This is a genomic window from Actinomadura litoris, from assembly GCF_009733595.1.
In the GTDB taxonomy this organism is placed as follows: domain Bacteria; phylum Actinomycetota; class Actinomycetes; order Streptosporangiales; family Streptosporangiaceae; genus Spirillospora; species Spirillospora litoris.
The window spans coordinates 56,851-114,521 of the sequence record NZ_WOFH01000007.1; the positions used below are offsets into that span (position 1 = coordinate 56,851).

At 75.6% G+C, this 57,671-nt stretch carries 35 protein-coding genes (2 of these 35 only partly in view); 13 read left to right on the forward strand and 22 right to left on the reverse strand.

Annotated elements, in window-relative coordinates; genetic code table 11:
* Positions 1-1,370 carry the end of a M28 family peptidase gene (locus GNZ18_RS42325; protein WP_312874648.1) on the forward strand. It extends 1,981 nt beyond the left edge of the window, so only the last 1,370 of its 3,351 coding nucleotides appear in the window; the start codon falls outside the window, past its left edge; it ends in the stop codon at positions 1,368-1,370.
* A gap of 280 nt (positions 1,371-1,650) precedes the next feature.
* Here GNZ18_RS42325 and mtnC read toward each other — a convergent pair whose 3' ends face one another.
* Genes mtnC through mtnB form a run of 3 tightly spaced genes read right to left on the reverse strand, consistent with a single transcriptional unit; the run spans position 1,651 to position 3,613 of the window.
* Positions 1,651-2,361, reverse strand: coding sequence for an acireductone synthase (gene mtnC / locus GNZ18_RS20780; protein WP_156218205.1), 711 nt, complete (start codon positions 2,359-2,361; stop codon positions 1,651-1,653).
* Positions 2,358-2,936, reverse strand: coding sequence for a 1,2-dihydroxy-3-keto-5-methylthiopentene dioxygenase (locus GNZ18_RS20785; protein ID WP_156218206.1), 579 nt, complete (start codon positions 2,934-2,936; stop codon positions 2,358-2,360). The genes mtnC and GNZ18_RS20785 overlap by 4 nt, the downstream gene beginning before the upstream one ends.
* A gap of 17 nt (positions 2,937-2,953) precedes the next feature.
* Positions 2,954-3,613: a methylthioribulose 1-phosphate dehydratase gene (gene mtnB / locus GNZ18_RS20790; protein WP_156218207.1), complete on the reverse strand. Its 660-nt coding sequence runs from the start codon at positions 3,611-3,613 to the stop codon at positions 2,954-2,956.
* A 284-nt stretch (positions 3,614-3,897) separates the two neighbouring features.
* Here mtnB and GNZ18_RS20795 point away from each other — a divergent pair, with 284 nt between their 5' ends.
* On the forward strand, positions 3,898-4,515 hold the full coding sequence (locus GNZ18_RS20795; protein ID WP_156218208.1) for a TetR/AcrR family transcriptional regulator: 618 nt from the start codon (positions 3,898-3,900) through the stop codon (positions 4,513-4,515).
* 132 nt (positions 4,516-4,647) lie between these two features.
* Positions 4,648-5,517: an alpha/beta fold hydrolase gene (locus GNZ18_RS20800; protein ID WP_156218209.1), complete on the forward strand. Its 870-nt coding sequence runs from the start codon at positions 4,648-4,650 to the stop codon at positions 5,515-5,517.
* Between the two features lie 148 nt (positions 5,518-5,665).
* Here GNZ18_RS20800 and GNZ18_RS20805 read toward each other — a convergent pair whose 3' ends face one another.
* The 3 genes from GNZ18_RS20805 to GNZ18_RS20815 form a co-directional block, all read right to left on the reverse strand.
* Positions 5,666-6,169, reverse strand: coding sequence for a lytic polysaccharide monooxygenase auxiliary activity family 9 protein (locus GNZ18_RS20805; RefSeq protein WP_156218210.1), 504 nt, complete (start codon positions 6,167-6,169; stop codon positions 5,666-5,668).
* Between the two features lie 345 nt (positions 6,170-6,514).
* Positions 6,515-7,747 (reverse strand): nucleotide disphospho-sugar-binding domain-containing protein, encoded by a 1,233-nt coding sequence (locus tag GNZ18_RS43210; RefSeq protein WP_216651388.1) that lies wholly within the window; start codon positions 7,745-7,747, stop codon positions 6,515-6,517.
* Between the two features lie 40 nt (positions 7,748-7,787).
* Complete coding sequence (locus tag GNZ18_RS20815; protein WP_156218211.1) at positions 7,788-8,777, reverse strand: glutathione S-transferase C-terminal domain-containing protein; 990 nt, start codon at positions 8,775-8,777, stop codon at positions 7,788-7,790.
* Positions 8,778-8,954: 177 nt separating this feature from the next.
* On the opposite strand from GNZ18_RS20815, the gene GNZ18_RS20820 reads away from it, so the two are divergent.
* Positions 8,955-10,019 (forward strand): glucose-1-phosphate thymidylyltransferase, encoded by a 1,065-nt coding sequence (locus GNZ18_RS20820; protein WP_156218212.1) that lies wholly within the window; start codon positions 8,955-8,957, stop codon positions 10,017-10,019.
* Positions 10,016-10,984 (forward strand): dTDP-glucose 4,6-dehydratase, encoded by a 969-nt coding sequence (gene rfbB, locus GNZ18_RS20825; protein ID WP_156218213.1) that lies wholly within the window; start codon positions 10,016-10,018, stop codon positions 10,982-10,984. The genes GNZ18_RS20820 and rfbB overlap by 4 nt, the downstream gene beginning before the upstream one ends.
* On the opposite strand, the gene GNZ18_RS20830 is transcribed toward rfbB, so the two are convergent.
* Positions 10,935-11,963: a Gfo/Idh/MocA family protein gene (locus GNZ18_RS20830; RefSeq protein ID WP_242887727.1), complete on the reverse strand. Its 1,029-nt coding sequence runs from the start codon at positions 11,961-11,963 to the stop codon at positions 10,935-10,937. The two genes, rfbB and GNZ18_RS20830, sit on opposite strands and share 50 nt — an antisense overlap.
* 199 nt (positions 11,964-12,162) lie before the next feature.
* Here GNZ18_RS20830 and GNZ18_RS20835 point away from each other — a divergent pair, with 199 nt between their 5' ends.
* On the forward strand, positions 12,163-13,629 hold the full coding sequence (locus GNZ18_RS20835; protein WP_156218215.1) for an NDP-hexose 2,3-dehydratase family protein: 1,467 nt from the start codon (positions 12,163-12,165) through the stop codon (positions 13,627-13,629).
* 27 nt (positions 13,630-13,656) lie between these two features.
* Here GNZ18_RS20835 and GNZ18_RS20840 read toward each other — a convergent pair whose 3' ends face one another.
* Complete coding sequence (locus GNZ18_RS20840; protein WP_156218216.1) at positions 13,657-15,528, reverse strand: multicopper oxidase family protein; 1,872 nt, start codon at positions 15,526-15,528, stop codon at positions 13,657-13,659.
* Positions 15,529-15,768: 240 nt separating this feature from the next.
* Here GNZ18_RS20840 and GNZ18_RS20845 point away from each other — a divergent pair, with 240 nt between their 5' ends.
* Positions 15,769-18,537, forward strand: a complete 2,769-nt coding sequence (locus tag GNZ18_RS20845; protein WP_216651389.1) for a helix-turn-helix transcriptional regulator — start codon at positions 15,769-15,771, stop codon at positions 18,535-18,537.
* Here the strand turns inward: GNZ18_RS20845 and mhpA are convergent.
* The 8 genes from mhpA to GNZ18_RS20895 all read right to left on the reverse strand — a co-directional run bounded on the left by mhpA (position 18,521) and on the right by GNZ18_RS20895 (position 45,192).
* Positions 18,521-20,083, reverse strand: coding sequence for a bifunctional 3-(3-hydroxy-phenyl)propionate/3-hydroxycinnamic acid hydroxylase MhpA (mhpA, locus tag GNZ18_RS20850; protein ID WP_156218217.1), 1,563 nt, complete (start codon positions 20,081-20,083; stop codon positions 18,521-18,523). The genes GNZ18_RS20845 and mhpA overlap by 17 nt on opposite strands.
* Entirely contained in the window at positions 20,080-20,862 is a 783-nt protein-coding gene (locus GNZ18_RS20855) for an arylamine N-acetyltransferase family protein (protein ID WP_156218218.1), read from the reverse strand. The genes mhpA and GNZ18_RS20855 overlap by 4 nt, the downstream gene beginning before the upstream one ends.
* Before the next feature lie 3 nt (positions 20,863-20,865).
* Entirely contained in the window at positions 20,866-23,946 is a 3,081-nt protein-coding gene (locus GNZ18_RS20860; RefSeq protein ID WP_156218219.1) for a type I polyketide synthase, read from the reverse strand.
* Complete coding sequence (locus GNZ18_RS20865; protein WP_156218220.1) at positions 23,943-29,072, reverse strand: type I polyketide synthase; 5,130 nt, start codon at positions 29,070-29,072, stop codon at positions 23,943-23,945. The genes GNZ18_RS20860 and GNZ18_RS20865 overlap by 4 nt, the downstream gene beginning before the upstream one ends.
* Positions 29,073-29,083: 11 nt before the next feature.
* Entirely contained in the window at positions 29,084-42,112 is a 13,029-nt protein-coding gene (locus tag GNZ18_RS40870; protein ID WP_173390841.1) for a type I polyketide synthase, read from the reverse strand.
* A 116-nt stretch (positions 42,113-42,228) separates the two neighbouring features.
* On the reverse strand, positions 42,229-42,927 hold the full coding sequence (locus tag GNZ18_RS20885; RefSeq protein WP_156218221.1) for an HAD-IA family hydrolase: 699 nt from the start codon (positions 42,925-42,927) through the stop codon (positions 42,229-42,231).
* Complete coding sequence (locus tag GNZ18_RS20890) at positions 42,917-44,020, reverse strand: Gfo/Idh/MocA family protein (RefSeq protein WP_156218222.1); 1,104 nt, start codon at positions 44,018-44,020, stop codon at positions 42,917-42,919. The genes GNZ18_RS20885 and GNZ18_RS20890 overlap by 11 nt, the downstream gene beginning before the upstream one ends.
* Positions 44,017-45,192, reverse strand: coding sequence for a DegT/DnrJ/EryC1/StrS family aminotransferase (locus tag GNZ18_RS20895; RefSeq protein WP_156218223.1), 1,176 nt, complete (start codon positions 45,190-45,192; stop codon positions 44,017-44,019). Before GNZ18_RS20895 ends, GNZ18_RS20890 begins: the two co-directional genes overlap by 4 nt.
* 192 nt (positions 45,193-45,384) lie before the next feature.
* Here GNZ18_RS20895 and GNZ18_RS20900 point away from each other — a divergent pair, with 192 nt between their 5' ends.
* From GNZ18_RS20900 to GNZ18_RS20920, 5 genes are all read left to right on the forward strand, one after another.
* Positions 45,385-45,816: a type II 3-dehydroquinate dehydratase gene (locus tag GNZ18_RS20900; RefSeq protein ID WP_242887707.1), complete on the forward strand. Its 432-nt coding sequence runs from the start codon at positions 45,385-45,387 to the stop codon at positions 45,814-45,816.
* Positions 45,813-46,739, forward strand: coding sequence for an ROK family protein (locus tag GNZ18_RS20905; protein ID WP_214618016.1), 927 nt, complete (start codon positions 45,813-45,815; stop codon positions 46,737-46,739). Before GNZ18_RS20900 ends, GNZ18_RS20905 begins: the two co-directional genes overlap by 4 nt.
* The gene (locus GNZ18_RS20910; RefSeq protein WP_312874649.1) at positions 46,723-47,760 is read left to right on the forward strand and encodes a 3-dehydroquinate synthase family protein; all 1,038 of its coding nucleotides are present in this window, start codon (positions 46,723-46,725) and stop codon (positions 47,758-47,760) included. The genes GNZ18_RS20905 and GNZ18_RS20910 overlap by 17 nt, the downstream gene beginning before the upstream one ends.
* A gap of 1 nt (position 47,761) precedes the next feature.
* The gene (locus GNZ18_RS20915) at positions 47,762-48,559 is read left to right on the forward strand and encodes a shikimate dehydrogenase family protein (protein WP_156218225.1); all 798 of its coding nucleotides are present in this window, start codon (positions 47,762-47,764) and stop codon (positions 48,557-48,559) included.
* Positions 48,560-48,636: 77 nt separating this feature from the next.
* Positions 48,637-51,381, forward strand: coding sequence for an ATP-binding protein (locus GNZ18_RS20920; RefSeq protein WP_156218226.1), 2,745 nt, complete (start codon positions 48,637-48,639; stop codon positions 51,379-51,381).
* Here the strand turns inward: GNZ18_RS20920 and GNZ18_RS20925 are convergent.
* Entirely contained in the window at positions 51,372-52,805 is a 1,434-nt protein-coding gene (locus GNZ18_RS20925; RefSeq protein WP_156218227.1) for an MFS transporter, read from the reverse strand. The genes GNZ18_RS20920 and GNZ18_RS20925 overlap by 10 nt on opposite strands.
* Before the next feature lie 151 nt (positions 52,806-52,956).
* Between GNZ18_RS20925 and GNZ18_RS20930 the strand changes: the two genes are divergently transcribed.
* Positions 52,957-53,517 carry an NADPH-dependent FMN reductase gene (locus GNZ18_RS20930; RefSeq protein WP_156218228.1) on the forward strand — a complete coding sequence of 187 codons (561 nt, stop codon included), beginning with the start codon at positions 52,957-52,959 and terminating at the stop codon, positions 53,515-53,517.
* A gap of 136 nt (positions 53,518-53,653) precedes the next feature.
* Here the strand turns inward: GNZ18_RS20930 and GNZ18_RS20935 are convergent, their stop codons facing one another.
* The 5 genes in view from GNZ18_RS20935 to GNZ18_RS20955 are tightly spaced (at most 50 nt apart) and all read right to left on the reverse strand, a layout consistent with a single transcriptional unit that may run on beyond the window.
* A complete protein-coding gene (locus tag GNZ18_RS20935; protein WP_308166064.1) occupies positions 53,654-54,121 on the reverse strand; it encodes a TIGR03618 family F420-dependent PPOX class oxidoreductase in 468 nt (155 codons plus the stop codon).
* The gene (locus tag GNZ18_RS20940) at positions 54,118-54,522 is read right to left on the reverse strand and encodes a TIGR03618 family F420-dependent PPOX class oxidoreductase (protein ID WP_156218229.1); all 405 of its coding nucleotides are present in this window, start codon (positions 54,520-54,522) and stop codon (positions 54,118-54,120) included. Before GNZ18_RS20940 ends, GNZ18_RS20935 begins: the two co-directional genes overlap by 4 nt.
* Positions 54,523-54,572: 50 nt before the next feature.
* Positions 54,573-55,457: an SDR family NAD(P)-dependent oxidoreductase gene (locus GNZ18_RS20945; protein ID WP_156218230.1), complete on the reverse strand. Its 885-nt coding sequence runs from the start codon at positions 55,455-55,457 to the stop codon at positions 54,573-54,575.
* Positions 55,454-56,662: a macrolide family glycosyltransferase gene (locus GNZ18_RS20950; protein ID WP_156218231.1), complete on the reverse strand. Its 1,209-nt coding sequence runs from the start codon at positions 56,660-56,662 to the stop codon at positions 55,454-55,456. Before GNZ18_RS20950 ends, GNZ18_RS20945 begins: the two co-directional genes overlap by 4 nt.
* On the reverse strand, positions 56,659-57,671 hold the 3' portion of the coding sequence (locus tag GNZ18_RS20955; protein ID WP_156218232.1) for a hydantoinase B/oxoprolinase family protein. It continues 739 nt past the right edge of the window; 1,013 of the gene's 1,752 nt are visible here — the last part of the coding sequence; its start codon lies beyond the right edge, outside the window — the gene reads right to left on this strand; its stop codon occupies positions 56,659-56,661. The genes GNZ18_RS20950 and GNZ18_RS20955 overlap by 4 nt, the downstream gene beginning before the upstream one ends.

Consider the following 57,671-nt stretch of genomic DNA (forward strand, 5'->3'; position numbering starts at 1 on the left):
CGCAGTTCTACACGAGCCGGCTGCCGACCGCGGAACGGTCGAAGATCAAGGGCTACTTCAACTTCGACATGGTCGGCTCACCCAACGCCGGTTATTTCATCGACTATCTCAACTCGCCTCTCTCGGCGAACCTGAAGGGTTACTTCGACTCCATCAAGGTTCCTACCGAAGAGGTCACGGAGTGCTGTAGCGACGACGGGTCCTTCCGCAACATCGGTGTCCCGACGTCGACCCTGTCCACCGGCGCGGGGATGAGGAAGTCCTCCGCGCAGGCGCAGAAATGGGGCGGCACCGCCGGTCAGGCGTTCGACCGGTGCTACCACCAGTCCTGCGACAGCTACCCGGCCAACATCAACACGACCGCGCTCGACCGCAGCGCGGACTCGATGGCCTGGGCGCTGTGGAAGGTCGCCGTCGGCGGTGCCCGCGCGCCCGACGCCGCACCGGTGTCCACCGTCCCCGAGACGCTCACCGTGTCGAACGTCTCGACGGTCCCCTCACCCGACATCAATGTCGAGAACGTCAAGGGACACCTCCAGCAGCTCCAGACCATCGCCACGCAGAACGGCGGCACCCGCCGCTCCACCGGTGCGGGTTACCTCGGCTCCGTGTCCTACATCGAGCAGAAACTGAAGGCCGCCGGATTCACGGTGACCCGCCAGGCCTGCTCGTCGGGATGCACCGGCGGCGCCGGGCCGAACCTCATCGCGGACTGGCCCGGCGGGAACGAGAACAACGTCTACATGTTCGGAGCCCACCTCGACAGCGTCGGAGCGGGCCCCGGCATCAACGACAACGGCACCGGGTCGTCCGCCCAACTGGAGGTCGCGCTGCAACTGGCCCAGTCCAAGCCCACGATGCTGAACCACGTGCGGTTCGGCTGGTGGACGGACGAGGAGCAGGGCCTGCGCGGTTCGAAGTTCTATGTGGGCCGCCTGTCGACGGCCGACCGGTCGAAGATCAAGGGCTACTTCAACTTCGACATGGTCGGCTCGCCGAACCCGGGCTACTTCATCGACGACATCAACTCGCCCACGGCGAAGAACCTGAAGGAGTACTTCGACTCGATCAACGTCCCGACCGAGGAGGTCGCCGAGTGCTGCAGTGACGACGGGTCGTTCCGCAACGCCGGAATCCCCACGACGTTCCTGTTCACCGGCGCGCCGGCGACCAAGACCGCCGCGCAGGCGAAGAAGTGGGGAGGCACCGCCGGGCAGGCGTTCGACCGGTGCTACCACCAGGCCTGCGACCGGTATCCGAACAACGTCGACACGACCGCGCTCGACCGCTGCTCCGACGCGATCGCCCACGCGCTGTGGAAGGTCGCGGTGAGCGCCGCACCGGCGCCAGGGAACAGCGAGCGAACGTGACCGCCCGGGAGGCCGGCGCCGGCCGGCCTCCCGACGGCTGAGGCGCCGGGCGCCCCGGCCATCCAGAACGTGCCCGGTCCGGCCTTTCTCCACAGGGGTGGGGAGGCTGGACCGGGCACACCCTTGCGCGCGGGCGGCGGGGCGCCGTGCCGGACGGCGCCAGGTTGGCCCACCTACCCGACGCCGTCGCGGTCGGCGACGAGCCGGCGTCTCGGACAGGCGCGTGCGGTGACAGGTGTTCGGCCCCGGTCTCTGGATCCGCTGACCGGGCCGAGCGCGTTCAAGCCAGTGCGACCGAGACCAGATCCGTGAAGACGGGATGCGCGGCTTCCGTTCCGGGGCCCGCGCCGGACGCGCCGCCCGGGTTCTCCTCGGGGCGGTTCACCAGCGCCGTTCTCCACTTCGCCCGCCGAGCCGCGTCGAGTTCCCGGGCGAGGTCGGAGACGAAGAGCATCTCCTCCGCCGGGACGCCGACGCCGCCCGCGATGAGGCGGTAGGAGTTCGCCTCCTTTTTCGGCCCGGCGGTCGTGATGTCGAAATGGCCGCGGAGCCACCGGCGCAGATCCCCGAACTGGGTGTGCGCGAACCAGAGCCGCTGGGCCTGGACGGATCCCGACGAGTAGACGTAGACGGGCACCCCGCGAAGCCTCCATTCACGAAGCGCGTCCAGGGTGTCGGGATAGACGTGCCCGGTCACCTCGCCCGTCGCGAATCCCTCGGCCCAGATCATGCCCTGGAGCGTTTTGAGCGGCGCCACCTTGCGGTCCTCGTCGGACCACCGCTCCAGGGCCCGGATCACGGCGGCATCGTCGTCCGGCGCGTCCTCTAGGCGAAGCCTCTCCCGCGTCTCCCGAAGGACGTCCCTCGCCTGATCCTCGTGGTCGGCGACCCATTTTCGCAGGCGCTCACGCGCGTAAGGGAACAGCACCTCCTGGACATGGGCGGTGGAACTCGTGGTGCCCTCGATGTCCAGGACGACGGCGCCGGTCATACCCGGGCCAGGAGGTCGTCGAGCCGCGGGAAACGCGAGGCGATGCTCTCCGGGAGGAACTCGCCGATCCAGCCGTCCTCCTGCTGGAAGAAGCGAATGGCGGTGAAGGACGGGGTGCGCCCCATGTCGAACCAGTGGACGGTGCGCTTCGGCACGGAGAGCAGATCACCGGCCGTGCAGACCGTGGCGTAGACCTTGCCATCGACGTGCAGATAGAAGCAGCCGGTGCCGTCCACGAAGAAGCGCACCTCGTCCTCCTTGTGGAAGTGCTCCTCCAGGAACTTCGACCGCGCTTGGGCGGCGAGCTTCACCCATTCCGGGTCGCCGGGGTTCGGGATCATCCGCACGACGTCGACGAGGGTGTAGCCGCCCTCCGCGCTGATCCGGTCGATGTCGTGCCGGTAGGCGTCCTTGATCGTGGACTCGTCCGCCGAGGCGGGCAGGGACGCGGCGGTCTCCCAGTGCTCGACACGCACGCCGATCCCGGCGAGTTCGCGGCGGACGGCGCCCGCGTCCTCGGTCCGGAGCAGCACGGTGCCCGGTGCGTCGTCGGGCATGATCTGGAGCAGCGTCATGGGGCGCCTCCTCAGGGTCAGATGGTCGTGGAGCCGTGCATCAGAAGCGAGAGGCGGCAGAGCGCCTCGACGCATTCGAGACGGTTGCGGGCATGGTCGAGGTCGCGTCCCCACGTCGTGACTCCGTGCCGCTCGATGAGCAGACCGGCCGTGGCGCGCGGCGGGCTCGCGCGCAGAAAGGCGCCGACGTCGGCGGCGATCCGGCGGACCTCCGGCCAATTGACGAAAACCGGGACGCGGACGTGCGAAGGGTCGTCGAGCCCCAGGCCCTTGGCCAGCTCCATGTCGACGAACTCGACGTGGGCGACGCCCTGCCCCGCGCGATGGAACCGGGGAAGTGAGGCGAGCGCCGTCGAATACGGGGCATGCGCGTGAATGACCGCGCCGCAGTCCTCGTATTCCCTGTAGAACGCCAAATGGACAGCGGTTTCGGCGGAGGGGCGCCGCGTCTCGCCGGTGAACCGCGACCCGTCGCCGGCGTTGACCAGAACGGTGTCGCGACGGTCGACCGTGCCCTTGGCGCATCCGCTCGCGGAGATCAGGACCGCGTCTCCTGATCTGACCGAAATGTTGCCGGACGTGCCTTCCATCCAGCCCCGTCCGTACAACTGCCTGCACATGTGCGCCACGTGCTCCCGCAGGGTCGCGGGCACCGTTTCGAGGTCAGCGGAGTTCATCGTTCTCCCGGTCGCCCTCGGAGGTGACGGTGCGGAGGCGCCGGCCTGAAGGGGCACCGCCGCACAGCCAGCCTCCACCAACGTCCGAACGGCGGCAAGGGCGTTCCCGCCGCTCCACTCGTCCGATAATCCTCGCGGTATACATACCGGTATAGCAACTTACCTAGCCATACCGTTAGGGGTACATTCCAGGGGTGGGCGCCGATAAGGCGCTCCCAGGCGGCACTTACCTGGGAGGAGGTGGGGAGACGGAGCCTTGACGGGCTTTGTGTCCCCTTTCGGAGATGACGCACAGCACGGGGCTCCCGGGCCGGGGCGGCCGGCGGCGCCCCCTCACCCCCGCCGGCGCGCGCGTTCTGGGGACCGCCTCGCGCCTGTTCTACGAGCACGGCCTGCGCGCGGTCGGCGTGGAGGCCATCGCCGACGAGGCGGGCGTGACCAAGAAGACCCTCTACGACCGCTTCGGCTCCAAGGACGACCTGATCCTCGCCTACCTGCGCGGCCGCGACGAGCTGTGGCGGTCGACGCTCGTCGGCTTCGTGGAGGAGCGCGGCGGCTCGCCCACCGAGCGGCTGCTGGCGACCTTCCGGGCACTGGACGGGTGGCTGAAGGAGCGCAACCGGCGCGGCTGCGCCTTCGTCAACGCGCACGTCGAACTGCCCGAGGACCACCCCGGCCAGCGGCTGGCGCGCGAGCACAAGGCGTGGATGCTCGACTACCTCGAAGGGCTCGCCGCCGACGCCGGGGCCGCCGATCCGGCCCTGCTGGCGCGCCGGCTCCTGATCCTGCACGAGGGCGCCTGCGTCACCGACTCCATGGGCACGGTGGACGGGGCCGCCGAACTGGCCGAGGAGATGGCGGCGGCCCTCATCGAGAGGTCGCTGGCGCCCACGTCCGCCTGACCTGCCGCGCGAGCGGTGTCAGGCCGGGCGAACGCGGTACATGTGTGGTGAGGGCGTCCTCATCCTGAGCGGATTTCCGCGCCCGAGCAGGTCCAGCGATGAGTTCTCCATACATCAGGAGTCGATACCGCCATGACGACGCATACGCTCCAGACCCCCGAGGTCGATCTCGTGTACGACGTGCACGGCACGCCGCCGTCCGCCGCCGGGCGCCCGCCGCTGCTCATGATCGGACAGCCCATGGAGGCCGCCGGTTTCGGCGCGCTGGCCTCCTACTTCCCCGACCGCGCCGTGGTCACCTACGACCCGCGCGGCATCGGCCGGAGCGTCCGCAAGGACGGCCGCACCGACCACGTGCCCGAGGCGCAGGCCGCCGACGTGCACGCGCTGATCGAGGCGCTCGGCGCGGGCCCGGTCGAGATGTTCGCCAGCAGCGGCGGCGCGGTGACCGCGCTCGCGCTCGTCACGGCCCACCCTGGCGACGTGACCACGCTGGTGGCGCACGAGCCGCCGCTCATCCCGCTGCTGCCCGACGCGGACGCGGCGCGGCGCGCGGGGGCCCGCGCGCGGGAGGTCTACCAGGCGAAGGGCTGGGGCGCCGCCATGGCGATCTTCATCGCGATGATGTCGTGGCGGGGCGAGTTCACCGACGACTACTTCGCCGGGCCCGAGCCGGATCCCGCGGCCTTCGGGATGCCCGCCGAGGACGACGGCTCCCGCGACGACCCGCTGCTGTCCGACCGGTCCCAGGCGGTCGGCGAGTACCGTCCCGACGCCCGCGCGCTCGCCGCCGCGCCGACCCGGGTCGTGATCGCGGTGGGCGAGGAGTCCAAGGACACCCTCACCGGGCGCACCGCGGTGGCGACCGCCGAACTCCTCGGGCAGGAGCCGGCGGTGTTCCCGAGCCACCACGGCGGCTTCGTCGGCGGCGACTCCGGGTTCGCCGGGAAGCCGGAGGAGTTCGCGCGCCGGCTCCGCGAGGTCCTCGACGGCGCGGGCTGACGTCCCCCTGTGCCGCGATCATGGGTGCGGGGCGGGAGCGTGTCGCTCCCGCCCCGCACCCATGGCTCCGACGAGGGCGGTATGAGATCCCGAATCGCGTCACGCACTCATTCCGCCATCCGCGTCGTGCCGCCGCGAAAGTGACGGATCAATGCACGTCGAGGTCGATGCACGCGTAGAAGGCGTTGGCGGTGTCGGCGATGTTCCAGACCGCGAGGACTTTCTGCCGCCCGGTGACCCCACCGAGGTTGACCGTGTGGGACGAGCCGCTTCCGCCGAACGTCGCGATGCGCCGGCCGCCGAGGAAGTAGTCGTAGCTCCTCGTGCTGTGGCGGGCCGTGAACGTCCAGGAGAAGGTCACGCTCTGGCCGACCGAGGCGGCCTTCCACGGCTTGCTGTCGTCGTCGAGGTCGGCGAACCTTGAGTTTCCGCCGCTGCAACTCTGGAGCCCCTTCGGGCCCTCCACGCTCTGCGGTTCCCACCTGATCTCGCCGCACTTGACGGTCCCCTGCGCGCACTGGGCCTGCCGGCTCGGTGGCGAGTTGACGTAGCCGTGGGCGAGGGCGGTGGTGGCGGGGAGCACCACGGTGACGAGCGGGGCGATTCCCACGCCCGCCGCGATCGCGGCGAACCTGCGTCGTGATGACTTCATGCGGAGTTCCCTGTTTTCGGGGTGGTCAGGTTTTCTCACGGGCGCCGGCCGGCGGGCAGCCGGCATTTTCGGGAGCGGGCTCGGCGGATGGATGATGGAGGGGAGCGGGGCATGCGAACTCCATCAATAGGAATTTTCCTATTCGGTGGTTGGACGTTAACTCTCCGTCCGTTCAGTGGCAAGACGCCGCCAGTGCCCGCTGATTCACAGGCGCCATACCGGCCCAGGCCAGAACCCGAACCAGTCCGGCCCGCCGGGAATAATCGTCACAGTGTTCCCAGGATCGGCCGATCGGTCGGCAACAAATGCCTATAAGACGGGGACGAATCCCCCGCCGGCACGCGGTCAGGCGGCGTCCGAGGCGAGGTGTTCGAGCGCGGTGACGAGCCGCGCCGGGGTGGGCCGGGCCAGCATCTCCTTGCGCAGCCCGGCCGCGCCGTCGCGGTAGGCGGGGTCGCCGACCAGGCTCTCGACGGCCGAGCGCAGCGCGGCGGGGACCGCCTCGTGGCCGCGCAGGTGCAGGCCCGCCCCGGCGGCGGCGAGGCGGCGGCCGGCGGCCTCCTGCTCGGAGGCGAACGTGGCGGTCAACTGGGGGACGCCCGCCCAGAGCGCGGTCATCGCGCTGCCGCTGCCGCCGTGGTGGACGACGGCGGCGCAGTCCGGCAGCACGGCCATCAGCGGGACGTGCTCGGCGACGCGGACGCCCTCGGGCACCGCGCCGAGGGCGGCCACGTCCCCGGCGGTCGCCGTGACGACCACCTCGCAGCCGAGGCCGTCCAGGGCCTCCAGGATGGCCGGGAGCAGGTAGGAGTTCGGGCCGGTGGTCGCGGTCAGCGCCGTCGACCAGGTCACGCAGACCCTCGGGCGGCCGGGCGCGGGCGGTTCCAGCGCCCACGGCGGGACGGGCGTGGTCCCGTTGAACGGGACGTAGGCGTAGGGCAGGCGCTCGGCCGGGGCCGGCACGTCCAGCGACGGCGGGCAGGGGTCCAGGACGCGTTCGATCATGTCCAGGTCGAACGCGTCCTGGCCGTGGCGGGGGAAGGACCCGCTGTGGTCGGTGGGGACGATGCGCATGTGCTCGGGCTCGTGGGTGCCGACCGGGCCCCACAGGCTCAGCGCGGACGGCACGCCCGTGGCCCGCGCCGCGAGCAGCCCCTCCAGGCTGGCCGGGTCGTGCAGGACCAGGTGCGGCCGCCAGGCGCGCGCGAACTCCACGCTCGCGTCGAAGCCCCGGGCGGCCCGCTCGGCGAGCGCCGGGGCGACCTCGTCCCGGAAGGCCGCGAGGTCGAAGTCCGCGAGGTCGTCCAGCGGTTCGCCGGTGAGCGGGTGCGGGGGCAGCCAGGGGTAGGGCCAGTCACCCTCGGCCGCCTCCCGGTACGCCTGGAGGCGGAGCCGGGTGATGACCCTCATGCCGTCCAGGACGGGCACCGGGAGCAGGCCCGTCCGGCCGACCGCCGCCGTCTGGTCGGGGGTGCAGAGCACCCGCACCTCGTGCCCCGCCGCCTGCAGCGCCCAGCCCTGCGGGACGAGCGCGGAGTAGTGGGTCGCCTGCGAGGACACGGTGAACAGGACCCGCACGTGGACGCTCCCCCCGACGAAGACGGCACACCGACGCCGGTCAGGACGCGAGGCGGTCCCGGTCGTGCGGCTCGTCCCAGTCTGCCCGGTGGGGCTCGACCTCGATGCGGGACACGGCGGGATCGAGGAACGGCGGCCCGAGGTGGGTGAAGGCGTCCAGGTCGGTGGTCTCGCGGAAGGCGCGCCGCGAGTACAGGTCGCGGGCGTATCCCCACAGGTGCGGGAAGTCGACCAGGCGGCGCTCGCTGATCTTGCAGAACGGGTTGTAGGTGAGGTCGAAGCGGGCCAGCGTCACCCACAGCCGGACGTCCGACTCGGTGATCGCGTCGCCGTGCAGGAAGCGGCGGGTGGCGAGGCGCTCGTCCAGGCCGTCCAGCGTGGCGATCACGCGGCCGCGCAGCTCGGCGTACGCCTCGTCGGACGCGGCGCCCGCGACCCGGTAGTTGCCGTCGTTGAAGTTGACGTAGATGTGATCGTTCAGCTCGTCGATCTCGTCCCGCAGCTCCACCGGGTAGAGGTGGACGGTCGGGTCGCCGAACTCCTCGAACTGGGTGCCGAGGTCGATCGTGAGGTTGAAGAAGTCGTTGCTGACGATCCCCTTGGTCGTCCGGTCCCAGAGCACGGGGACCGACACGTGGCCGCCGTAGCCGGGCTCGGTCGCCTCGTAGGCCTCGCGCAGGAACCGGAAGCCGTTGACCGGGTCGGCGCCGCGCCTCTCCCGGAAGGCCCAGCCCCGCCCGTCCCGCTCGTCGTCCACGTAGGAGAGGGAGACGACGTCTTCGAGCCCCTTCAGGATCCGGACGATGGCCGAGCGGTGCGCCCACGGGCACCGGTGCGAGACGTAGAGGTGGTAGCGCCCCGGCTCGGCCCTGTAGCCGCTCGACCCGTCGGCGGTGACGCGCGCCTGGAAGGGGTAGCGGGGCCGGTTCCAGCCGCCGTTGTCCACCTTGAGCGCGGTGGCCCCGTAGACGCCGTGCTTGTCGAGGTCCACGGCGTCGGCGTAGACGGGGGCGGCGGTCGGCGTGCTCATCAGTCCGTCTCCAAGGGAGGTCAAGGGGGGCGCGAGGGAGCGGTCCAAGCGAACCACCGCCCCGACGGCCAGTCAACTATTCCTATTCTTTAAATAGGGAATTCGCGTCGCCGCTAGGGGTTCCCGGCGCGACGATAGGGGGACCGCGCGCCGGTCCGCCGTCCGACGATGGCAATCATGAAAGCCCTGGTCCTTTCGGGCGGGTCCGGAACACGGCTGCGCCCCATCACCCACACGTCCGCGAAACAGCTCGTGCCCGTCGGGAACAAACCGGTCCTGTTCTACGGGCTGGAGGCCATCGCCGAGGCGGGCATCACCGAGGTCGGCATCGTGGTCGGGGAGACCGCCGCCGAGATCGAGCGGGCCGTCGGCGACGGGTCGCGGTTCGGCCTGCGGGTCACCTACCTCCGGCAGGAGGCGCCGCTCGGCCTGGCGCACGGCGTCCTCATCGCGCGCGAGTTCCTCGGCGAGGACGACTTCCTGCTGTTCCTCGGCGACAACTTCATCGTCGGCGGCGTGAGCGGTGTCGTGTCCGGGTTCCGCGCGGACCCGTGCGACGCGCGGCTGCTGCTCACGCAGGTGCCGGACCCGAGCCGCTTCGGCGTCGCCGAGCTGGGCCCGGACGGGCGGATCATCGGCATCGAGGAGAAGCCGCGCCGCCCGCGCAGCGACCTGGCGCTGGTCGGGGTGTACCTGTTCGGCCCGGCGGTCCACCGCGCGGTCCGCGCGATCGCGCCGTCGGCCCGGGGGGAGCTGGAGATCAGCGACGCCATCCAGTGGCTGCTGGACGAGGGCCTGGACGTGCGCTCGACGACGATCACGGGCTACTGGAAGGACACCGGCGACGTCGACGACATGCTGGAGGCCAACCGCACGGTGCTGGAGGGCCTGGAGCACAAGGTCGAGGGCGACGTCGACGCCGACACCGAGATCATCGGACGGGTCCGCATCGCGGCCGGCGCGATCGTGAAGGGGTCGCGCATCGTGGGCCCGGCGATCATCGGCGCGGACGCCCGGATCGTCGGCTCCTACGTCGGCCCGTTCACCTCCATCGCCGACGGCGTCCGCCTGGAGGACAGCGAGATCGAGTACTCGATCGTGCTGGACGGCTCGTCCATCCAGGGCGTGCGGCCGATCGAGGCGTCCCTGGTCGGGCGGGCCGTGGAGGTCACCCCCGCCGCCCGCACCCGCGCCGCCCACCGGCTCGTCCTCGGCGACTACAGCAGGGTGCGGATCTCATGACGCGGCTCCTGGTCACGGGCGGCGCCGGGTTCATCGGCTCGCACTACGTGCGGCGGCTGCTCGGCCCCGAGGGGCCCGGCGACGTGTCGGTCACGGTCCTGGACGCGCTCACCTACGCGGGCAACCGGGCGAACCTGGCCGAGGTCGAGGGGCATCCGGGGTACCGGTTCGTCCACGGCGACATCTGCGACGCCGGCCTCGTCGCCGGGCTGGTCGCCGAGCACGACGAGGTCGTGCACTTCGCCGCCGAGTCCCACGTGGACCGCTCGATCGAGGCGGCGGCGGCGTTCGTGCGCACCAACGTCGTCGGGACGGGCACGCTGCTGGACGCGGCGCTCCGCGCGGACCTGCGGACGTTCGTCCACGTGTCCACCGACGAGGTCTACGGGTCGGTGGAGGAGGGGTCCACGGCCGAGACCGCGCCGCTGCGGCCCAGCTCGCCGTACGCCGCGTCCAAGGCCGCCGGGGACCTGCTCGCCCTCTCCTACCACCGCACGCACGGCCTGGACGTGCGGGTGACGCGCTGCTCCAACAACTACGGGCCCTTCCACCACCCGGAGAAGCTCATCCCCCTGTTCGTGACCCGCCTGTTGGAGGGGCGGCGCGTCCCGCTGTACGGCGACGGGCTGAACGTCCGGGACTGGCTGCACGTGGACGACCACACCCGCGCCGTCGAGCTGGTGCGCGCCAAGGGCGCCCCGGGCGAGGTCTACAACATCGGCGGCGGGACGCACCTCACCAACCGGGAGCTGACCGGGCTGCTCCTGGAGGCGACCGGCACCGGCTGGGACCTGGTCGAGCGCGTCGCCGACCGCAAGGGGCACGACCGCCGGTACGCGGTCGACGACGGCAAGATCCGCGCCGAGCTGGGCTACGAGCCGCGGACCGGGCTCGGCTCCGGGCTCGCCGCGACCGTCACGTGGTACCGGGAGAACCGGCACTGGTGGGCGCCGGCGCGGTCCTGACCGGTCCCGCGGCGGCGTGCCGCCGCACCTCGTCGACCAGCCGGGCCTGCTCCAGCACCAGCGCGCCCTCCAGGACGGACGGGACGCCGTCGCGGACGCGCCGCACGAACGCCGTGACCGCGCCGGCGAAGTGGTCCTCGGCGGGCAGCGTCAGCTCCTCGGCGTGGTCCTGGCGCTCGATCCGCAGCACCGGGCGGTGCGCCGCCGACGGCGTGTACGCCCACAGCAGCTCGATCCGCCCGGTGCTCCCCCACAGCGCGTACCGGGAGCGGTAGGAGCGGTCCGCTCCCCACGTCAGGTGGGCGGTCTCGCCGCCGGGCGCGGTCAGCAACGCCGCGCCGGACACGTCCACGTCCCGCTCGGCGTCGAACCGCAGGTGCGCGCCGCGCACCTCCAGGCCGGACCCGAAATAGAGGAGGGCCGTGCGCACCGGATAGACCCCGGCGTCGGTCAGCACCCCTCCCCCGAGGTCGGTCCGGTAGATGTTGCGGCCGTCGGGCATCGGGGGGAACCCGAACTCGGCGGTCAGCGCGCGCGGCTCCCCGATCGCGCCCTGCGCCACCAGCTCCTGGACGCGCGCGTGCTGGGAATGGCACAGGAACATGAAACTCTCCAGCAGCGCCAGGCCGCGCGAGGCGGCGAGCGCGACCAGCACCCGGGTGTCCTCGGCGGTGGCGGTGAGCGGCTTCTCCGCCAGCACATGGCGGCCGGACTCCAGCGCCCGGCTCACCCACGCGAAGTGCAGCTTCGCGGGCAGCGGGACGTACACCGCGTCGAGGTCGGCGCGCTCCAGCAGCGCCTCGTAGCCGGTCACCGGCTCCCCGCCGAACCGTTCGGCGAAGCGCCGCGCCTTGGCCGGGTCGCGGCTGGCGATCGCCGTCAGCCGCACGTCCGGGTGGGCGGCCAGGGCCGGGAGCGTGCGCCGCCAGGCGATGTCCGCGCAGCCGATGACGCCGATTCTCAAGGGTGCCGAATTCACCGACACGACCTCCATCCACGAAAGGGCAGAATCGCGACGAGAATAGGAACGGCGCGGCCCGCGCTCCCCCCTGACGTGCCGTCCTCCATCCCCGGACACCCCCCTTATCTCCCCCCTGACCACCGGCCGCGAACATCACGGACCACCGCCGCGGCACGCATATTGGAGTCCTTTGTAAGGGTATTTCTTGGGAGGGCCGATGTCGGGGATTCTCACGGCGTTGACGAGCGACCACCGGAGGGCCGTGCGGATCGCCGAGTCGGCGCAGGCCGCGGCGGGCGTCATCACGCTGGCGCGGTTCCACGAGTGGTTCGCCGAGCGCCGCAAGGGCGACGTCTCGCGCGTCGAGCGGGTGCCGCTGGACGCCCTGGACCGCTGGGGCACCGATCCCGCGACCGGCGACATCCGCCACGACAGCGGCCGGTTCTTCACCGTGACGGGCCTGGCGGCCGAGGTCGCCGGCGCGGCGGTGCCCGCGTGGACGCAGCCGATCCTGCTCCAGCCGGAGATCGGCATCCTCGGCATCCTGGCCAAGGAGATCGACGGCGTCCTGCACTTCCTCATGCAGGCCAAGAACGAGCCCGGCAACCCCGGCGGCGTGGAGATCTCGCCGACCGTGCAGGCGACGCGGAGCAACTACACGCGCGTGCACCAGGGCGCCCCGGTCCCCTACCTCGACTTCTTCCGCGACACCCGGCGCCACCACGTCGTCGCCGACGTGCTCCAGTCGGAGCAGGGCGCGTGGTTCTTCCAGAAGCGCAACCGCAACATCATCGTCGAGACGACCGACGAGGTGGAGCCGCTGGAGGGCTTCGTCTGGCTCACCCTCGGCCAGCTCCACGCGCTGCTGGCGGGCGACACGGTGGTCAACATGGACGCGCGGACGGTGCTGTCGTGCCTGCCGTTCTCGGGCGTCGGGCTGTCCTCGTCCTACCCGTCGCCGTCCCCGTCCCGGGCGCTCGGCGACGAGGAGTTCCGGCAGTCCGTGCTGCGCTCGTGCAGCGAGGAGTTCGCGGGCCTGCACGACATCGGCGACATCCTGAGCTGGATCACCGGGACGCGCAGCGGGCACGAGGTGGGGGCGCGCCGCGTCCCGCTGCGCGAAGCCGAGCTGTGGCACCGCGACGAGGAGGCGATCCGGCACGAATCGGGGCTGTTCTTCCGGGTCATCGGCGTGGAGGTGGAGAGCGGGCACCGCGAGGTCGCGCGGTGGAGCCAGCCGCTGGTGGAGCCGATCGGCGTCGGCGTCAACGCGTTCGTGGTCAAGCGGGTGGACGGCGTGCTGCACGCGCTGGTCCACGCGGGCGTCCAGCCCGGGTACCTCGACGTCCTCGAACTCGGCCCGACCGTGCGGTGCACGCCGGGCAACTACGCCTGGCTGCCCGAGGCCGCGCGGCCGCCGTTCCTGGACGAGGTGCTGGCCGCGCCGCCGGAGCGGATCCGGTTCTCCAGCGTGCTGTCGGAGGAGGGCGGCCGGTTCTACGGCGCCCGCAACCGCTACCTGATCGTCGAGGCGGACGCCGACCACGCGCCCGACCCGGGGCCCGACTACCGGTGGCTGACCCTCCACCAGCTCGTCGGGCTGCTGCGGCACAGCCACTACGTCAACGTCGAGGCGCGCAGCCTGGTCGCGTGCCTGCACAGCCTGGCGGGCCGGCCCGCCTGACCCCCCGTCGCGCCGGCCCGCCGGGCGTCAGCCGTGGTGCCCGCCGCCCTTGCCGCGCCCCGGCGCGCCGGCCGACATCCTGGCCGCCATCGTGGTCTGGACGGTACGCGGCGCCACGACGAACGGCCGCATCATCCCGTGGTCCTCGTGCTCCAGGATGTGGCAGTGGTACACGTAGTTGCCGGTGCCGCCGTGGAAGCGTCCCGCGACCGTCACGTGGTCGTGCTCGTCGATGCGGACCGTGTCCTTCCAGCCCTGCTCGTCCGGGCCGAGCCCCTTGGGGGCGCCGTAGGTGGCGGTGTAGGTGAAGATGTCGTTCGCCGCGTCGGAGGCGACGGCGACGGTGTAGGTGTCGCGGGCCAGCGCCTGGAACGACATCAGGTGGACGTGGGTCGGGTGGTTGGGGCCCGCGAGGTGGACGAAGTTCCAGATCTCCCATCCGTCGAGCGCGACGTGGAAGGTGACGGGCTCGTCGAAGCTGCCCGCCGCCCGCCGGAACACGGTCGTCCTCCCGTCCTTCACGATTTTGACGATGCGGTCGCCGCCGCGCGGGACGTACCCGTCGGGGACCTTCGCCAGCTCCCACATCTCGGGCTGCCCGGCGGCGGTGCCGTCGTGGGTGGCGGACGCGACGTAGCGCTCGGCGAAGCCCGCCGGGACCTTGTCGCGGGTCAGCCGGGAGAACGAGGGCGACACCGTGGCGGGGACCTTGAAGGAGTCGGCCGGGCCCTTCCCGGCGACGCGGAACTGGAGGATCTCGGGGCCCAGCGGCGAGGTGGCGAGGTCGGTGTTGGACAGTTGGAGCCGCGCGCCCCTGAACGCGGCGAAGTCGATGAGGACGTCGGCGCGCTCGGCCGGGGCGAGCGTGAGCCGGTCCAGTTTGACGGCGGCGCCGAGCAGGCCCTGCTCGGTGCCGATCTGGACGAACGCGCCGTCCACCGGTGAACTGGTGGTGCCGTCGGAGCTCTCGCGGCGCAGCTCCAGCGTGTAGGTGCGCGCGTTGGAGCCGTTGAGCAGCCGGAACCGGTACCAGCGCGGCTCGACGTCCAGGTGCGGCCAGATCACCCCGTTCGCCAGGTTGTAGGGGCCCGCGAACGGCAGCGAGACCCGCCGGTCGCCGAGGTCGTAGTAGCCGACCTTGTGCAGGAGCCGCCCGTTGAAGGCGCCGGTGGCGTCGGTGTCGAGGTTGCGGTCGGCGAGGATCAGCGGGACCTCGTAGGCGCCCGACGGCAGGCGCAGCGCGTCCTCCTCCCTGTCGCGGACGATGTACATGCCCGCGAGCCCGGCGAACACGTTGTAGGCGGTGATGTCCATCGCGTGGTCGTGGTACCAGAGCGTCGAGGCGCGCTGCGCGTTCGGGTACTCGGTGGCCTGGCCCTGGCCGAACGAGACGCCGTTCTTGGGCCAGCCGTCGCTGTCGCCGCAGACCTCGCCGCCGTGCAGGTGGGTGACCACCCAGGGGGCCAGCTTGGCGACCTCGGAGATCGGCTCGGCGTCGCCGCGTCCGGGGCCGAGGATCGAGTCGATGCCGGTGAAGGGGACCGCGACGGCCGTCGCGGGGAACGCGCTCTCGATCCGGTTCAGCCAGCTCACCTTGATCCGCTGGCCGGCGCGGACGTCGATGACCGGGCCGGGGAAGCTGCCCTCGTAGGTCCAGGCGGGGGTCGGGGGAAGCTGCGAGTGCAGCCGCACCGTCGCGGCCCGCTGCCGGATGGTGAGGGCGCCGTCGGGCCGCAGCACCCTCGGGACGGGAAGCGGGTCGGCGAACTTGGTGAGGCCCGTCGGCGCCTTCCGGAAGACCCGGGAGGCCGTCGCGAACGCGGCGAGATTCGCCTGAAGGGTGGCGGCCACGCCGATACCGGCGGCCGAACCTGCGAGGAACTGACGACGACTGGGCATGGGGGGCTCCTCCACGAGCGTTGGGTCGGCGGAAACGATCTTTCGCACGCGCCGGAGCCGGGCTCAATCGGGGAGCCGGAAGTCAGGGGGTTCGGGCGGTCACGCGTCAGGTTTACCGGGCTCCCGACAGGGGATGAGCAGGCCCGTCACGGGTGGCCCGGGGTGCCCGCGCGCCTGGTGCGGCGGTCGATAGGCGCGCGATTGCCGGGCAGTGGGCGGAGATCTTCGATCATCGGACCCGTGGTCGCACTGGTCGAACGAGACGAACAAACACGGCAACTCGACGCCCTGATGGAGGACTGCCTGGCCCGCCGCGGGCGGGTCGCGCTCCTGGAGGGGCCGATCGGCACCGGCCGGACGGCGCTGCTGCGCGGCGTCGCCGAGCGCGCCGAACAGTCTGGATTCCGGTGTCTTCGTGCTTCCTGCTCCCCCGCCGAACAGGCGCTCCCCTACGGCGTCGCCGGCCAGCTCCTGCGCGGCCTGCCCCGGCCGGAGGGGCCCGGCGACGGCTCCGGCCGCACGCTGGACGACCTCCTCGACGACGTCGCCGCCCTGGACGGCCCGGACGCGGCACCGGCGCCGGCGGAGATCGCGCGGACCCACCACGAGCTGGCGCTGGCGCTGCTGGGGATCGCCGAGCGGCAGCCGCTCCTGGTCACCGTGGACGACCTCCGCCACGCCGACGTCCCGTCCCTGCACTTCCTGCTGCACCTGGTGCGGCGGCTCGGCTCGGCGCGCGTGCTGGTCGTGCTGGCCGACGAGGCGGCGCCCCGGCCGCGGCACCTGGCGTTCCTCGCCGAGCTGTCGCGCAGCCCGGAGCTGCACCGGCTGCGGCTGGCGCCGCTGTCGCGCGGCGGGACCGCCCGCGCGGCGGCCGCGCTGATCGGCGCGCCCCCGGATCCGCGCCTGGACCTGCACGCGGTCAGCGGCGGCAACCCGCTGCTGCTGGACGCCCTCGCCGAGGACGTCCGCGCCACCGGCGGCCCGCGGGCGCAGGGATACGGGCTGGCCCTGCTGAGCTGCCTGCACCGGGGCGACCCGGCGACGCTCGCGGTGGCGCGGGCGCTGGCGATCATGGGCGAGGAGGCCGCGCCCGCCGAGCTGTGCCGGCTGGGGGCGCTGACCTCCGAGGAGGCCGGGCGCGCGCTCGGCGCGCTCAACGCGGCGGAGGTCCTCGACCGGGGCCGGTTCCGGCACCCGGTGGCGCGGACGGCCGTGCTGGACGACCTCGCCCCGGCGGAACGGTCCGAACTGCACCGGCGCGCCGCGCGCCTGCTGCACGAGCGGGGCGTGCCCGCCGCGCGGGTGGCGCGGCACCTCGCCGAGGCCGACCACGCGCAGGAGCCGTGGGCGCCGGCCGTGCTGCGCGAGGCGGCCGAGCACGCGCTGCTCGACGACCGGGCGGAGAGCGCGGCCCGGTTCCTGCGGCTGGCGCACCGGGGCCTGTCCGACGAGGGGGAGCGCGCGGCCGTCCGGGCGCGGCTCGCGGGGGCGGAGTGGCAGACCGCCCCGTCCTCGGCGGCCCGGCACCTGGCGCCGCTGGTGACCGCCGCGCTCGGCGGCCGGCTCGGCCTCCCCGACGGCCTGGCGCTGGTGAGCCGGCTGCTGTGGTTCGGGCGCGGCGGCGAGGCGCTGCGGGTGCTGGACCGGCTGCGCGCGGACGCGCGTCCCGAGAACGGCGACCTGCGCGACGCCGAGGTGTGGCTGGCCTACGCGCACCCGCCGCTCGCGCGCGACCGGCGCACGCCGGTCCTCGCCGCCGACCGGCGGTTCGCCGTCCCGGCGCCGGGCGGCGACCCGCAGCTGCACGCGGTGGCGATCCTCGCCGACGGGCTGACCCGGCGCCGCGGCCAGGGCCTGGTGGACCGTGCCGAGCAGGTGCTCCGCGACCTGCCGCTGCATCCGCGCAACCCGTGGACGGTCGAGGCGGCGCTGCTGGCCGTCCAGGTGCTGCTGCGCGCGGACCGGCTCGACGTGGCGGCGGCCTGGTGCGAGGACGCCACCGGCGAGGACGCCACCGGCGAGGGCGGCGGCGAGGGCGGGGAGGACACGCGGGCGGCGTTCTTCGCGGCGGCCCGCGCGGAGGTGGCGCTGCGGGCGGGCGACCTGCCGACCGCGCTGCGCGAGGCGCGGGAGGCGCTGGCCCGGCTCAGCGCGCGGTCGTGGGGGGTGGCGATCGGGTACCCGCTGGGGACGCTCGTCCTCGCCGCCACCCGCGCGGGCGAGTACGACGAGGCCGCCCGGTGCCTGGCCCTGTCGGTCCCGGAGCCGATGTTCCAGAGCCGCCACGGGCTGCACTACCTGTACGCCCGGGGCCACCACCACCTGGCGGCCGGGCACGCGCACGCCGCGCTCGCCGACTTCCTGAGCTGCGGGGAGCTGACCCGCGGCTGGGGCCTGGACACCGCGGGCCCGGTGCCGTGGCGGACGGACGCGGCGGAGGCGTGGCTGCGGCTCGGCAACCGCGACCAGGCCCGGCGGCTGATCCGCGAGCAGCTCTCCCGCACCGACGGGCGCGGCCCGGCGCTGCGGCTGCTGGCCGCCGCCAGCCCGGTCGGGCGGCGGCTGCCGCTGCTGACCGAGGCGGTCGACCTGGCGGAGGCGTCCGGCGACCGGTTCGAGCAGGCGCGGGTGCTCGCCGACCTCAGCCGCGTCCACGCGGCGGGCAACCGGCGGCGCGCCCGGCTGCTGCTGCGCCAGGCGCTGCACGTGGCGAACATGTGCGGGATGCGGCCGCTCGCCCAGGAGCTGCTGTCGGTGCAGGACGACCTCGGCGGCGCGGAGGCGATGGCCGACGGGCTGGAGGGCATCGCGTCGCTGACCGACTCCGAGCGGCGGGTGGCGTCGCTGGCGGTGCTCGGCAACACCAACCGGGAGATCGCCGCGAAGCTCTACATCACCCCGAGCACGGTCGAGCAGCATCTCACCCGCATCTACCGCAAGCTGGGGATCCGCCGGCGCAAGGAGCTGCCCGCCGACCTGTGGGCGGGGCTCAGGAAGACCGGCTGACGGCCTGGTCCGCGCCCAACCCGTCGAGGAGCTCGTCGACGAGGGCCGTGGTGCCGTGGCGGTCGGCCGCCGTCCCGAACAGGTAGAAGTCGGGGCGGACGAGCGCCGCCGCGGCACCGGCGCGGGCCAGGTAGGGCAGGTGGACGGCGTCGAGGTCGGCGGCGGCGTCGAGCCGGACGGTCCGCGCGCCGAGCCACGCCAGCGCCCCCGCGCGGGCGGGGTCGAGGAGGTCCCTGGGGTCCTCGGTGGTGAGCAGGACGAAGCGGGGGGCTCCGGTGATCTCGTCCAGCAGGCCCTCGCGGCCGCCGACCCGCACGCGGCCCTGCGGGGTCAGCCCACCGGCCAGGCCGCGCGGGCGGCCCCGCGCGTCCCGCGCGAGCAGGCCCTCGGTGAGCGGGTGGACGGCCGAGGGCGGGGGCGCGGCCAGGCCGCGCTCCCGCATGCCGATCATGACGGCGTCGCGGTCGGCGGCGGCCTTCGGATCGGTCTGGCAGATGACGCGGCCGAGGTCCACGGACATGGTGATCGCGTGCCGGACGTGCTCGCGCCGCTCGGCGGTGTAGGTGTCCAGGAGCGTGTCGGCGGCGCGGCCGGTGAGGACGAGGTCCAGCTTCCAGGCCAGGTTGGCGGCGTCCCGGAAGCCCGAGCACATGCCCTGCCCGGCGAACGGCGGCATCAGGTGGGCGGCGTCGCCCGCGATCAGTACCCGGCCCTCGCGCCAGCGGTCGGCGTGCCGCGCCTGGAAGGTGTAGACGGCGTGCCGCTCCAGCGTCGCGTTCTCCTCGTGCACGCCGAACAGCGCGAGCAGGCGCCACACGTTCTCGACGGAGCCGAACTCCTCCGGCGGCTCGTCCGGCAGCCGCATGAACTCCCAGCGGCGGTGGTCCGGCCCGGCGGAGACGGCGGTGCGGGGCCGGGCCGGGTCGCAGACCTGGAGGTTGTTCGGGACGAAGTCGCGCGGCTCGTGCAGCCGCACGTCGCAGGTCAGCCAGTCGTTGAAGAACCGCAGGTCGGTGGAGGTGGCCGCGACGGCGTCCCGGACGAGGCTCCCGGCGCCGTCGCAGCCCACGACGTACCGCGCGGACAGCACGCCGCCCTCGGGCCCCTCGACGGCGGCCTCGACCAGGTCGCCGGTGTCGCGCAGGCCGGTCACGCGGTGGCCGCGCAGTACGCGCAGCGTGGCCTGGCGGGCGCCGCGCGCGGTCAGCGCCGCCTCGATGCCCGGCTGGTACATCGAGACCGAGTCGGGCCAGCCGGACCAGCCCCGCTCGGCGACGTCCACCTCGAACAGCGTCGCGCCGGCGCCGTTCGTCCAGACGTAGTCGCGGGACGGCTCGGCGACCTCGCGGAGGGCGGCGCCGATCCCGGCGGCGGCGAGCACGCGCGCCGACTCCCCGTCGAAGGACACCGCGCGCGGCATCGGGTAGGGCTTCGGGCGGCGCTCGACGACGGTGACGCGGTGCCCCTGCCGGGCGAGCAGCGTGGCGGTCACCTGCCCGACCGGCCCGTATCCGACTATGAGGACGTCGATATCCGCGCCGCTCATCGGGTGCTCCCCGCGCGGAGGATGTCGGCGACGACGCGTTCGTGCTCGGCGGGGTCGGTGAGGACCCGGACGGTCTCCTGGCCGCCGTCCACGGTGAGCAGGCGCTTGCCGATGAGGACGCGCTGCCCGGTGGCGAAGGACCGGCCGCGCACCAGGATCGCGGCGCCCGCCAGCGCGCGGGCGAACTCCTCCAGCTCGGCGGAGGGAGCCTGCCATTCGGCCAGGTCGCGGGGCCGGTCGCGGAACCGGTAGACGGCCTGCCACGCGCCGGACGGGACGCCGCGCTCGACCACCTGGTAGCCGTCCGCCGCGACGACGCGGAACCGGCTGCCGTGCTGCCGCTGGACCTCCGGGCTCAGCCGCAGCGGCTCCAGGTAGGACGGGCCGACGAAGCCGACGTCGACGAGGTGCACCTCGCCGTCGAGGCGGACGTGGTTGAAGACGTGCTCAAGGTCCGGGCCGAACGAGCCGTCCATCTGCCGGATGCCCGCCCCGAACACGCCGACCTCGAACCCGAGCGCCCCCAGCAGGGCGCGGAACAGGCCGCTCAGCTCGTAGCAGACGCCGCCCCGCCCGCCGAGGACGATCGCGTCGAACGCGGCGTCGAGGTCGATGTCCACGCCGGCCCACAGCGCGGTCCCGCGCCCCGCGTTCAGCGCGCTGTCGTAGGGGAACGTGGCGAGGTGCCGGTGGTGCAGGGACCGCAGGGTCTCCAGCGTCGGCGCGGTGGGGCCGCGGTGGTCGAGGGCCTTGAGGTAGGTGTCGACGTCGAACGGCATGGTTCAGCCCTCCACCGGATCGGTCGGCGCGGTCGGCTCGGACAGCTCGGTCAGCAGGTGGTCGGCCAGCTCGGCCGGGGTGGCCAGGTCGAAGATCAGCATCGCGGGGAGCTCCAGGCCGGTCGCGGCGGCGAGCCGGTTGCGCAGCTCGACGGCGGTGAGCGAGACGAACCCGGCCTCGAAGAACACCTCGGCGGGGGCGAGGGTCTCGGCGGGCGGGCGGCCCAGCACCGCCGACGCCTCGGCGCGCACGAACGCCAGCAGGGTCTCGCGGCGCTCGTCCTCGGGGAGGTCGGCGAGCCCGGCGAGCGGGTCGGCCTCCTCCTCGGGCTCCTCCGCCTCCGCCGCCGGGCGGGCGGTGGCGGCTGGCGCGGCGGACTCCAGCCAGTAGTGGCGGTGCTGGAAGGCGTAGGTGGGCAGGTCGACGCGGGGGCGGCCCGCCAGGAGCGCCGACCAGTCGACTCCGGCGCCGCGCACGCGCAGGGCCGCCGCCGACAGCAGGAACGCGCCGAGCCCGCCCTCGCCCCGGCGCAGCGTGCCGGTCACGGCGGCGGCCGGCCCGGCGGCGCCGGTGATCTCGGCCGCCAGCACGGGGTGCGCGCTCACCTCGACGAACGTGCGGAAACCTTCGTCCAGGAGGGCGCGGGTCGCGGTGTCGAAGCGGACGGTGCCGCGCAGGTTGCGGTACCAGTAGGCGGCGTCGAGGCGCGTGGTGTCGATCCGGCCGCCCTCGACGGTCGAGTAGAACGGGACGGCGGACGGCTTCGGCGCGAGCCCGTCCAGGAGCGCGTGCAGCTCGTCGCGGATGCCCTCGACGTGCGCGCTGTGCGAGGCGTAGTCGACGGGGACGCGGCGGACCCGCACGCCGTCGTCCTCGCAGGACTCGATCAGCTCGGCGAGTGCGTCGGCGTCCCCGGCGACGACGACCGAGGCGGGTCCGTTGACCGCCGCCGTCGCGAGGCGGCCGTCCCAGCGCCGCAGCCGGGCGGCGACCCTGTCCTCGGGGAGCGCGATCGAGGCCATGCCGCCCTTGCCCGCCAGGCCGCGGCCGATGGCCTGGCTCCGCAGCGCCACCACGCGCGCCGCGTCCTCCAGGGACAGGGCGCCGGCGATGTGCGCGGCGGCGATCTCGCCCTGCGAGTGCCCGACGACGGCGTCGGGACGGACGCCGAACGACTCCCACAGCCGCGCCAGTGCCACGTTCACCGCGAACGAGGCGGGCTGGACGACGTCCACGCGCTCCAAGCCGCCCCGCAGCTCCTCGGCCAGCGACCAGTCCACGTACGGCTTCAGGGCGGCCTCGACCTCGTCCAGCGCGCGGGCGAAGACGGGGGACCCGGCCGCGAGTTCGACGCCCATCCCCGACCACTGCGCGCCCTGCCCGGAGAACACCAGGACGGTGCGGCCCTCGACGTCCGCGACGCCGGTCACCGCGACCGGCGAGGGCTCCCCCGCCGCGACCGCGCGCAGCCCGTCCAGCGCCTCGCCCCGGTCGGCGGCGACCACGACGGCGCGGTGGGCGAGCGCGGCCCGGCCGGACGCCAGCGACGCGGCGACGGCACCGGGCTCCAGCCCGGGGCGGTCCGCCACGAACGCGGCGAGCCGCGCGGCCTGGGCGCGCAGCGCGTCCGGGGACGCCCCCGAGACCTCCCAGGGGGTCCGGTCCAGGGGCGGGGGCGGGGCCTCCGGTTCGGCGTCCGCCGGGGCCTGCTCGATGATCACGTGCGCGTTGGTGCCGCTGACCCCGAACGAGGACACCCCGGCCCGGCGGGGGCGACCGGGGTCGGGCCACTCCCGCCGCTCGGTGAGCAGCCGGACCGCGCCGTCCTGCCAGTCCACCTGCGAGGACGGAGCGTCCACGTGCAGCGTCGCGGGCAGGACGCCGTGCCGGAGGGCCTCGACCACCTTGATGATCCCGGCGGCCCCGGCGGCGGCCTGCGCGTGCCCGATGTTGGACTTCAGCGACCCGAGCCACAGCGGGCGGTCGTCCGGGCGGTCCCGGCCGTAGGTCGCGAGGAGCGCCTGGGCCTCGATCGGGTCGCCCAGCGGCGTGCCGGTCCCGTGGCCCTCGACCGCGTCCACGTCCTGCGGGGTCAGGCCCGCCGCGTCCAGCGCGGCGCGGATGACGCGCTGCTGGGACGGCCCGTTGGGCGCGGTGAGCCCGTTGGACGCGCCGTCCTGGTTGACGGCGCTGCCGCGCACCACCGCCAGCACGGGATGGCCGTTGCGGAGGGCGTCCGGCAGCCGCTCCAGCAGGAGCACCGCCGCGCCCTCGGCCCAGCCGGTGCCGTCGGCGGCGTCGGCGAACGCCTTGCAGCGCCCGTCGGGCGCGAGGCCGCGCTGCCGGGAGAACTCGACGAACGGCGACGGCCGCGCCATCACCGCGACACCCCCGGCGAGCGCGAGCCGGCATTCGCCGTCGCGCAGCGCCCGCGCCGCGAGGTGCACGGCGACCAGCGACGACGAGCACGCCGTGTCGACCGTGAGCGCCGGGCCTTCGAGGCCGAGGGTGTAGGAGACCCGGCCGGACACGACGCTGCCCGAGGTCCCGGTGCCGAGGAACCCCTCCAGGTCGCCCGGCACGTCCGCGAGGCCCGCGGCGTAGTCGTGGTACATCACGCCGGTGAACACGCCGACGCGTTCGCCGCGCAGCGCGGTGGGCGCGACGCCCGCGCGTTCGAGCGCCTCCCAGGAGATCTCCAGCATGAGCCGCTGCTGGGGGTCCATCGCCAGCGCCTCGCGCGGCGAGATCCCGAACAGCGCGGCGTCGAACGCCCCGGCGTCGCGCAGGAACCCGCCCTCGCGCACGTAGGAGGTGCCGGGGCGGTCGGGGTCGGGGTCGAAGAGCGCGCCGAGGTCCCAGCCCCGGTCGTCGGGGAAGGACGAGAGCCCGTCCCGGCCCTGCGACACCAGGTCCCACAGGTCCTCGGGCGAGGCGACCCCGCCGGGCAGGCGGCACGCCGCCGCGACGATCGCGACCGGGGCGTCGGCGGCCCGCGCCGCGAGCCGGTCGACCTCCTGCCGCAGCCGCTCGTTGTCGGCCAGCGCGACGCGCAGCGCCCGCACGACCCTGTCCTCGCTCATCGGTTCCCTCCGAGTGCCCGTTCCACCAGGTCGTCGACGCTCATCTCCTCGATCGCCGAGGCGACCGGGTCCTCGGGCGGGTCGGGCACCAGCTCGGCCAGCAGCCGCCGGGCCAGGTCGGCGGGGGTCGGGTGGTCGAAGACGAGCGTGGCGGGCAGCCGCACCCCGGCCGCCCGTGCGAGCCGGTTGCGCAGCTCGACCGCCGCGAGCGAGTCGAACCCGAGGTCCCGGAACGCCTGCGCCGCGCCGATCTCGTCCGGCGAGGCGTGCCCGAGGACGGACGCGGCACCGCGCCGGACGAGGTCCAGGGTGAGCCCCGGGCGCTCGGGGGCGGGCAGGGCGGCCAGGCGCGCGGCGAACGACGCGGTCTCCCGCTCGGCGGCGGGCGGCGCGGCGGCGCGGGCCGGGCGGACCAGGCCGCGCAGGACGGGCGGCAGGTCCCCCTCGGCGGCGAGGGAGCGCAGCGCGGCGAGGTCGAACCGCGCCGCGACGAGGACCGGGTCCCGCGCGCCGAGCGCGGCGTCGAACAGGGCCAGCCCCTCCGCGGTGGAGAGCCCGGCGAGCCCGGCGCGGGCGAGCCTCGCCAGGCCCGCGTCGCCGAGGTGCCCGGTCATCCCGCTCGCCCGCGCCCACAGCCCCCACGCGATGGACACGGCGGGGAGCCCCTCGGCCCGCCGCAGCCGGGCGAGCCCGTCCAGGAACCCGTTGGCCGCCGCGTACCCGGCCTGGCCCGCGTTGCCGAGGACGCCGGCGCCCGAGGAGAACAGGACGAACGCCGCGAGGTCCAGGTCGCGGGTCAGCTCGTGCAGGTTCCAGGCGGCGTCGGCCTTGGGGCGGAACACCGCGGCGATCCGCCGGGGGTCGAGGTCGTCGAGCAGCGCGTCGTCCAGGACGCCGGCCGCGTGGACGACGGCGGTCAGCGGATGCTTGGCGGGGACCGTCGCCAGGACGTCCGCCAGCGCCGCCGGGTCGGCGGCGTCGGCGGCCGCGACCCGCACCCGGGCCCCGGCCTCGCGCAGCGCGGCCGACAGCCCGTCCGCGCCGGGCGCGGCGTCGCCGCGGCGGCTGACCAGGAGGAGCTCCCGCACTCCGTGCGCCTCGACGAGGTGGCGTGCGACGAGCCCGCCCAGCGTTCCGGTGCCTCCGGTGATCAGCACCGTCCCGCCGGGATCGAGGGGCCTCGGCGCGGCCGTGTCGGCGTGCGCGATCCGGGGGACGTGGGCGCTCCCGGCCCGCAGCGACACCTGGGGTTCGCCGGAGGCGATGATCCCGGGAAGCGCCGCCCTCGCGTTCTCGGCCGCGTCCGTCTCCAGCAGGACGACCCGTCCCGGCTGCTCGCGCTGCGCCGACCGCACGAGGCCCCGGACGGCCGAGGCGGCGAGGTCGCCGGGCGCGTCGCCGGTGAGGACCGCGACCGGGCCGCCGTCGCCGCTGAGCCGGGCGGTGAGGAAGGCGAGCGCCGCCGCCGTCGCCTCCCGGGCCCGCTCCGGGGTCCGGCCGCCGTGGGCGGTGAGGTCGAGCACGTCCTCGTCCGGGATCCCGGCGGCGGACGCGGGCAGGGTGACCGGCACCGGTTCGAGCCGGTAGGCCAGGTCGTGGGCGGGCGCCAGCCGGTCGGGGGCCACGGGCCTGAGCACGAGGGAGCCGATCGAGGCGACGGGCGCGCCGCCCCGGTCGGTGACGGTGATCGCGTACGCGGACGCCGCCGCGTCGCGGGTCGCCCGGACGCGCAGCGCCGACGCCCCGGACGCGTGCAGGCGCACGCCGGTCCAGGCGAAGGGCAGCGGGATCCGGCCGTCCTCGGGGACGTCCGCGCCGAGGAGGCGGGTGGCCTGGAGCGCGGCGTCCAGCAGGGCCGGGTGCAGGGCGAAGCCGTCCGCCTCGACGCCCTCGGGCAGCTCGACGTCCGCGAAGACCGCGTCGCCGCTCCGCCAGGCCGCGCGGAGCCCCTGGAACGCGGGCCCGTAGGCGTAGCCGTCCTCCGCCATCCGCGCGTAGAAGTCGCCGACCGGGACCGGCTCGGCGTTCGCGGGCGGCCACGGGAACGGCTCCGGCGCGGGCCCCCCGGCGGACAGCCGGCCGGTGGCGTGCCGGGTCCACCGTCCTTCGTCCCGCCGCGAGTGGATGGCGACGTCCGGGCCGTCGGCGACGACCCTGAGCTGGACCTCGTCCTCGCCGGGGACGGTCAGCGGCGTCTCGATGACGAGTTCCTCCAGGCCGCCGTGCCCGGTCTCGGCTCCGGCGTGCAATGCCAGCTCGACCAGCGCCGAGCCCGGCAGGACGGTCGTGCCCGCGACCGCGTGGTCGGCGAGCCAGCCGTGGTCGCGCGCGGACAGGCGGCCGGTGAGCACGACGCCGCCCGGCAGCGGGACGGCGGCGCCGAGCAGCGGGTGCCCGGCGTCCTCCAGCCCGGCGGCGGTGAGGTCGCCGCCGCCGCGCCCGGTGTCGAGCCAGTAGCGGCGGCGCTGGAAGGCGTAGGTGGGCAGGTCCGCGCGCCGGAACGGGCCGGGCCCGAACGCCGCGCTCCAGTCGACGCCGACCCCGGCCGCGTGCGCCTCGCCGGCGGAACGCAGGAACCGGTCCAGCCCGCCGTCGTCGCGGCGCAGCCCGCCGACGACGACCGCGGGTGCGGGGACGGTCTCCGCGATGCTCGGGACCAGGACCGGATGCGCGCTGATCTCGATGAACGCGCCGAACCCGTCCTTGGCGAGGGTCTCGGCGGCGTCGGCGAACCGCACGGTCCGGCGCAGGTTGCGGTACCAGTAGCGGCCGTCGAGGGCCGTCGTGTCGAGCCACCGGCCTTCGACGGTGGAGAAGAAGGGCACCGGCGAGGTCCGGGGGCTGAGGCCGTCGAGCAGGTCCGCCAGTTCGCCCTCGATGGACTCGACGTGGGAGCTGTGGGAGGCGTAGTCGACCGGGATCCGGCGCACGCGCACACCCTCGGCCTCGTAGGCCGCGACCAGGTCGTCCAGCGCGTGCGGGTCGCCCGAGACGACCGCCGAGGCGGGGCCGTTGACGGCCGCGATCTCCAGCCCGGGGACGAGCCGCGCGGCGACCCGCTCGACCGGCAGCGCGACCGACACCATGCCGCCGCGCCCGGCCAGGCGGCGGGCGATGGCCTGGCTCCGCAGCGCCACCACGCGCGCCGCGTCCTCCAGGGAGAGCGCCCCGGCGATGTGCGCGGCGGCGATCTCCCCTTGGGAGTGGCCGACCACCGCGTCGGGACGGACGCCGAACGACTCCCACAGCCGCGCCAGCGCCACGTTCACCGCGAACGAGGCGGGCTGGACGACGTCCACCCGCTCCAGCCCGCCGCCCAACTCCTCGGTCAAGGACCAGTCCGCATACGGCTTCAACGCCGCCTCGACCTCCGCCAGCGCACCGGCGAACACCGGGGACGCCTCGGCCAGCGCCAGTCCCATCCCCGACCACTGCGCTCCCTGGCCCGGGAACACGAAGACCGTCCTGCCCTCGGCCTCGGCGGGGCCGGTCGACTCGACCTCCGCGAGCGCGGTGAGCGCGGCGGCGCGGTCACCGGCCACGACGACCGCCCGGTGCTCCAGCGTCGCCCGCGTGGTGGCGAGGGCGTGCCCGATCTCGGCCGGGGTGAGGTCGTCGTTGTCGGCCACGAACGAGGCGAGCCGTTGCGCCTGCGCCCGCAGGCCGTCCGCCGTGCGGGAGGAGAGGAGCCACGGCACCGCCCCGGGCTCGGGCCCCCGCCCGTCCTCGGCGGGCGGCTCGGCGACCGCCTGTTCGAGGATCACGTGGGCATTGGTGCCGGACACGCCGAACGACGACACGCCCGCCCGGCGGGGACGGTCGGCGTCGGGCCAGGCGCGCGGCTCTTCCAGCACCCGGACGGCACCCGCCGACCAGTCCACCTTCGACGTCGGGGCGTCCACGTGCAGGGTCGGCGGCAGGACTCCGTTGCGCAGCGCCTGCACCATCTTGATCACACCGGCCACGCCCGCCGCCGCCTGCGCGTGCCCGATGTTCGACTTCAGCGACCCGAGCCACAGGGGCCGGTCGTCCGGGCGGTCCTGGCCGTAGGTCGCCAGCAGCGCGCGCGCTTCGATGGGGTCGCCCAACTTCGTGCCCGTGCCATGGCCCTCGACGGCGTCGACGTCGCCGCTCGACAGCCCGGCGTTCAGCAGCGCCTCGCGGATCACCCGCTCCTGGGAGGGGCCGTTAGGCGCGGTCAACCCGTTGGACGCGCCGTCCTGGTTCACCGCCGAGCCGCGCACCACCGCCAAGACCTCGTGGCCGTTGCGGCGCGCGTCCGACAGGCGCTCCAGCACCAGCACCCCGACGCCTTCGGAGAGGCCGGTGCCGTCGGCGGCCTCGGCGAACGCCTTGCAGCGTCCGTCGGCGGCGAGCCCGCGCTGGCGGGAGAAGTCGACGAAGACCTCCGGCGTCGCCATCACGGCCACTCCCCCGGCCAGCGCAAGCGACGACTCGCCCGAGCGCAGCGACTGCGCGGCCAGGTGCAGCGCGACCAGCGACGACGAGCACGCCGTGTCCACCGTCACCGCCGGGCCCTCCAGGCCGAACGTGTAGGACACGCGGCCGGTGGCGACGCTGCCGGAGTTGCCGATGCCGAAGTAGCCTTCGAGGCCGTCCGGGAGGCCGCCGAGGTTGTCCCGGTAGTCGTGGAACATCAGCCCGGTGAACACCCCGGCGCGGGCGCCGCGCAGCGAGGTCGGGTCGATGCCCGCGCGTTCGAGCGCCTCCCACGAGACCTCCAGCAGCAGCCGCTGCTGGGGGTCGATGGCGAGCGCCTCGCGCGGCGAGATCCCGAACAGCGCCGCGTCGAAGCCGCCCGGCTCGTCCAGGAAGCCGCCTTCCTTGGCGTAGGTCCTGCCGCGCCGTTCGGGGTCGGGGTCGTGGAGCCGGTCCGGGTCCCAGCCCCGGTCGCGGGGGAACGCGGAGACGGCGTCGCGGCCCTCGGCGACGAGCGTCCACAGGTCCTCCGGGGAGGCGACCCCGCCGGGGAGGCGGCAGGCCATGCCGACGATCGCGATCGGCTCGGTCCGCCGGGCCTCGGCCTCGTGCAGCCGGGCACGGGCGCGCCGCAGGTCGGCGAGGGTCCGCCGCAGGTAGTCGCGCAGCTTCTCGTCGTTGGCCATGTGCTCCTCCTTCAGACCTGTCCGAGTTCGTGGTCGACGAGCGCGAAGAGCTGGTCGTCGCTCGCCGCCTCCAGGTCGGGGCCAGGCTCGCCGGACCCGGCGAGGCGGGCGGTCAGGGCGTCGAGGCGCGCGAGGATCCGGTCGCGGAGCGCGCCGTCCACCGGGGGGTCGCCGAGCGCGCGTTCCAGCCGTTCCAGTTCGCGCAGGGCGGGCGGGGCCTCCTCGCGCGGCGCGACGCCGAGTTCGGCGCGCAGGTGCTCGGCGAGCGCGACCGGGGTGGGATGGTCGAAGACGGCGGTGGCGGCGAGCCGCACGCCCGTCGTCTCGGCGAGCCGGTTGCGCATCCGGACGGCGGCCAGCGAGTCGAACCCGGTGTCCTTGAACGCCTGGTCCGCCCGCACGGGCTCCCCGGCGGGGCGGCCGAGGACGTCCGAGGCGGTGGCGCGCACCAGTTCGACCAGCTCGCGGAGCCGCTCGGCCTCCGGAAGCCGGGCGAGGCGGTCGGCCAGGCCCTCCTCGGCCGGCGCGGCCACGGCCGCGGCCGCGCGCGGCGCCGTCCGCACCAGGCCGCGCAGCAGCGCGGGCAGCGTGCCCTCGCTCGCCCGGTCGCGGAGCGCCGCGTGGTCGAGCCGGGTGGGGACGAGCACGGCCTCGGCGCCGGCGCGCAGCGCGAGGTCCAGCAGCGCGAGGGCCTGCGATGACGAGAGCGCCACCTGGAGCCCCTCGGCGAGCCGGTCGCGGCCCGCTTCGCCGAGGCGGCCGGTGAGGCCGGACGCCTCGTCCCACAGGCCCCAGGCCAGCGAGACGGCGGGCAGCCCTTCGGCGCGCCGCGCCTCCGCCAGCCCGTCGAGGAACCCGTTGGCCGCCGCGTAGTTGCCCTGGCCCGGGTTGCCGAAGACCCCGGCGCCGGAGGAGAACAGGACGAACGCCGCCAGGTCCAGGTCGCGGGTCAGCTCGTGCAGGTGCCAGGCCGCGTCCGCCTTGGGGCGGAACACCGTGTCGACGCGCTCCGGGGTCAGCGACGCCAGCACGCCGTCGTCCAGCACGGCCGCCGTGTGCACGACGGCCGTCAGCGGGTGCTCGGCCGGTACCTCTGCCAGCAGGCGCGCGAGGGCGGCCCGGTCGGAGACGTCCGCCGCGACCACGCGCACCCGGGCGCCGGCCGCGCGCAGCTCGTCCGCCAGCTCGCCCGCGCCGGGGGCGGCCGGGCCCCGGCGGCTGACCAGCACCAGCTCGCGGACGCCGTGCACGGCGGCCAGGTGCCGCGCGACCAGCCCGCCGAGCGTCCCGGTGCCGCCGGTGACCAGCACCGTGCCGTCCGGGTCGAGTCCGGGCCCCGCGCCGCCGGCCCCCGCCCGCGCCAACCGGGGCGCGTGCAGCCCACCGGCGCGGACGGCGAGTTCCGGCTCGTCCGCCGCGTGCGCGGCGGGCAGCAGGGGGCGCGCGGCGTCCGGGTCGTCGGCCTCCACGAGCGTGATCGGCTCCGGGTCCTCCAGCCGTGCCGTGCGGAGCAGCCCCCGCACGGCCGACCCGGCGGGCCCGGGGCGGGTGAGGACGACCTTCGGGGGCCCGTCGGCGATCCCGCGCAGGGCCCGCTCGACCAGTGCGCGGGCCGCCTCGGGCGGCGCGCCGCCGGGCACGCCGGTGAGGTCGAGCACGTCCCCGGGCGCGAGCGGCGCGGCGTCCGGGGACGTCCGCACCGGCGTCCAGGCGATCCGGTGCAGGGCGTCGGCGGCGGGCTCGGCGGCCGGGCGCAGCACCAGCGAGCCGATCCCGGCGACCGGGCGCCCGGTCCGGTCGGTGATCGCGAAGGACACGGCGTCCTCGCCCGCCCGCGCGGCGTGCACGCGCAGCGCCGTGGCGCCGGACGCGTGGTGGGCGACGTCGTTCCAGGCGAACGGGAGGAGGGGCCTGCCGTCGGCGGAGCGCGGCGCCGCGCCCAGGTTCGCGGACTGGAGCGCCGCGTCCAGCAGGGCGGGGTGCAGGCCGAAGCCGTCCGCCGTGACGCCTTCTGGCAGCTCCACTTCCGCGAACACCTCGTCGCCTCGGGTCCACGCGGCGCGCAGCCCCCGGAACGCCGGGCCGTATTCGTATCCGCGCCCGGCGAGGCCGTCGTAGAAGGAGGCGAGGTCGACCGGCTCGGCTCCGGTGGGCGGCCACGCCACCGGCGCGGGGACGGGGCTGTCGGCCGTCACCCGGCCGGTGGCGTGCCGCGTCCAGGGGGCGTCCGGCTCGGGACGGGCGTGGACGCTCAGCGGGCGCCTCCCGGCATCGTCCTCGGCGCCGACGGAGACCGAGACCTCCACCGCGCCGTGGTCCGGGATCGCCAGCGGCGCCTCGATGACCAGGTCGTCCAGTGCGGTGGCGCCGGTCTCCCGCGCGGCCCGCAGGGCCAGCTCGACGAAGGCCGCGCCCGGCAGCAGGACGCGTCCCGCCACGGCGTGGTCGGCCAACCAGGGCCGGCCGGTGAGGGAGAGGCGGCCCGAGGCGAGCACGCCGCCGGTCTCCGGGTCGGGCGTGACCGTCTCCAGCAGGGACCCGGACGGCTCGATCCAGTACCGGCGCCGCTGGAACGCATACGTCGGCAGCCGCACCGGCCGGGGCGCCGGGGTGTGGAGCGCCGACCAGTCGACGGGCACGCCGCGCACCTGGAGCTCGCCGAGCGACAGCAGGAAGCGCCGCAGGTCGCCGTCGTCGCGGCGGAGCGAGCCGACGACGGCGGCCGGACGGTCCTCCAGGATCTCCTGGACGCTCGCCGAGAGCACGGGATGCGCGCTGACCTCGACGAACGAACGGAAGCCCTCCTCGGCGAGGGTCTCGACGGCGTCGGCGAAACGGACCGTCCGGCGCAGGTTGCGGTACCAGTAGCCGCCGTCGAGCGTCGTGGTGTCGAGCCACCGGCCCTCGACCGTGGAGAAGAACGGCACCCGCGACGGCTGCGGCGTGATGCCGTCGAGGAGCGCGGCCAACTCCTCCTCGATCGACTCGACGTGCGAGCTGTGCGAGGCGTAGTCGACCGCGATCCGCCGCACCCGGACGCCGTCGGACTCGCAGGCCCCGACCAGCTCGTCCAGGGCGCTCGGGTCCCCCGCGACGACCACCGACGACGGGCCGTTGACCACGGCGATCTCCAGGTCGCCGGTCAGCCGCGCGGTCACCTGGTCCAGCGGGAGCGCGACCGACACCATGCCGCCCCGGCCCGCCAGCCCGCGCGCGATGGCCTGGCTCCGCAGCGCCACCACGCGCGCCGCGTCCTCCAGGGAGAGCGCTCCGGCGATGTGCGCGGCGGCGATCTCGCCCTGCGAGTGCCCGACGACGGCGTCGGGACGGACGCCGAACGACTCCCACAGCCGCGCCAGTGCCACGTTCACCGCGAACGAGGCGGGCTGGACGACGTCCACCCGGTCCAGGGGGTCGGTCAAAGACCAGGCGACGTAGGGCTCCAGGGCCCGCGCCGCCTCGGCCAGCGCGTCGGCGAAGACCGGGGACGCCTCGGCGAGGGCGCGGCCCATCCCCGCCCACTGGGCGCCCTGGCCGGGGAACACGAAGACCGTCCGGCCCGTGACGTCCGCCGTGCCGGTGACCAGGGCCGGGGACGGGTAGCCCTGCGCCAGGGCGTCGAGCGCCTCGGCCGCCTCGTCCCGGTCGGCGGCCACGATGACGGCGCGGTCGGTGAGGGCCGCTCGGGCGGTGGCCAGCGCGTGCCCGATCTCCGCCCCGGCCGGGGCGCCGTCCTGCCTGGCGAACGACGCGAGCCGGGCCGCCTGCGCCCGCAGCGCCTCCGGCCCGCGCGCCGACACCGGCCACACCGTCACGGCCGGTTCCGCGGCCTCGGCCGCGGCGACCGGCTCGGCGACCGGCTCCGCCTCCTCGATGATCACGTGGGCGTTGGTGCCGGACACCCCGAACGACGACACGCCCGCCCGGCGCGGACGGCCGACCTCGGGCCACTCGCGCGGCTCGTCCAAGAGCCGGACGTCGCCCGCCGACCAGTCGATCCGCGACGACGGGGTCTCCGCGTGCAGGGTCCGGGGCAGCACGCCGTTGCGGAGCGCCTGCACCATCTTGATCACACCGGCCACGCCCGCGGCCGCCTGTGTGTGGCCGAGGTTCGACTTGACCGAACCCAGCCACAGCGGCCGGTCGTCCGGGCGGTCCTGCCCGTAGGTCGCCAGAAGTGCCTGCGCCTCAATGGGGTCGCCCAGCCTCGTGCCCGTCCCGTGGGCCTCGACGGCGTCGACGTCGGCGCCGGTCAGGCCGGCGTTCGCGAGCGCCTGGCGGATCACCCGCTCCTGGGAGGGGCCGTTCGGCGCGGTCAACCCGTTGGACGCCCCGTCCTGGTTCACCGCCGAACCCCGCACGACCGCCAAGACCTCGTGGCCGTTGCGGCGCGCGTCCGACAGGCGCTCCAGCACCAGCACCCCGACGCCCTCCGACATGCCGAAGCCGTCGGCGTCCTCGCCGAACGCCTTGCAGCGGCCGTCGGCGGCCAGCCCGCGCTGCCGGGAGAAGCCGACCACGCCCTCCAGCGTGGACATGATCGAGACGCCGCCCGCGAGCGCCAGCGAGGACTCGCCCGAGCGCAGCGACTGCGCGGCCAGGTGCAGCGCCACCAGCGACGACGAGCACGCCGTGTCCACCGTCACCGCCGGGCCCTCCAGTCCGAGCGAGTAGGAGACCCGGCCGGTCAGCACGCTCGCCGCGGTGCCGATGACGAGGTAGCCCTCGTCGACCCGGTCGCGGGCGGCGTTCGTCCCGTAGTCCTGGCCGTGCGTCCCGACGAAGACACCGGTGGGGGTCCCGCGCAGCGAGGTGGGGTCGACGCCCGCCCGCTCCAGCGCCTCCCACGACACCTCCAGCAGCAGCCGCTGCTGCGGGTCCATGGCCAGCGCCTCGCGCGGGTTGACGCCGAAGAAGTCCGCGTCGAAGTCGGCCACGCCGCGCAGGAACCCGCCGCCCCGGACGTAGGTCCGGCCCGGCGCGTCGGGGTCGGGGTCGCGGACGCCGTCGAGGTCCCAGCCGCGGTCCGCCGGGAAGGCGGTGACCGCGTCGCCGCCGGTGGTCACGAACCGCCACAGGTCCTCGGCCGAGTCCACGTCCCCGGGGAAGCGGCACGCCATCGCCACGATCGCGACGGCGTCCGAGCCCGCGACCGCCGAGGACACCGACCGGGGCGCAGCCGCCGTCCCGGAGAGCGCGGAGCGCAGGTGCGCGGCCAGCCGCTCGGCCGTGGGATGGTCGAAGACCAGCGTCGCGGGCAGGCGGAGCCCGGTGGCCTCGGCCAGCCGGTTGCGCAGTTCCACCGCCGTGAGGGAGTCGAGGCCGAGCTCCCGGAACGCGCGTCCCGGTTCGACGGCGTCGGGCCCGGCGTGCCCGAGGACGGCGGCCGCCGCGCCCCGCACGACGTCGAGCAGGTCGCTCGCGTGCGGGATCTCGGGGCCGGTCTCCGCCCGCCGGGCCTTGGCGGGCGCCAGGGAACGCAGCAGCGGCGGCACCTCGCCGCCCGCGCGGACGGCCGCGAGGTCCAGCCGGATCGGCACGAGCGCCGGGCGGTCGCTCTCCAGCGCGGCGTCGAACAGCGCGAGGCCCTGCTCGGCGGTCAGCGGACGGGTCCCGGCGCGCGCCATCCGCGCGAGGTCGGTGTCGGAGAGCCGTCCGCCCATCCCTTCGGCCCCGCCCCACAGCCCCCACGCGAGGGAGACCGCGGGCAGTCCCCGCTCACGCCGGTGGCGGGCGAGCGCGTCGAGGAAGGCGTTCCCGGCCGCGTAGTTGCCCTGCCCCGGGCTGCCGAACGTGGCGGACGCCGAGGAGTACAGCACGAACGCGGCGAGGTCGAGGTCGCGGGTCAGCTCGTGGAGGTTCCAGGCGCCGTCCACCTTGGGCGCGAGGGCGGCGTTCCAGGCGTCCGGTCCGAGCGAGGCCAGCACGCCGTCGGCGACGATCCCGGCCGCGTGGACCACGCCGGTGAGCCGGTCGGCGACCTGCCCGACGACCGCGGCGAGGGCGTCCCGGTCCGCCACGTCGGCCGCGACGGCCCGCACCCGCGCCCCGTGCCCGGACAGCTCCTCGACCCATTCCTCCGGCGCGCCGGACCGCGAGAGCAGGACCAGCTCCGCGACGCCGTGCGCCCGGACGAGGTGCCCGGCGACGAGCCGGCCGAGCCCGCCCGTCGCGCCGGTGACCAGCACGGTCCCGCCCGCCAGCCGCGAGCGCTCCGGCGGCTCCGGGAGCGGCGCGCGGGTGAGGCGCGCCACCAGCACGCGCCCCTCGCGCACCGCGAGCCGCGGTTCCTCGGAGACCAGCGGGAGCGCGGCGGCGACCGCCGCGTCGGTCGGGTCGCCGGTGACCAGGGACGCGAACCGGCCGGGGTGCTCCGACTGCGCGCTGCGCACCAGGCCGCGGACCGCCTCGTGCGCGAGGTCGTCCGGCCGGGTGACGACCAGGAGTCGGGCCGAGGCCGCGCGCGGGTCGTCCGGCCACTCGCGCAGGACGCGCAGGACGTCGAGCCCCACCGCGCGGACGCGCTCGGCGAGCGGCAGCGCGGGGTCGCCGCCTTCCACGCGGTGCACGACGACCTCCGGCACCGGACGCACCGCCTCGTCCGCCGGAACCCACGTCACCTCGAACATCCGGCCGCGCGCGCCGCCCGAGGCGAGGCGGCCGGGTTCGAGCGGGCGCAGCGTGAGCGACGCGACGTCCACCACCGGCGTCCCGGACGGGTCCGCCGCGCTGATGGACACGGCGTCGGGCCCGATCGCGGTCAGGTGGACGCGCAGCGTCCGCGCGCCGGTCGCGTGCAGGCGCACACCCGACCACGAGAACGCCAGGCGCGGCCGGTCGGGGTCGGGCAGCAGCCGCGCGGCGGCGATCGGGTGCAGGGCGGCGTCGAGCAGCGCGGGGTGGAGACCGTAGCCGTCCAGGTCGACGTCCTCCGGGAGCCGGAGCTCGACCCACGCCTCCCCGTCGCCCGCCCAGGCCGCCCGGACCGCGTGGAAGGCCGGGCCGTAGTCGACGGTGAGGTCGTCGTAGAAGCCGTCGAGGTCGAGCGGGCGCGCGGCGGCGGGCGGCGGCCAGGGGACGGCCGTGCCGGGACGGGTGTCGTCGGTCAGCGTCGCGGTGGCGTTCTCGGTCCACTCCGCGTCGGCGCCGTCGCGCGTGTGGACGCGGACGGTCCGTCCCTCCACGTGGAACTGGACGTCGAGCGCCCCGCCCTCGGGCACCACGATCGGCGCGGACCCGGTCAGCTCGGCGACGGCGGGCGCGCCGCGCGCGTCGCCGATGTGGTGGAGGACGTCGAGCAGCGCGGTGCCGGGCAGCAGCACGGCGCCGTCCACGCGGTGGTCGGCGAGCCATCGCGGGTCGCGCGCGGTCAGCCGCCCGGTGAGCACGGCGCCGTCCGCTCCGGCGAGCGGGACGAGCGCGTCGAGCAGCGGGTGCCCGGCCGCCTCCGCCCCGGCTCCGGCGCCCCGGGCGGGTTCGAGCCAGTAGCGCTCGCGCTGGAAGGCGTAGGTCGGCAGCGCGACCGGACGCGGCTCGGCGCCCGCGAACACCGCCGTCCAGTCGACCGGGACGCCCCGCACGTGCAGTTCGCCGAGCGAGAGCAGCAGGCGCCGCGTGCCGCCGTCGTCGCGGCGCAGCGTCCCGACGACCACCGACGGCTCCGGCGCGAGCTCCGCGATCGCGGGCGCCAGCACGGGATGCGCGCTGACCTCGACGAACGCGCGGAAGCCCTCGTCGGCGAGGGTCTCGACGGCGTCGGCGAAACGGACCGTCCGGCGCAGGTTGCGGTACCAGTAGCCGCCGTCGAGCGTCGTGGTGTCGAGCCAGCGGCCCTCGACCGTGGAGAAGAACGGCACCCGCGACGGCCGTGGAGCGAGGCCGTCGAGCAGGGCGGCCAGCTCGTCCTCGATCGACTCGACGTGGGAGGTGTGCGAGGCGTAGTCGACCGGGATCCGCCGCGCGCGCACACCCTCGGCCTCGCAGGCCGCGACCAGCTCGTCCAGGGCGTGCGGGTCGCCCGCGACGACCACCGAGGCCGGGCCGTTGACGGCCGCGATCTCCAGCCCGGGGACGAGCCGGGCGGCGGCCTCCTCGACCGGCAGCGCGACCGACACCATCCCGCCCCGGCCGGACGGGCCGCGCGCGATGGCCTGGCTCCGCAGCGCCACCACGCGCGCCGCGTCCTCCAGTGACAGCGCCCCGGCGACGTGCGCCGCGGCGATCTCGCCCTGGGAGTGGCCCACGACCGCGTCCGGTGCCACGCCGTAGGAGCGCCACACCTCCGCCAGCGCGACCATGACCGCGAAGGAGGCGGGCTGCACGACGTCCACCCGGTCGAGGGGGCCGCGCAGCTCCTCGGTGAGCGACCAGTCCACGTGGGCGGAGAGCGCGGCGGCGACCTCGGCCAGCCGGGCGGCGAAGACCGGCGACGTCTCCAGCAGCTCCGCGCCCATCCCGGCCCACTGCGTGCCCTGGCCGGGGAACACGAACACCGTCCTGCCGTCCACGTCGGCGACGCCCGACACGACGTCCTGCGCGGGGACCCCCTCCGCGAGCGCGCCCAGCCCGGCGGCGGCCTCGTCCCGGCCGCCCGCCACGACCACCGCGCGGTGGTGCAGCGCGGCGCGGGTCGTGGCCAAGGAGGAGGCGATGTCGGCCGGCCGGGTCTCGGGACGGGCGAGGACGTCGTCGCGCAGCAGCCCGGCCTGCGCGCGCAGCGCGGCCGCCGCGCGGGCGGAGACCGGCAGGGCGACCACGTCCAGGTCGGGCGCCGAGGGGACGCCGGGGGACGCGGCGTCCGGAGCCTGCTCGATGATCACGTGGGCGTTGGTGCCGGACACCCCGAACGACGACACCCCCGCCCGGCGCGGACGGTCCACCTCGGGCCAGCCGCGCGCCTCGTCCAGCAGCCGGACGCCGCCGGACGACCAGTCCACCTTCGACGACGGCGCGTCCACGTGCAGGGTCCTGGGCAGCACGCCGCTGCGGAGCGCCTGCACCATCTTGATCACACCGGCCACGCCCGCCGCCGCCTGCGCGTGCCCGATGTTCGACTTCAGCGACCCGAGCCACAGCGGCTGATCGTCCGGGCGGTCCTGGCCGTAGGTCGCCAGCAGTGCCTGCGCCTCGATGGGGTCGCCCAGCCTCGTGCCCGTGCCATGGCCCTCGACGGCGTCGACGTCGGCGCCGGTCAGACCGGCGTTCGCGAGCGCCTGGCGGATCACCCGCTCCTGGGAGGGGCCGTTCGGCGCGGTCAACCCGTTGGACGCCCCGTCCTGGTTCACCGCCGAGCCGCGCACCACCGCCAAGACCTCATGGCCGTTGCGGCGCGCGTCCGACAGGCGCTCCAGCACCAGCACCCCGACGCCCTCGGACCAGGCGGTGCCGTCGGCGGCCTCGGCGAACGCCTTGCAGCGGCCGTCGGCGGCCAGCGCGCCCTGCCTGGTGAACTCGACGAACGACGTGGGACGGGCCATCACGGCCACTCCCCCGGCCAGCGCCAGCGACGACTCGCCCGAGCGCAGCGACTGCGCCGCCAGGTGCAGCGCCACCAGCGACGACGAGCACGCCGTGTCCACCGTCACCGCCGGGCCCTCCAGCCCCAGCGTGTAGGACACGCGGCCGGAGGCGACGCTGCCGGAGTTGCCGGTGCCCAGATAGCCCTCCAGGTCGGCGGGCACGTCGCCGAGGTCGGTCGCGTAGTCGTGGTACATCAGGCCGGAGAAGACGCCGACGTCGCGGCCGCGCAGCGAGGTGGGATCGACGCCCGCCCGCTCCAGCGCCTCCCACGACACCTCCAGCAGCAGCCGCTGCTGCGGGTCCATGGCCAGCGCCTCGCGCGGGGAGACGCCGAAGAACGCCGCGTCGAAGTCCCCGGCGTCGTGGAGGAACCCGCCGTGCCGCGTGGCCGAGCGCAGGGACTCCAGGTCCCAGCCCCGGTCGGCGGGGAACCCGGTGATCGCCTCCGCGCCCTCGGCGACGAGGCGCCACAGGCCGTCGGGGGAGGAGATCCCGCCGGGGAGGCGGCACGCCATGCCCACGATCGCGACGGGCTCGCCGGACGAGACGTGCGGGACGGCGGCGGCCCCGGCGGTGTCCTCGCCGAGCAGCGCCGCCCGCAGGTACCGCGCCACGGCGAGCGGGGACGGGTGGTCGAAGGCCAAGGTGGCGGGGAGCGCCAGGCCCGACCGGACGACGAGCCGGTCGCGCAGCGCGACCGCGGTCACCGAGGTGAGGCCCAGGTCGCGGAAGGCCGCGTCGGCGGGGACGTCGCCGCCGTCCCCGAGCAGACCGGCGACCTCCGCGCGGACCAGGTCGCTCAGCAGCCGGTCGCGGTCGCTCTCGCCGGGCAGGTCCAGGAGGCGGCGGCGCAGTCCGGCCGTCACGGCGCCGTCGGCCGCCACCGGGGCCGACGAGGACGACGGCGCCTCGACCAGGCCGCGCAGCGGGGCGGGCACCTCGTCGGCCCGCAGCGCCGCGAGGTCCAGGCGGAACGCGGCGAGGCAGGTGTCGCCGGACGCGAGCGCCGCGTCCAGCATCGCCGTGCGCTCCTGGGCCGTGAGCCGCCCGGCGCCGGGCGGCGGCGCGCCGCCCTCGACGGGCCCGACCGCCAGCGAGAGTGCGGGCAGCCCCCCGGCCGCGCGGCGGCGGGCCAGCGCGTCGAAGGAGGCGGCCGGCGCGGCCTCGTCCTCCCGCCCCGCGGCCCCCAGAAGCCCGGTGACCGGGGAGAGCAGCACGAACGCGTCCAGGTCCCAACCGGCGGCGAGTTCGGACAGGCGCACCGCGTCGTCCCCGTCGCCGGATGCGTGCACGACGGCCCCGACCGGGCCGTGCGCGGCGAGCGCGGCGGTGTCGAGGTCGGCGGCGGCGACCTCGACGCCCCGCTCGTCCAGGTCGGCGCGCAGGTCCGCCGCGCCGCGCTCGCCCGCCAGCACCAGCCTCCGGACGCCGTAGGCGCCGGTCAGGTGGCGGGCGACGGCGGCGCCGAGTTCGCCGTCCGCGCCGGTGAGGAGGACGGCCCGGTCCGCGCCGAACGGGGGCCGGGCACCGGCGTCCGCCGCCGTGGCGACCCGCGCCGCGCGCGGCACCAGCGGCACGCCCGACCGGACGGCCGCCTGCGGCTCGCCCGCCGCCACCACCTCGGCGGCGAGCCGCTCGGCGTCGGCGCCCGCGACGGCGTCCAGGTCGAGCAGCGTGAACCGGCCCGGGAACTCGGCCTGGACGCAGCGCACCACGCCCCATACCGCGGCCTGCCCGGCATCCGGACCGGCGTCCGTGCCCTCGACGCCGACCGCCCCGCGCGTCACGACGACGCGGTGCGCGCCCGCGTTCCGCTCGTCGCCCGCCCACTCCCTCAGCCGGGCGGCGAGGCCGTGCGCGTCCGCCGCCAGGACGACCTCGGGTGCGGCGTCGCCCGAACCTGACCGGCCCGGGACGGAGGGCAGCGGGATCCAGTCCAGCCGGAACAGCGTGTCGTGGCGGCCCGCGCCGGACGCGCGCAGCCGCGCCGGGCGCTCCAGCAGGACGCGGCGGGTGACCTTCCCCGAGGCCGTGCGCGGGACCTCGTCGATCTCGTACAGCTCCTCCGGCACCTTGAAGTAGGCGAGGCGCTCCCGGCAGGCGGCGAGCAGCGCCTCCGGGTCCAGGCCGTCCGGGCCCGGCACCACGAAGGCCACCGGCACCTCGCCGAGCACCTCGTGCGGGCGCCCGGCGACCGCGACGTCGGCGACCCCGGGCCGGCCGCGCAGGACCTCCTCCACCTCTCCCGGGTGGATGTTCTCGCCGCCCCGGATGATCAGTTCCTTGATCCGCCCGGTGATGGTGAAGTAGCCGGCCGCGTCCCGCCGGGCCAGGTCGCCGGTGCGGTACCAGCCGTCGCGGAACGCGGCGGCGGTGGCCTCGGGCTGGTTGTGGTAGCCGGCCATCACGCTCGGGCCGCGGACCCAGACCTCGCCCTCCTCGCCCGGCCCGGCGTCCACGCCGGTCTCGGGGTCCACCAGCCGCACGCCGAGGCCCGGCACGGGCAGGCCGCACGACCCCTCGACGCGGGCGCCGGTCGGCCAGTTGATCGTGATGGACCCGCAGGTCTCGGTGCTGCCGTAGGCGTCCAGCAGCGGCGCGCCGAACGCCTCCTCGAACTCCCGGCGCAGCGCCGCCGTGGTGACCGCGCCGCCGACCAGGCACATCCGCAGGTGCGGCGCCCGGAACCCGTCCTCGCGCGCGGCGCGGACGAGGTGGTGGTACATCGTCGGGACGCCCGCGAGGAACGTGGCCCCGTCCTCGCGCAGCGCGGCGAGCACCTCGGCCGCGCTGAAGCCGTCCAGGACGCGCGCGGTCGCGCCGACCGCCGTGACGCCGAGCACGCACGCGATGTGGGAGAGGCTGTGGAACAGCGGCAGCGGCCACAGGACGCGGTCCTCGGCCGTCAGCCCCGGCACCGGGACGTAGCAGGCCGCGACCGACCACAGGCAGTTGCGCTGGGTGGACACGACCCCCTTCGGCCTGCCGGTGGTGCCGGAGGTGTAGAGCATCCACGCCGGGTCGTCCAGGCCGAGGTCGTCGCGGGCGGGCGTGACGGGCTCGGTCCCCGCGAGCGCCTCGAAGGAGAGCGCCCCCGGCGGGGCGTCGCCCACGACGACGACCGTGATGTCCGGCCGGTCCCGGAGCACGCGGCCCAGCGGCGCGCCGGGCGCGGCGTGCGCGGCCTCGGTGAGCACCAGCCGGGCGCCGCTGTCGTCGAGGAGGTGCGCCAGCTCCGCCTCGGTGAGGCGCGGGTTCACCGGGACGCCGACCGCGCCCGCCCGGACCAGCGCCAGATAGCCCTCGACCATCTCGACGCGGTTGCCGAGCAGGAGGGCCGCGCGGTCGCCCGGCTGGAGCCGGCGCTCGGCGAGATGGCCCGCGAGGCGGCGCGTCCGCGTTTCCAGTTCCGCATAGGCGACGGCCCGCCGCGCGTCCCGGAAGGCGATCTTCCGGGGAGCGCGGCGGGCGTGTTCGGTCAACAATTCGGGCAGCGGCCGAATCAGCTCCGTTCGCAGCATCCCGGCGCATCCCCCAAAGAGAGTGGGTCCTGAACGAAAAGCGCTCGCGAATGGTCGCGGGCCCGTGCGGTCCAGTCTCTTCAAAGAACGGTCCGGGCAATCCCCTAACCGTCCCCCTAAGGGTCCTTACGCGCGGCAGGGGCCGCGGCGGGAACGGAATCGAGGGGCGGGCCCAGCAGGCCCAGCAGGTCGGCGGGGCGGCGCAGCACCGCGTCCGGCCGCTCGGCCAGCAGCGGCGCGGGATCGCCCTCGCCCCACAGCGCGGCGACCGCCACGACCCCGGCGCCCCGGGCGCTGCGCAGGTCGGTGACGGCGTCGCCGACCATCACCGCCTCCGCCGCGCGGACGCCGAGCAGGTCCAGGGCGTGCTCGACGATGTCGGGCGCGGGCTTCGGGCGCGGCACCTCGTCCGAGCCGATGATGTGCTCGAAGTGCCCGGCGATGCCGAGCACGCGCAGCAGCGACCGCGCCCTCGGCCCGCTCTTGCCGGTCGCGACGGCGAGCCGCAGCCCGCGCCGGTTCAGCTCCGCCAGCAGCGGCCCGACGCCGTCGAAGACGGTGACCTCCCCCGCGAGCCGGTAGCTCTCCCGGACGAACGGCTCCTCGATCTCCGCCGGCAGGCCCATGATGCGCATGATGTCGGGGAAGTAGCGGCCGAGATGCTTGCTGTACTCCTCGAACGGCGCGGGGCCGTCGCCCATCACCTCGGCGTAGGCGGTGCGGAACGCGCGGCGCATCACCTCGAAGCTGTCGACGATGACGCCGTCGAGGTCGAAGACCACCGCGCGCGTCACGCCGGGGAGCTCACCGGCCATGCCCGGCCCCCGCTCCCGCCAGCTCCGGCGCCCGCCCGGCCGACCGCGCCGAGTCGTACAGCCGCTCGATCGCCGCGATCATCTCGCGGGCCCGCCCGATCGCCGCGCCGCCGCGCGCCGGGTCGGCCAGCAGGCCGGGCAACTCGTCGAGCTGGCGGGAGTACTCGGCGCCGACCGGCTCCCCCGGCACCGGCACGGCCCGGGTGACGCCGCGCCCGGTGCGCACGAGCGTCGAGGACTCCTGCCGGTTCGTGCTGAACCCGAACGTGCAGCGCAGCGCGGCCGTCCCGGCGCCGCCCTCGACGGTGATCGCGGTGACGTCGCGGGCCTCGTGCGAGGCCCAGCTCGTCCGCAGCGCGACCGAGACGCCCCGGTCGGTGACCAGGAAGCCGCGCGCGGTGTCCTCGACGTCGCCGGCGGCGAGCGGGCCCGGGGCGCCGTCCCCGACGTCCTTCCAGCGCGCGCGGCGCGAGTGGTCGTTGACGAAGTCGGCGGAGACCGTCCCGACGACCTGGTCGAAGACCACCGGGCCGAGCAGCGGCTCGACGGTGTCGAGCAGGTGCCAGCCGAGGTCGAGGAGCGCGCCGCCGCCCGCCTGCTCGCGCCGGACGAACCAGCCGCCCGCCGCGGGCACGCCGTGCGCGCGCACCCAGGACAGGTCCACGTGCCGGATCGGGCCCAGCTCGGCCGCCAGGCCCAGCAGCGCCTGGACGTCGGCGCGGTACCGGGCGGCGCTCCCGGCCAGCAGGACCGCGCCGCCCTCCCGCTCGGCCGCCGCGAGCCGGTCGGCCTCGGCCACGCTGAGGCACACCGGCTTCTCCACGAAGACCGGCACGCCCCGGGCCAGCAGCCGGGCCGCGACGGGGCTGTGCAGGTGGTTCGGGACGGCCACCACCGCGAGGTCGACCAGCGCCGGATCGAGGTCCTCGACGGAGGCCACCGCGACCGGCGCCCCCGCCGCCGCGCGCGCGTCCGCGTCGGGATCGACGACGGCGGTGACCGTGTAGCGCTCGTGCTCGTGCAGCCGGGGCAGCCAGATCCGCCGCCCCGCCCAGCCGAGGCCGACCAGCGCGACCCTCAGCCGGGCGCTCATTTCGCGGTGCCCTGGCGCGCCGTGGCGTCCGCGACGGCGGCGGCGACGATCTCGGCCACCCGGTGGATCTGCTCCTCGGCCGCGAGCAGCGTGCGGTGGTGCAGCCAGACGCCGTCCGCGGAGAGCGCGTCGGCGTTCGGGCAGCGCGCGGCCAGCTCGTCCACGGTCGCGTCCGGCGCGCCGGTCTCCCAGAACGCGTCGGTGCGGTAGATCGCGCGGAACACCACGAACGCGGGCACGCCGCGGGAGACGAGGTCGTCGACGAGCGCGTCGCGCCGCTCCCCCGCCAGCCCCGGGACGCGGAACATCGCCATGTAGTGCGGCACCCGGTCGGCGCGGGGGTCGCGCCCCTGCGGGACGACGCCCGGGATCTCCGCCAGCAGCCGGGCGAGCAGCGGCGCCCGCCGCTCCCGCGTGTCGGCCTGCTCGTCCACCCGGCTGAGCTGGGCGCGCAGGACGGCGGCGGAGAACTCGTTCAGGCGGAAGTTCGACCCCGAGGTCCGGTGCCGGTAGCCGCGGTCCTCACGCGGCCGCCCGCAGCTGTGCCGCAGGAACGCCTCCTCGTAGGACTCGCGGTCGGGGAAGGTGACCGCGCCGCCCTCCCCGGCCGTCATCAGCTTGCCGTTCTGGAAGCTGTAGGCGGCGACGGAGCCGAACTCCCCCACCCGCCGGCCGTTCCAGCGGGCGCCCTGGGCGTGCGCCGCGTCCTGGACGAGCGGGACGCCGCTGTCGGCCGACAGCTTGGCCAGCCCGTCCATGTCGGCGATCTGCCCGGCCATGTGCACCGGCATGATCGCCCGGGTGCGCGGCCCGACCGCCCGCTCGGCGGCCGCCACGTCGATGCAGTAGGTCTCGGGGTCGACGTCCACCGGCACCGCCACCGCCCCGAGCCGCTGCGCCGCCTGCGAGGAGGAGATGAAGGTGAACGCCGGCACCACGACCTCGTCGCCCTCGCCGACCCCGAGCACCTGGAGCGCCAGCTCCAGGGCGTGCGTCCCGTTCGTCACGGCGAGCGCGTGCCGGGCGCCCTCGTGCTCGGCGAACTCCCGCTCGAAGGCGTCGACCTCGCCGCCGCCCATGCGCCACCACTGGCCCTGCTCCAGCGCGCGGATCAGCCCCGCCCGCTCCCGCTCGTCATACTGCGGCCACTCCGGCAACCCGATATCGCTCATCTGCGCCACGTCCTCCGCGAAATGCGTGCCCGACTGTGCGGCAAACCGTCCCTCAGCGGGGATTTCATCGGCACCGTACCCAAGCGGCGGACGTTTTTCATATCCCCTATCCACCCCCCTATATTTCCCTTGCCCAAGGGATGCGACGCCCTTTCACCCATCAATTGCGCGGCGCATGTTATAACAGCGGTCGTGCAGTTGCTTTTGTTGAACGGACCGAACCTCGGGATTCTCGGACGCCGGGAACCGGAGATCTACGGGACCGACACGCTGGCCGACATCGAGTCCCTCGTGCGCGCGGAGGTGGCGGCGCGCGGCTGGGAGGTCGTGTCGGTGCAGCGCGAGTCGGAGGGCGAGCTGATCGAGGCGGTGCACGCCCGGTGGGACACGGTCGGCGCGATCGTGAACCCGGGCGCGCTGATGATCGCGGGCTGGGGTCTGCGCGACGCGCTCGCCGCCTACCCCCGCCCGTGGATCGAGGTGCACCTGTCGAACGTGTGGGCGCGCGAGAGCTTCCGCCACGAGTCGGTGCTGGCGCCGGTGGCCGACGGGGTGGTCGTCGGGCTGGGCTCGCTCGGCTACCTGCTCGCGGCGCGGGCGCTGACGGCGCTGGTGCCGCGGTGACGGGGGCCGCGGCGAGGGAGGCCCCGGCGCGGCTCGGCATCGACGTGGGCGGAACGAAGGTCGCGCTGCGGCTGGCCTCCGGCGGCCGGGCGCCCCGCGACACCGCGTTCCGCTGGCCCTCGGGCCGCCCGCCGGACCCGGAGGCGGACTGGGCCGCGCTGGCCCGCGAGGTCGCGCGGCTGCGCGCCGGGGCGCCGGTCGGGGCCGTGGGCGTGGCGCTGCCCGCCACCGTCGGGCCGTCGGGGCGCGTCACGGCGTGGCCGGGCCGCCCCGGCTGGGCCGGGCTCGACGTGGGCGCGCGGCTGCGCGCGCTGTTCCCCGGCGCCGCCGTGCGCTGGGCCGACGACGGGGACCTGGCGGCGCTCGCCGAGGCGGAGCGGGCGGGCGCGGCGGGCGTGGTCTACCTCGGGGTCGGCACGGGCGTCGGCGGCGGCGTCGTGCTGGACGGCGCGCCCGTCACCGGCTGCGAGGTCGGCCACCTGGTCGTCGACCGGTCCGCGCGGGAGGAGCGGTGCGACTGCGGCCGGTTCGGCTGCGTCCAGGCGGCCGCGTCGGGCCCCGCGATCCTGCGGCGGGCCGCCCGCCTCCGGGGCCGCGCGGTCGCGTTCGCGGAGCTGCGCGACGCGCTGCCCGCCGGGGAGGGTTGGGCGGCCGGCGCGCTGGAGCCCGCCTTCGACGCGCTCGCCGCCGCGGCGACGAGCCTCGGCGAGCTGTTCCACCCGGAGGTCGCCGTGCTCGGCGGCGGGGTGGCCGCCGCGCTGCCCGGGTTCACCGAGGCGGTCGCCGGACGCGTCGCCGCGTACGCGCGTCCGGGGTACGCGCCGCCGCCGGTGCGGCGGGCGGAACTGGGCGGTCTGTCGTCCCTGCACGGCGCCGTGCTGCTGGCGGAACGAGAGGAGGCCCACCGTGGCCGGACGAGGTGAGCAGGCCGTCAAGGTGGAACTGGGCGAGCGCGCCTACGAGGTGCTGATCGGGCCCGGGGTGCGCGCCGCGCTGCCCGGGGTCGTCGCCGGGATCGGGGCGCGGCGCGCGGTCGTCGTCTCGGCCAGGCCGCCGGAGTGGACGCCCGACCCCGGGGTGCCGTCCACGGTGGTCCAGGCGCGGGACGGGGAGGTCCACAAGACGCTGGCGTGGGTGGAGGAGCTGTGCCGGCGCTTCGCCGACGCCGGGCTGACCCGCTCGGACGCGGTCGTCTCCTGCGGCGGCGGCACCACGACCGACGCCGTGGGGCTGGCGGCGTCCCTCTACCACCGGGGCGTGGCCGTCGTGCACCTGCCGACCTCGCTGCTGGCGCAGGTGGACGCCAGCGTCGGCGGGAAGACCGCGGTGAACCTGCCGCAGGGCAAGAACCTCGTCGGGGCGTACTGGCAGCCCCGCGCGGTCCTCTGCGACACCGACTACCTGGAGACGCTGCCCGAGCGCGAGCGGGTCAACGGGTACGGGGAGATCGCGCGCTGCCACTTCATCGGCGCGGGCGACCTGCGCGGGCGACCCGTCGAGGAGCAGATCGCCGCGAGCGTCGCGCTCAAGGCCGCGATCGTGGCCGCCGACGAGCGGGACGCGGGGCCCCGGCACCTGCTCAACTACGGGCACACGCTCGGCCACGCGCTCGAACGCGCGACCGGCTACCGGATGCGGCACGGCGAGGCGGTGGCGGTCGGGACGGTGTTCGCGGGCCGGCTCGCCGGGCTCCTCGGCCGGATCGGCCCGGACCGCGTCGCCGAGCACCGCGCGGTCGTCGCGGCCTACGGGCTGCCGACCGCGCTGCCCGCCGGCGCCGGACGCGACGCGGGCGCGCTCGTCGACCTCATGCGGCGGGACAAGAAGGCCACGGACGGGCTGGCGTTCGTGCTGGACGGCCCGCGCGGCGCCGAGCTGGTGCGCGACGTCCCCGAGTCGCGGGTCGCCGCCGCGCTCGCGGCGATGCCGGTCGGGGAGGGCTGAGATGGGGCGGATCACCGGGACCACCCGGCTGCTGGCCGTGCTGGGCGACCCGATCGAGCAGGTCCAGGCCCCGGCGCTGGTCAACGCGCTGCTGGAGCGGGTCGGCCGGGACGCCGTCCTCGTCCCCGTGCACGTGCGCCCGGCCGACCTGGCGGAGGTCGTCGCTGGGCTGCGGCGCGTCGGCAACCTGGACGGCCTGCTCGTCACCGTCCCGCACAAGATCGAGATCTGCCGGTACGCGGACGAGCTGGCCCCGGCGGCGGCGTTCACCGGCAGCGCGAACGCCCTCCGCCGCGAGGCCGGCGGGCGTTGGCGCGCGGACAACTTCGACGGCGCCGGCTTCGTCGGCGGGCTGCGCGGCGCCGGGCACGACCCGGACGGCCGCCGGTTCGCGCTGGTCGGCGCCGGCGGGGCCGGAGCCGCCGTGGCGGCGGCGCTCCTGGAGGCCGGCGCCGCGCACCTGTCGGTCTGCGACACCGACCCCGGCCGCCTCGACGCCCTGCTCCGCCGCCTCGCCGGGCGCTGGCCGGGCCGGGTGACCGGCTCGGCCGCGCCGCGCGTGCGGGACGCCGACGTCGCGGTCAACGCGACCCCGCTCGGGCTGCGCCCGGACGACCCGCTGCCGTTCGACCCCGCCGCGCTGCGTCCCGGCGCCGTGGTCGCCGACATCATCATGCGGCCCCGGGAGACCCGGCTGCTGCGGGCGGCCGCCGCGCTCGGGCTCGCCGTCCATCACGGAATCCACATGCTCGATCACCAGCTGGAGTGTTATGCAGACTTCTTCCGTATCGACCGCTGACGCCTTCCCAATACAGATAAACTCGATAGAATTAGTATGAAATATGAAGAGTCGAGACGAGCGAGAGGGGGATCCCCTTGCGATTCAGCCTGCTCGGCCCGCTGGAGGCGCGGCGAGACGACCGGCCCGTCCCGCTCGGCGGGGTCAACCAGCGCGCGGCCCTGGGCTTCCTGCTGCTGCACGCCAACACCGTGGTGTCCACCAGCGACCTCATCCGCGCGCTCTGGGACGATCCCGTGCCGCCCACCGCGCGCAAGATGGTGCAGAACGCGATCGCCGCCGTGCGCCGCGCGCTCCCCGCGGACGGGCAGGTGGCGCTCCGGACCGCCCCGCCCGGCTACCTGCTCCGCGTGGATCCCGGCGACATCGACGTGACCCGCTTCCACGCGCTGGTGGACCGGGGCCGCGCCGACTTCCGGGCGCAGCAGTGGGAGCCCGCCGCCCGGCGGCTGCGTGAGGCGCTCGCGCTCTGGCGGGGGCCCGCGATGGCCGACGTGACCGAGACCGGCACCGTCTGGCCCGAGCTGACCATGCTGGAGGAGACCCGGCTGGCCGCGCTGGAGGACTGCCTGGAGGCCGAACTCGCCCTCGGCCGCCACCACGCGCTGATCGGCGAGATGACGTCACTGGCCGAGGAGGAGCCCGCGCGCGAGCGGCTGTGCGGCCTGCTCATGCTGGCGCTCTACCGCTGCGGGCGGCAGCCCGAGGCGCTGGCCGCCTACCAGCGCCTGCGCGACATCCTGCGGGACGGCTTCGGCCTCGACCCCGCGCCCGAGCTGCGGGACCTGGAACGGGACATCCTCAACCAGCACCCCGGCCTGGCCCCGCCCCTGCGCACGGCGCGCGACGCGGCGGTGACCATCGAGGGCGCGGTGGCCGCCGAAGGCGCGGAGGCCGCCGCGCCGGCACCGGAGCGGGCTCCCGCTCCCGCGGGCACGCGGCGCTCCGTCTCCGAGCGCAAGCGCGCGAGCGTCCTGCAGGTGCGCACCCGCGTGGACGTGGGCTACGGCGACTCCGAGTGCGTGGACGAGGCGCTCAACGAACTGGCCCGCGTCATCAACGAGGAGGCCCGGCGCTACGGCGGGCTGGTCCGCGAGACGCTGGGCTCGGTGCGTCCGGTCGTGTTCGGCTTCCCCCGCTCCCACGAGGACGACCCGGAACGTGCCATCCACGCGGCGCTCGCCATCCGCGAGCGGATCACGCGGCGGGTCTCGGCGTTCCTCGGCGTCCAGATCGCGATCGCCACCGGCGAGGTCCTCGCGACCTACCGCGACGAGGGCGACACCGTCCCGGCGCAGCTGTCGGGGACGGTGCCGCACGCGGCCGAGCAACTGCTGGCGCACACCCCGCCCGGCACCATCCGGGTGTGCCGCGCGACCGCCCGCGCCGCCGGCCTGCCCCCGCTCCCCGAGGGCGACGACGTCGCCGCGGCCGGGCGCGAGCTGACGCTGCCGCCGCCCGCCCCGGCGCCCCCCTCGGCCGGCACCGGCGCACCGCTCCTCGGCCGGGACCGCGACCTCGCGATCCTCCGCGGCCTGCTGGGCGACGTGGAGCGCAGGCAGCGCCCGCACATGGCCACCATCCTCGGCGAGCCCGGCATCGGCAAGAGCCGCCTCATCGCCGAGTTCGTCGCGGGCCTGCCCGGGCCCGTGCTCGTCGGCCGCACCCCGCCGTACGCGGGCGAGCCCCTCGCGCCGCTCGCCGACACGCTGCGCTCGCTGCCGGACGGCGCGGACCCGGCCCTGCGGATCGAGCGGGCGCCGGCCGAGGCCGGCGGGGCGGAGTGGCGCCGCCACATCACCGGCCTCGCGCTCGACACCCCTGTGACGATCGTGCTGGAGGACCTGCACCGGGCCGACGGCGCGCTGCTGGACCAGGTCGAGGACCTGACCGAGCGGCTCCCCCCGGTCCCGCTCCTGATCGTGGTGACGGCCCGGCCCGAGCTGCGGCAGTCGCGGCCGCGCTGGGGGTGCGGCAAACGCGACGTCACCACGCTCACCCTGGACACGCTCTCCCCCGAGGACGCGGGCGCGCTCCTGCCCCGCGCCTCCGACCCCCAGGTGCTCGGCCTGGTCGGCGGCAACCCCCGGCACGCGGAGGAGTACGCGCGCGCCGTCCGCGCGTGCACCGGCGGCGCGAACGACGGCGCCCCGCCCGTCCCCGCTCGGCTGCGCGCCCTGCTCACCGCCCGCATCGACACGCTCTCGCTCCCCGAGCGCGCGGTCCTGCGGGACGCCACGTTCTTCCAGGGCCGGGTGCGGGTCGAGGGCGTCGCCGCCCTCTCCGGCCGCACCACCGAGGAGACCGCCGAGATCCTCTACGCCCTGGAGCGCAAGGACTTCCTGGTCCGATGGCGCCCCATCACCACGCCCCTGGTCCCCTCCGGCTGCTTCTGGGGGGAGGACCCGCCGCGCGCCCCGGAACGGGCCAGCGACCGCGAGTACTCCTTCCGCCAGCCGCTCCTGCGCGAGATCGCGCACGCCCAGCTCCCACGCAGCCAGCGGATCGCCGGGCACCGGCGCGCGATCGCCTGGATCGCCACGCTGCCCCCCGGCGAGGTCGACCTCCTCGTCCACCACTACCGCCAGCTGGTGGTCCTCAACTCCCCGCAGCTCGCGAACGACGTCGCGCGGCAGGCGCGGCACGCGCTGCTGGACGCCGAGCGCCGCGCGACCGCCGCGGGCGCCCACGACACCGCCGCCCGCTGCCGGCGGGCCGCACGCGACCTGCGTCCGGCGCCGCCGCCCCGGCCGGCGCCCGCCCGCGCCGCGTCCCGCCGCGTGCGGCGCGTGGGCGACCCGCCCGTCGCCAGCTACAACTGACCGTCCGGACGGCGGTCGCGCGGCAGCGTCAGCGCGACCGCCGCCGCGAGCGCGACCAGCACCGCGCCCGCGACGAAGCCGAGCCGGTAGCCCTCGGTCAGCGCGGCGCGCCGGGCGGCGCCGGCGGCGCCCTCGTCACCGGTCGCGGCGGCGGCCAGCGCCGCCATGGCCGCGAGCCCGAGCGCGCCGCCGACCTGCTGCGCCGTGCCGGTCACGCCGGAGCGGACCCCGGAGTCGGCGTCGGACGCGCCGGTCATCGCGAGCGCGGTCGCCGCCGGGAGGACCAGGCCCGCCGAGACGCCGAGCACCAGCATCGCGGGCAGCGCGTCGACCGCGAACGCGCCCGCGTCCGGCACGCGGGCCAGCCAGCCGAACGCGAGGATCCCGGCGCCCAGCCCCGCGAGCAGCACCCGCCGCACGCCGAGCCGGACGATCAGCGGCCCGGCGAGCCCCAGCGAGGTCGCCCCGATCACGGCCGAGGCCGCCAGGTAGGCGAGCCCGGTCTCCAGCGAGTCCAGGCCGAGCACCTCCTGGAGGTAGAGCGTGACGAGGTACTGGAACCCGAACATCGCGCCGACGAACAGGGCCTGGAGCAGGTTCCCTCCCGACAGCGCCCGGGACCGGAACATCGACAGCTCCAGCAGCGGGGCCGCGGCCCGCCGCTGCCGCAGCACGAAGCCCGCCAGCAGCGCCAGGCCCGCCGCCGCGAGCGCGGCGGAGACCCCCGCGCCGAAGCCGTCGGGCCCGAGACCGCCGATCGCGAGCACCAGCAGCATCAGGCCGCCGGTGACCAGCGCGGCGCCGAGCAGGTCGGCCCCGCCGTCCCGGCCGCCGCCGTGGTCGGGGGCCAGCGTCCGGCGGCCGAAGGCCAGCAGCAGCGCGCCGATCGGGAGGTTCACCAGGAACATCCACCGCCACCCGGCCAGCTCGGTGAGCACGCCGCCGCCGAGCGCGCCGACCGACCCGCCGCCCGCGGCCACGAACGCGATCACGGTGATGGCCCGGACCCGCTCCCGGCCCTCGGGGAACAGCACCACGACCATCCCGGTGATCACCGAGCCCGCCATCGCGCAGCCCACGCCCTGGACGAACCGCGCGGCCACCAGCGGCGCCGCGCTCCCGGCCGCGCCGCACAGCGCGGACGCGGCGGTGAACACCGCGATGCCGCCGAGGAAGACCCGGCGCCGTCCGAACAGGTCGCCGAGCCGCCCGCACAGCAGCAGGAGCCCGCCGAAGGCGACGAGGTAGCCGTTGACGACCCAGGACAGCTCGGCGCCGGCCAGGCCGAGGTCCTCGCGGATGCGCGGCAGCGCCACCGCGACGCCGGTGCCGTCGACGATCAGCATGAGCTGGCCGGTGGCCAGCACCGCGAGGGCCGGGCGGCCCGAGCGCGCCGTTCTCACCGCGGTCTCCGCGACGTCCATCGAGCCCCCTTCTTTGCCGCCGATTGTTCCGCCCGCGATCCAATTCGGGTAGAGGGAACATCGGTGTTACCACGGGAAGGAAAAGTGCCTTCTTTCGCCGCCCGCGGAGATCGTGAACAATTGGGTTCAGCCGAAAGACAGGGAACGGGAAATGACAAAGATCGCCATTATCGTCGGTAGCACGCGGCCGGGCCGGATCGGCCGTGCGGTGGCGGACTGGGTGCACCTGGTCGCCTCCAAGCGCACCGAGGCCGAGTACGAGGTCGTCGACATCGCCGACCACGGCCTGCCGCTCTACGACGAGCAGATCCCCGCGGCGGTCGGGCAGTACGCCGGCGACCACACCAAGGGCTGGGCCGAGGTCGTCGCCGGGTACGACGGCTTCGTCGTGGTGACCCCCGAGTACAACCACGCGCCGCCCGCCGCCCTGAAGAACGCGTTCGACTTCGTCTACGCCGAGTGGGCCAACAAGGCGGTCGGCTTCGTCGGGTACGGCGCGGTCGGCGCCGCGCGGGCCGTCGAGCACCTCAAGCTGGTCGCGACCGAGCTGAGCCTGGCGTCGGTGGCCGCGCAGGTCACCCTGCTGATCCCCGGGGACTTCCCGAGCTACCCCGAGTTCACGCCGCAGGAGTTCCGCGAGGCGGAGCTGGAGCGCGTGCTGACCCAGGTCGAGTCCTGGTCGAAGGCGCTGGCCACCGTCCGGGCCGCCTGACGCCCTCCCCAGATCCCCCCGCGCGTGGGCGCGGGCACCCTCCCGCCGGGTGCCCGCGCCCACGTGTGTCCGAGGTCTTCCGTGGTCTTCCGTGCGTCTTCCGTGCGTCTTCCGTGCGTCCGAGGTCTTCCGTTCCTCAGGGGACGTCCAGCCGCGTCCCGTACAGGCGCGCGACCCGCAGCCTGATCACCAGCCTGCGGTCGGCGACCATCTGCTCCAGGAACGCCTTCTCGTCGGCGGCCTCCGCGAACGGCGGCTGGAGTGCGAGCAGCTCGCGGCCGGCGGGGTCGCCGGGCGCCTCGCTGACGGCCGACAGCTCGGCCCGCCCCTGCGCGACGGCGAAGGCCAGATAGTCGGCGCTGGTCACATACAGCGCCGCGCGGGGGTCGTGGCGCAGCCGCCGCACCTTGGCCCGGTCGGCGGTGGTGCTGATCCGCGCCGTCCGCTCCACCGGGTCCCAGTGGTAGGCGACGGTGGACAGGTGCGGGTGGCCGTCGCGCTTGTTCGCGGCCAGCGCGCCCATCGCGTGCCCGGCCACCAGCGCCGTCAGCTCCTCGTCGGACAGGGGCAGCGGCCCCGGCCCCTGCCCCGGCCCGTACGTCACTTCTGCGTCTCCGGCGGGAACGGGATCACCTTGTGCGGGACGATCTGGACGACCACCCGCGACACGTCGTCCACGTCGTGGACCTCGTCGAGGTACTTCAGCGTCAGCTCGTCGGCCAGTTCCTTGCCGCCGCCCTCCAGCACCTTCGCGGTGCCGCGGATCTCGATCGAGACGATCGGGTTCTCGATGTCGAACACCGACACGTTGACCCTCGGGTCGCGGGAGATGTTGCGCTCGGTGCGGCGGCCCGCGTGGGTCACGAACAGCAGGGAGTCGTCCTCGCCGCGTTTGATCAGGACGATCGAGGAATGCGGGCTCCCGTCCTCGTTCACCGTGGCGACGACGGGGAAATTCTTGTTGTCGATGAATGCCCGTGTCCGCTCATCGAGTTTCTCAGCCATGCGATGAATGTATAAGCCGTGGTGGGCGCGGGACTCCCCTGATCACCCCCCTACTGCACCGCTTGCGGAGGGAGGGGATCCAGCCATGCTCCGGTCAGCTCGGCGACCGCCGCGCCGTCGGCGTCCGCCAGTTTCCGGGCGACGAGCGCGCGGGTGTCGGCGGCGGTCTGGACGCGCGCCGGCGGGTCCTCGGCGGCGAGCACGTCCACGATGGCGGCGGCGACGTCGGCGGCCGTCTGCGTGGCGGGGAGGCCGGGCAGCGTCCCGCCTCGCGCGGCGGCGTTGTCGAAGTAGCGTCGCAGCAGCTTCTCGTAGGGGCCCGCCTCGGCGAACAGGCGCGCCCAGTCGGTGCGGCGGACCGCGTCCGTGCTCAGCGGCCCCGGCTCCACGATCGACACCGCGACGCCGAGGCGCCGCGCCACCGGCGCGAAGCCCTCCAGGACGCCCTCCAGCGCGAACTTCGACCCGCAGTAGGCCTCCTGGAACGGCAGCCCGAGCGCGCCCGCGACGCTGCCGACCGCGACGAACCTGCCGCCCCCGGCGCGCAGGTGCGGCAGGGCGGCCTTGAGCAGCGCGACCGGGCCGAACACGTTCACGTCGAACGTCCTGCGGTAGCTCGCGAGGTCCTCGCGCTCGAAGGTGTCGACGCCGGTGACGCCCGCGCTGCTGACGATCGCGTGCAGGCCGCCGTGGCGGGCCGCGACGCCGTCCACGAACCCGGGCAGCGACTCCTCGTCGGTGACGTCCAGCTCCGCGACGTCGACCTCGGCGCCGGTCCGGGCGACCAGCTCGTCGAGGCCCGCGACGCGGTCGAGGGAGTGGACGGAGGCCACGACGCGGTATCCGCGCCCGGCGAGCGCGACCGCCGTGCTCGCCCCTACCCCCGATCCGCTGCCGGTGACGATCACCGCTCCGGTGGGCGGGCTCGCGGTCATGACGCCTCCTGTCGCGCCGGGCGGGCGAGGCGGGTCTCCAGGACCTCGGCCGCCCGGCGCGCGCCCCCGGCGGCCCGCGCGTGCGCCTGCAACTCCCGCACGCGCGCCCGGACCGCCTCGTCCGAGGCGACCGCCTCAACCTCCGCCACGAGCCGGTCGGCGTCCAACGCGGACGGCGGGATCACGCGCCCGGCGCCGAGTTCGAGGGTCCGCTCGGCGTAGGGCAGGAAGTCCGGGGCCGGGGGGACGATGACGACGGGCGTCGCGGTGTGCCACGCCTCGACCAGCGAGCCGCTGCCGCCGTGCGTCACGAACACCTCCGCGTGCTCCAGCACGCCGACGCCCGAGACCCAGCGGTGGACCTCCACGTTCGGGGCGAGCGCGGCGATCCGCTCGACGTCGGCGTCGGCGAGCCCGTCCCCGACCGTCACGACCACGTGCCAGTCACGGCCGGAGAACGCGCGGGCGACGGTCTCGAAGAATCCGGCGTCGCCGTTGCGTACGCTGCCCAGCGACACCAGCGCCACCCGGGACGCGCCCGCCGGGGGATCCCAGGTGCCGAGGAAGTCGCGTCCGCCGACGCTCGGCCCGACGAAGTGGACCAGCTCGGGGTCGAACGTCTCGTACGCGGGCTGGAGCCGGGACGGGACGAACGCGATCGTCAGCTCCTCCACCCGCCGCGTGCTCCACAGGAAGTCGCCGACCTGGTCGCCGAGCCCGAACCCCTCCAGCGCCCCGGCGATCTCCTCCACCGGGTCGGCGAGGCGGGCGTCCGGCGCGAGGCGGTCCCGGTGCTCGATGTAGGAGTAGTGCTCGTTGGACACCACGCTCGGGGTCAGCAGGACGGGCGGCAGTCCCCATGTCCTGGACAGGATCCGGCCCGCCTGGAACGCGGCCTCGTCGTAGGCGACGGCGTCGGGGCGCTCGTCGCCGAAGTGCTCGCGCGCGGCGCGCAGGATCGCGAGGTTCTCGCGGAAGAACGCGCGGGTCGCGGCGGCGGGGTCGTCCTCGGACAGGCTGGTGAGCGGGTCCAGGGAGGCGTAGGCGACCACCTCGGCGCCGAAGCGCCGGACCCGCTCGGCCAGCCCGTCGGCGACCACGTAGGTGACCCGGTGCCCGCGCCGGACCAGCTCGCTCACGAGGTCGAGCTTCGGCAGCACGTGCCCGTTCGAGGGGATGTCGAGGAACAGCAGATGCAGGCTCATGGGATGCTCCGATCTGTCGTATCGGCTGTGAGCGCCGTGTCCGGGCCGGTCTCTTGTGAGGGGGCGGTCCCCCACACCCGCCGCGTCAGGCCGTACACGTCGCGGGCCGCGGCCTCCGACACCAGCCCGTCGCGCACGTCGGCGCGGACGGCCGCGCGCGACCGCTCCCGGGGGTCGCCGTAACCGCCGCCGCCCGAGGTGTGGATCTCGATGACGTCGCCGCGTCCGAGCACGAGCGTGCTGTTGGTGCGCGGCACCGTGACCCGCCCATCCCGGTGGCGGACGACGCTCCGGTTCGCGGGGGCGGCGAGGCCGCCCGCCAGGCCGTAGGGGACGGTCTGCTCCAGCGCGCCCGACCCGATGCACACGACGCGGACGCCGTCCTGGTCGATGCGCCACCGCGAGAAGCCGCCGAGGCCGCCGCGCCACCGCCCCGCGCCCGCCGAGTCCGTCGCGAACCCCTGCTCCAGGACGGTCGCGGGCGCGCCGAGCTCGTGCAGTTCGACGTCCACCTCGCGGCCGCCGCCCATCGCGACGGGCGGGCCGATCGCGTCCCACCCGTCGAACCCGAGCACGGCCCCGGAGCCGCCCTTGAGCGCGCCGGTGGCGCCGAACGCGCGGCCGGTCCGCTCGTCGACCCCGACGGCGGCGAACGCGTAGCCCCGGCACCAGCCCGCATGGGTGATCGCCGGGTCGGCCCGCGACAGCGCCAGCCACACGGTCTCGACGATCGCCTCGCACGCGGTGATCGTGCACAGCGTGGTCGCGGCCGGTTCGACCGCGTGCGTGATCGTGCCGGGCCGGGTGCGGATCTCGACCGCCGCCAGGGCGCCGCCGTCGCGGCGCTGCGCGGGGTCGGTCACGCCGAACAGCGCGAGGAGCACCGAGGCGACGGTGTTGGCGCGGGTCGAGTTGGCGTAGCCGACGACCTGCGGGTCCGAGGCGGTGAAGTCGAACACGGCGCGGTCCCCCGCCACGGTGAGCGCGAGCCGGACCGCGATGGGCTCGC

Excerpts from the sequence above, each read along its gene's own strand:
- mtnC (WP_156218205.1), bottom strand. The coding sequence starts at position 2,361 with ATGACCGGCGCCGTCGTCCTGGACATCGAGGGCACCACGAGTTCCACC.
- GNZ18_RS20785 (WP_156218206.1), bottom strand. The coding sequence starts at position 2,936 with ATGACGCTGCTCCAGATCATGCCCGACGACGCACCGGGCACCGTGCTG.
- mtnB (WP_156218207.1), bottom strand. The coding sequence starts at position 3,613 with ATGAACTCCGCTGACCTCGAAACGGTGCCCGCGACCCTGCGGGAGCAC.
- GNZ18_RS20795 (WP_156218208.1), top strand. The coding sequence starts at position 3,898 with ATGACGCACAGCACGGGGCTCCCGGGCCGGGGCGGCCGGCGGCGCCCC.
- GNZ18_RS20800 (WP_156218209.1), top strand. The coding sequence starts at position 4,648 with ATGACGACGCATACGCTCCAGACCCCCGAGGTCGATCTCGTGTACGAC.
- GNZ18_RS20805 (WP_156218210.1), bottom strand. The coding sequence starts at position 6,169 with ATGAAGTCATCACGACGCAGGTTCGCCGCGATCGCGGCGGGCGTGGGA.
- GNZ18_RS20815 (WP_156218211.1), bottom strand. The coding sequence starts at position 8,777 with ATGAGCACGCCGACCGCCGCCCCCGTCTACGCCGACGCCGTGGACCTC.
- GNZ18_RS20820 (WP_156218212.1), top strand. The coding sequence starts at position 8,955 with ATGAAAGCCCTGGTCCTTTCGGGCGGGTCCGGAACACGGCTGCGCCCC.
- rfbB (WP_156218213.1), top strand. The coding sequence starts at position 10,016 with ATGACGCGGCTCCTGGTCACGGGCGGCGCCGGGTTCATCGGCTCGCAC.
- GNZ18_RS20835 (WP_156218215.1), top strand. The coding sequence starts at position 12,163 with ATGTCGGGGATTCTCACGGCGTTGACGAGCGACCACCGGAGGGCCGTG.
- GNZ18_RS20840 (WP_156218216.1), bottom strand. The coding sequence starts at position 15,528 with ATGCCCAGTCGTCGTCAGTTCCTCGCAGGTTCGGCCGCCGGTATCGGC.
- mhpA (WP_156218217.1), bottom strand. The coding sequence starts at position 20,083 with ATGAGCGGCGCGGATATCGACGTCCTCATAGTCGGATACGGGCCGGTC.
- GNZ18_RS20855 (WP_156218218.1), bottom strand. The coding sequence starts at position 20,862 with ATGCCGTTCGACGTCGACACCTACCTCAAGGCCCTCGACCACCGCGGC.
- GNZ18_RS20860 (WP_156218219.1), bottom strand. The coding sequence starts at position 23,946 with ATGAGCGAGGACAGGGTCGTGCGGGCGCTGCGCGTCGCGCTGGCCGAC.
- GNZ18_RS20865 (WP_156218220.1), bottom strand. The coding sequence starts at position 29,072 with ATGGCCAACGACGAGAAGCTGCGCGACTACCTGCGGCGGACCCTCGCC.
- GNZ18_RS40870 (WP_173390841.1), bottom strand. The coding sequence starts at position 42,112 with ATGCTGCGAACGGAGCTGATTCGGCCGCTGCCCGAATTGTTGACCGAA.
- GNZ18_RS20885 (WP_156218221.1), bottom strand. The coding sequence starts at position 42,927 with ATGGCCGGTGAGCTCCCCGGCGTGACGCGCGCGGTGGTCTTCGACCTC.
- GNZ18_RS20890 (WP_156218222.1), bottom strand. The coding sequence starts at position 44,020 with ATGAGCGCCCGGCTGAGGGTCGCGCTGGTCGGCCTCGGCTGGGCGGGG.
- GNZ18_RS20895 (WP_156218223.1), bottom strand. The coding sequence starts at position 45,192 with ATGAGCGATATCGGGTTGCCGGAGTGGCCGCAGTATGACGAGCGGGAG.
- GNZ18_RS20915 (WP_156218225.1), top strand. The coding sequence starts at position 47,762 with ATGGGGCGGATCACCGGGACCACCCGGCTGCTGGCCGTGCTGGGCGAC.
- GNZ18_RS20925 (WP_156218227.1), bottom strand. The coding sequence starts at position 52,805 with ATGGACGTCGCGGAGACCGCGGTGAGAACGGCGCGCTCGGGCCGCCCG.
- GNZ18_RS20930 (WP_156218228.1), top strand. The coding sequence starts at position 52,957 with ATGACAAAGATCGCCATTATCGTCGGTAGCACGCGGCCGGGCCGGATC.
- GNZ18_RS20940 (WP_156218229.1), bottom strand. The coding sequence starts at position 54,522 with ATGGCTGAGAAACTCGATGAGCGGACACGGGCATTCATCGACAACAAG.
- GNZ18_RS20945 (WP_156218230.1), bottom strand. The coding sequence starts at position 55,457 with ATGACCGCGAGCCCGCCCACCGGAGCGGTGATCGTCACCGGCAGCGGA.
- GNZ18_RS20950 (WP_156218231.1), bottom strand. The coding sequence starts at position 56,662 with ATGAGCCTGCATCTGCTGTTCCTCGACATCCCCTCGAACGGGCACGTG.